This window comes from Thalassospira xianhensis MCCC 1A02616, assembly GCF_003326475.1.
Lineage (GTDB): Bacteria > Pseudomonadota > Alphaproteobacteria > Rhodospirillales > Thalassospiraceae > Thalassospira > Thalassospira xianhensis.
In genome coordinates, this window is the sequence record NZ_JPWA01000002.1 from 171,595 (window position 1) to 229,265 (window position 57,671).

Annotated in this window: 47 protein-coding genes and 1 tRNA gene (1 of these 48 running past the window's edge); 24 read left to right on the forward strand and 24 right to left on the reverse strand. The window is 54.3% G+C overall.

Features of this window, described 5'->3' with window-relative positions; genetic code table 11:
* Positions 1-111 precede the first annotated feature (111 nt).
* The 4 genes from TH5_RS03235 to TH5_RS03250 all read left to right on the forward strand — a co-directional run bounded on the left by TH5_RS03235 (position 112) and on the right by TH5_RS03250 (position 3,579).
* A complete protein-coding gene (locus TH5_RS03235; RefSeq protein ID WP_114120639.1) occupies positions 112-732 on the forward strand; it encodes a 50S ribosomal protein L25/general stress protein Ctc in 621 nt (206 codons plus the stop codon).
* Positions 733-746: 14 nt separating this feature from the next.
* On the forward strand, positions 747-1,520 hold the full coding sequence (gene pth / locus TH5_RS03240) for an aminoacyl-tRNA hydrolase (RefSeq protein ID WP_114120640.1): 774 nt from the start codon (positions 747-749) through the stop codon (positions 1,518-1,520).
* Positions 1,521-1,584: 64 nt separating this feature from the next.
* The gene (ychF, locus tag TH5_RS03245) at positions 1,585-2,688 is read left to right on the forward strand and encodes a redox-regulated ATPase YchF (RefSeq protein WP_114120641.1); all 1,104 of its coding nucleotides are present in this window, start codon (positions 1,585-1,587) and stop codon (positions 2,686-2,688) included.
* 144 nt (positions 2,689-2,832) lie between these two features.
* Positions 2,833-3,579, forward strand: coding sequence for a glutamine amidotransferase-related protein (locus TH5_RS03250; protein WP_114120642.1), 747 nt, complete (start codon positions 2,833-2,835; stop codon positions 3,577-3,579).
* 22 nt (positions 3,580-3,601) lie between these two features.
* Here TH5_RS03250 and TH5_RS03255 read toward each other — a convergent pair whose 3' ends face one another.
* The 10 genes from TH5_RS03255 to TH5_RS03300 all read right to left on the reverse strand — a co-directional run bounded on the left by TH5_RS03255 (position 3,602) and on the right by TH5_RS03300 (position 12,068).
* On the reverse strand, positions 3,602-4,120 hold the full coding sequence (locus TH5_RS03255) for a DUF2478 domain-containing protein (RefSeq protein WP_114120719.1): 519 nt from the start codon (positions 4,118-4,120) through the stop codon (positions 3,602-3,604).
* A gap of 125 nt (positions 4,121-4,245) precedes the next feature.
* A complete protein-coding gene (locus tag TH5_RS03260) occupies positions 4,246-4,836 on the reverse strand; it encodes a cytochrome c3 family protein (RefSeq protein WP_114120643.1) in 591 nt (196 codons plus the stop codon).
* An 11-nt stretch (positions 4,837-4,847) separates the two neighbouring features.
* Positions 4,848-5,312, reverse strand: a complete 465-nt coding sequence (locus TH5_RS03265) for a nitrate reductase cytochrome c-type subunit (RefSeq protein ID WP_007090078.1) — start codon at positions 5,310-5,312, stop codon at positions 4,848-4,850.
* An 11-nt stretch (positions 5,313-5,323) separates the two neighbouring features.
* Positions 5,324-7,828 carry a periplasmic nitrate reductase subunit alpha gene (gene napA / locus TH5_RS03270; protein WP_114120644.1) on the reverse strand — a complete coding sequence of 835 codons (2,505 nt, stop codon included), beginning with the start codon at positions 7,826-7,828 and terminating at the stop codon, positions 5,324-5,326.
* 42 nt (positions 7,829-7,870) lie between these two features.
* A complete protein-coding gene (locus TH5_RS03275) occupies positions 7,871-8,122 on the reverse strand; it encodes a chaperone NapD (RefSeq protein WP_167443446.1) in 252 nt (83 codons plus the stop codon).
* A complete protein-coding gene (gene napF, locus TH5_RS03280; protein WP_114120646.1) occupies positions 8,115-8,642 on the reverse strand; it encodes a ferredoxin-type protein NapF in 528 nt (175 codons plus the stop codon). The genes TH5_RS03275 and napF overlap by 8 nt, the downstream gene beginning before the upstream one ends.
* A gap of 17 nt (positions 8,643-8,659) precedes the next feature.
* The gene (gene napE, locus TH5_RS03285) at positions 8,660-8,833 is read right to left on the reverse strand and encodes a periplasmic nitrate reductase, NapE protein (RefSeq protein ID WP_007090074.1); all 174 of its coding nucleotides are present in this window, start codon (positions 8,831-8,833) and stop codon (positions 8,660-8,662) included.
* A 221-nt stretch (positions 8,834-9,054) separates the two neighbouring features.
* On the reverse strand, positions 9,055-10,095 hold the full coding sequence (locus tag TH5_RS03290; protein WP_114120647.1) for a zinc-dependent alcohol dehydrogenase family protein: 1,041 nt from the start codon (positions 10,093-10,095) through the stop codon (positions 9,055-9,057).
* A 32-nt stretch (positions 10,096-10,127) separates the two neighbouring features.
* Positions 10,128-11,090 (reverse strand): rhomboid family intramembrane serine protease, encoded by a 963-nt coding sequence (locus TH5_RS03295; RefSeq protein ID WP_114120648.1) that lies wholly within the window; start codon positions 11,088-11,090, stop codon positions 10,128-10,130.
* Positions 11,091-11,144: 54 nt separating this feature from the next.
* On the reverse strand, positions 11,145-12,068 hold the full coding sequence (locus TH5_RS03300; RefSeq protein ID WP_114120649.1) for a LysR substrate-binding domain-containing protein: 924 nt from the start codon (positions 12,066-12,068) through the stop codon (positions 11,145-11,147).
* A 166-nt stretch (positions 12,069-12,234) separates the two neighbouring features.
* Here TH5_RS03300 and TH5_RS03305 point away from each other — a divergent pair, with 166 nt between their 5' ends.
* Together TH5_RS03305 and ahpD are read left to right on the forward strand one after the other, a co-directional pair.
* A complete protein-coding gene (locus TH5_RS03305) occupies positions 12,235-12,762 on the forward strand; it encodes a peroxiredoxin (RefSeq protein ID WP_007090070.1) in 528 nt (175 codons plus the stop codon).
* Between the two features lie 158 nt (positions 12,763-12,920).
* Positions 12,921-13,457 carry an alkylhydroperoxidase, AhpD family gene (gene ahpD / locus TH5_RS03310; protein ID WP_114120720.1) on the forward strand — a complete coding sequence of 179 codons (537 nt, stop codon included), beginning with the start codon at positions 12,921-12,923 and terminating at the stop codon, positions 13,455-13,457.
* Between the two features lie 73 nt (positions 13,458-13,530).
* Here ahpD and TH5_RS03315 read toward each other — a convergent pair whose 3' ends face one another.
* Together TH5_RS03315 and TH5_RS03320 are read right to left on the reverse strand one after the other, a co-directional pair.
* Positions 13,531-14,337 (reverse strand): alpha/beta fold hydrolase, encoded by an 807-nt coding sequence (locus tag TH5_RS03315; RefSeq protein WP_114120650.1) that lies wholly within the window; start codon positions 14,335-14,337, stop codon positions 13,531-13,533.
* 116 nt (positions 14,338-14,453) lie between these two features.
* Positions 14,454-15,656, reverse strand: a complete 1,203-nt coding sequence (locus tag TH5_RS03320) for an aspartate transaminase (protein WP_114120651.1) — start codon at positions 15,654-15,656, stop codon at positions 14,454-14,456.
* 306 nt (positions 15,657-15,962) lie between these two features.
* Between TH5_RS03320 and uvrB the strand changes: the two genes are divergently transcribed.
* The 3 genes from uvrB (at position 15,963) to TH5_RS03335 (ending at position 20,237) form a co-directional block, all read left to right on the forward strand.
* Entirely contained in the window at positions 15,963-18,113 is a 2,151-nt protein-coding gene (gene uvrB, locus TH5_RS03325; RefSeq protein ID WP_114120721.1) for an excinuclease ABC subunit UvrB, read from the forward strand.
* Between the two features lie 98 nt (positions 18,114-18,211).
* The gene (locus TH5_RS03330; RefSeq protein WP_208638388.1) at positions 18,212-19,267 is read left to right on the forward strand and encodes a DmpA family aminopeptidase; all 1,056 of its coding nucleotides are present in this window, start codon (positions 18,212-18,214) and stop codon (positions 19,265-19,267) included.
* 205 nt (positions 19,268-19,472) lie between these two features.
* Positions 19,473-20,237, forward strand: coding sequence for a substrate-binding periplasmic protein (locus TH5_RS03335; RefSeq protein WP_167443447.1), 765 nt, complete (start codon positions 19,473-19,475; stop codon positions 20,235-20,237).
* A gap of 28 nt (positions 20,238-20,265) precedes the next feature.
* Here the strand turns inward: TH5_RS03335 and msrP are convergent, their stop codons facing one another.
* Complete coding sequence (msrP, locus tag TH5_RS03340; protein ID WP_114120653.1) at positions 20,266-21,234, reverse strand: protein-methionine-sulfoxide reductase catalytic subunit MsrP; 969 nt, start codon at positions 21,232-21,234, stop codon at positions 20,266-20,268.
* A 250-nt stretch (positions 21,235-21,484) separates the two neighbouring features.
* Between msrP and TH5_RS03345 the strand changes: the two genes are divergently transcribed.
* The 7 genes from TH5_RS03345 (at position 21,485) to TH5_RS03375 (ending at position 28,414) form a co-directional block, all read left to right on the forward strand.
* Positions 21,485-22,378, forward strand: coding sequence for a LysR family transcriptional regulator (locus TH5_RS03345; protein ID WP_114120654.1), 894 nt, complete (start codon positions 21,485-21,487; stop codon positions 22,376-22,378).
* Between the two features lie 89 nt (positions 22,379-22,467).
* On the forward strand, positions 22,468-23,319 hold the full coding sequence (locus tag TH5_RS03350) for a putative hydro-lyase (RefSeq protein WP_114120655.1): 852 nt from the start codon (positions 22,468-22,470) through the stop codon (positions 23,317-23,319).
* Between the two features lie 39 nt (positions 23,320-23,358).
* Positions 23,359-24,411 carry a TRAP transporter substrate-binding protein gene (locus TH5_RS03355; RefSeq protein ID WP_114120656.1) on the forward strand — a complete coding sequence of 351 codons (1,053 nt, stop codon included), beginning with the start codon at positions 23,359-23,361 and terminating at the stop codon, positions 24,409-24,411.
* Positions 24,412-24,441: 30 nt separating this feature from the next.
* A complete protein-coding gene (locus TH5_RS03360) occupies positions 24,442-24,990 on the forward strand; it encodes a TRAP transporter small permease subunit (RefSeq protein WP_231887024.1) in 549 nt (182 codons plus the stop codon).
* On the forward strand, positions 24,987-26,267 hold the full coding sequence (locus TH5_RS03365) for a TRAP transporter large permease (RefSeq protein WP_007090059.1): 1,281 nt from the start codon (positions 24,987-24,989) through the stop codon (positions 26,265-26,267). The genes TH5_RS03360 and TH5_RS03365 overlap by 4 nt, the downstream gene beginning before the upstream one ends.
* Positions 26,268-26,400: 133 nt before the next feature.
* Entirely contained in the window at positions 26,401-27,084 is a 684-nt protein-coding gene (locus TH5_RS03370) for a DUF2848 domain-containing protein (protein ID WP_114120657.1), read from the forward strand.
* A gap of 52 nt (positions 27,085-27,136) precedes the next feature.
* The gene (locus TH5_RS03375) at positions 27,137-28,414 is read left to right on the forward strand and encodes an amidase (protein WP_114120658.1); all 1,278 of its coding nucleotides are present in this window, start codon (positions 27,137-27,139) and stop codon (positions 28,412-28,414) included.
* 51 nt (positions 28,415-28,465) lie between these two features.
* On the opposite strand, the gene TH5_RS03380 is transcribed toward TH5_RS03375, so the two are convergent.
* Positions 28,466-29,431, reverse strand: a complete 966-nt coding sequence (locus TH5_RS03380; RefSeq protein WP_114120659.1) for a PDR/VanB family oxidoreductase — start codon at positions 29,429-29,431, stop codon at positions 28,466-28,468.
* Between the two features lie 140 nt (positions 29,432-29,571).
* Positions 29,572-30,288, reverse strand: a complete 717-nt coding sequence (locus TH5_RS03385; protein WP_114120660.1) for a GntR family transcriptional regulator — start codon at positions 30,286-30,288, stop codon at positions 29,572-29,574.
* A gap of 174 nt (positions 30,289-30,462) precedes the next feature.
* Here TH5_RS03385 and TH5_RS03390 point away from each other — a divergent pair, with 174 nt between their 5' ends.
* Together TH5_RS03390 and TH5_RS03395 are read left to right on the forward strand one after the other, a co-directional pair.
* Complete coding sequence (locus TH5_RS03390; RefSeq protein ID WP_114120661.1) at positions 30,463-31,473, forward strand: aromatic ring-hydroxylating dioxygenase subunit alpha; 1,011 nt, start codon at positions 30,463-30,465, stop codon at positions 31,471-31,473.
* Positions 31,474-31,619: 146 nt separating this feature from the next.
* Positions 31,620-32,660, forward strand: a complete 1,041-nt coding sequence (locus tag TH5_RS03395; RefSeq protein WP_114120662.1) for a TRAP transporter substrate-binding protein — start codon at positions 31,620-31,622, stop codon at positions 32,658-32,660.
* Between the two features lie 115 nt (positions 32,661-32,775).
* On the opposite strand, the gene TH5_RS03400 is transcribed toward TH5_RS03395, so the two are convergent.
* From TH5_RS03400 to trxB, 5 genes are all read right to left on the reverse strand, one after another.
* Positions 32,776-33,246 (reverse strand): Dps family protein, encoded by a 471-nt coding sequence (locus TH5_RS03400; RefSeq protein ID WP_114120663.1) that lies wholly within the window; start codon positions 33,244-33,246, stop codon positions 32,776-32,778.
* Between the two features lie 121 nt (positions 33,247-33,367).
* Positions 33,368-35,455: an elongation factor G gene (locus TH5_RS03405; RefSeq protein ID WP_114120664.1), complete on the reverse strand. Its 2,088-nt coding sequence runs from the start codon at positions 35,453-35,455 to the stop codon at positions 33,368-33,370.
* Between the two features lie 917 nt (positions 35,456-36,372).
* Positions 36,373-37,686, reverse strand: coding sequence for an adenylate/guanylate cyclase domain-containing protein (locus TH5_RS03410; protein WP_114120665.1), 1,314 nt, complete (start codon positions 37,684-37,686; stop codon positions 36,373-36,375).
* Positions 37,687-38,682: 996 nt separating this feature from the next.
* Positions 38,683-39,600: a LysR family transcriptional regulator gene (locus TH5_RS03415; RefSeq protein ID WP_062947986.1), complete on the reverse strand. Its 918-nt coding sequence runs from the start codon at positions 39,598-39,600 to the stop codon at positions 38,683-38,685.
* Between the two features lie 340 nt (positions 39,601-39,940).
* Entirely contained in the window at positions 39,941-40,891 is a 951-nt protein-coding gene (gene trxB / locus TH5_RS03420; RefSeq protein ID WP_114120666.1) for a thioredoxin-disulfide reductase, read from the reverse strand.
* 309 nt (positions 40,892-41,200) lie between these two features.
* Between trxB and TH5_RS03430 the strand changes: the two genes are divergently transcribed.
* Entirely contained in the window at positions 41,201-41,686 is a 486-nt protein-coding gene (locus TH5_RS03430) for an Lrp/AsnC family transcriptional regulator (RefSeq protein WP_007089852.1), read from the forward strand.
* A 260-nt stretch (positions 41,687-41,946) separates the two neighbouring features.
* On the opposite strand, the gene TH5_RS03435 is transcribed toward TH5_RS03430, so the two are convergent.
* From TH5_RS03435 to carA, 4 genes are all read right to left on the reverse strand, one after another.
* Positions 41,947-42,423: a GNAT family N-acetyltransferase gene (locus TH5_RS03435; RefSeq protein WP_114120668.1), complete on the reverse strand. Its 477-nt coding sequence runs from the start codon at positions 42,421-42,423 to the stop codon at positions 41,947-41,949.
* Positions 42,424-42,509: 86 nt separating this feature from the next.
* Positions 42,510-42,983, reverse strand: coding sequence for a transcription elongation factor GreA (gene greA / locus TH5_RS03440; RefSeq protein WP_062947978.1), 474 nt, complete (start codon positions 42,981-42,983; stop codon positions 42,510-42,512).
* A 104-nt stretch (positions 42,984-43,087) separates the two neighbouring features.
* On the reverse strand, positions 43,088-46,330 hold the full coding sequence (gene carB / locus TH5_RS03445) for a carbamoyl-phosphate synthase large subunit (RefSeq protein WP_114120669.1): 3,243 nt from the start codon (positions 46,328-46,330) through the stop codon (positions 43,088-43,090).
* Between the two features lie 90 nt (positions 46,331-46,420).
* Complete coding sequence (gene carA, locus TH5_RS03450; protein ID WP_114120670.1) at positions 46,421-47,587, reverse strand: glutamine-hydrolyzing carbamoyl-phosphate synthase small subunit; 1,167 nt, start codon at positions 47,585-47,587, stop codon at positions 46,421-46,423.
* 365 nt (positions 47,588-47,952) lie between these two features.
* Between carA and TH5_RS03455 the strand changes: the two genes are divergently transcribed.
* The 5 genes from TH5_RS03455 to TH5_RS03475 form a co-directional block, all read left to right on the forward strand.
* Positions 47,953-48,408, forward strand: a complete 456-nt coding sequence (locus tag TH5_RS03455; RefSeq protein WP_062947972.1) for a GatB/YqeY domain-containing protein — start codon at positions 47,953-47,955, stop codon at positions 48,406-48,408.
* A gap of 143 nt (positions 48,409-48,551) precedes the next feature.
* Entirely contained in the window at positions 48,552-50,441 is a 1,890-nt protein-coding gene (gene dnaG / locus TH5_RS03460; RefSeq protein ID WP_114120671.1) for a DNA primase, read from the forward strand.
* Positions 50,442-50,559: 118 nt separating this feature from the next.
* Positions 50,560-52,629 carry an RNA polymerase sigma factor RpoD gene (gene rpoD / locus TH5_RS03465; protein ID WP_114120672.1) on the forward strand — a complete coding sequence of 690 codons (2,070 nt, stop codon included), beginning with the start codon at positions 50,560-50,562 and terminating at the stop codon, positions 52,627-52,629.
* A 96-nt stretch (positions 52,630-52,725) separates the two neighbouring features.
* Positions 52,726-52,802 (forward strand) — tRNA-Ile (locus TH5_RS03470).
* Positions 52,803-54,173: 1,371 nt separating this feature from the next.
* Positions 54,174-57,671: the 5' end (the start) of a VCBS domain-containing protein gene (locus TH5_RS03475; RefSeq protein ID WP_208638389.1), read on the forward strand. Its footprint extends 6,990 nt past the window's final position; the window shows 3,498 of its 10,488 coding nt (coding positions 1-3,498); the start codon lies at positions 54,174-54,176; the stop codon falls past the right edge of the window.

Here is a 57,671-nt window from a genome sequence, read left to right on the forward strand (position 1 = left end):
GCTGCTGCGCTGGCACCCCTGGAGGCCAGCGCGTTTGCTTTCGTGGGTTTTCACCGGTGATTTGCACCAGCCCACGGTCGCAATATGTTTTTAGTTCAAGGAGATTTTCCGATGGCAAACACTGTTATCACTGCGGAAATCCGTGAACGGGCCGGAAAGGGGGCCGCCCGTGCCGTGCGTCGTGCCGGTATGGTCCCTGGTGTCATTTACGGAGCAAAACAGGAACCTGTTCTGTTCCAGATTGACCCGCGTCCGCTCAACAAACTTCTGCACAAGCAGGGTTTCTTCTCGCACATTCTTGACGTCAAGATTGGCAAAGAAACCTACGAAGTCCTGCCACGCGACGTACAGTTCGACAAAGTGACGGATGCGCCGATCCATGTCGACTTCCTGCGTTTCGCAAAAGGTCAGACCATGACCGTTGAAGTCCCGGTTCGCTTCGTTAACGAAGAGAAATCCCCGGGTCTGAAAAAAGGCGGCGTTCTGAACATCGTTCGTCACGATGTCGAAGTCGAATGCGCACCGAGTGCCATTCCGGAAGAACTCGTCTTCGATCTGACTGGTGTCGAAGTTGGCGACTCGATTCACATTTCGGCGATCAAACTGCCGAAAGGTGTCGAACTCACCATTACCGACCGTGACTTCACGGTTGCGACTGTTGCTGCTCCGTCTGCGCTTAAATCGGAAGAAAATGCCGAAAGCGCTGACGAAGAAGAAGCGACCGAAGAATAAGATCGAGGTCTACGATGTTACTGGTGATTGGATTGGGGAACCCGGGTTCGGGATATGCCGCCAATCGCCACAATATCGGCTTTATGGCGGCGGACGAACTCGTCCGCCGCCATTCTTTTGGTCCCTGGCGCAAGAAATTTCAGGGGCAAATTACCGAAGGCGAAGTGAACGGCCAAAAAGTTTTGGTATTAAAGCCTGAAACTTTCATGAACCTTTCGGGGCAAAGTGTCGGCGAAGTCCTGCGTTTTTATAAAATTCCGATCGAAGACGTTATTGTCCTGCATGACGAACTGGATCTTCCACCGGGCAAGCTGCGCGTCAAACGCGGCGGCGGCCATGGCGGACATAACGGGTTGCGATCCATCGACGCTCATTGCGGCAAGGAGTATCGCCGCGTGCGGCTTGGCATTGGCCATCCGGGGGAAAAGGAACGTGTGCACGGACATGTTCTGGGCGATTTTTCCAAGGCCGAACAGAACGGCTGGCTTATGGCGCTGCTGGATGGTGTCGCGCTTGAATTCCCGCGTCTCGTCAAGGGGGACGACGGCGGCTTTATGAGCAAGGTTTCGCACATTGTCTCGCCGCCAAAACCCAAGGCCGAGAAAAAGCCGAAACCGGCTGCGACGGGTGAACAATTGGCCGATGCTGTAAAAGAAGGCGACGGCAAGATCGAAGATAAAGGTGCGTCTGACGCGCCGGAGGTCGAAGGCAAACCCGACACCCCGGTCAGCAACGCCGCAACCGCCATGGCGCAGGCACTGGCACGCGCCTTTAACAAAAAGAAATAGCATCGGGATCGGGGCCTGCCCCATCCTGTTTCAGACACATTAGAAGTGACGGAGCCCGGAAAAGATGGGATTCAAATGCGGTATTGTCGGTCTGCCCAACGTTGGTAAATCGACCCTGTTTAACGCCCTGACACAGACGGCCGCTGCCGAGGCAGCGAACTTCCCGTTCTGTACCATCGAGCCGAACACCGGTCGGGTCAGCGTTCCTGATGAACGTCTTGATAAGATTGCCGCCATCGGCAAGTCGGCGACCATCATCCCGACCCAGCTTGAATTCGTTGATATCGCGGGTTTGGTGCGTGGTGCGTCGAAGGGCGAGGGGCTTGGCAACCAGTTCCTGGCCAATATCCGCGAAACCGATGCGATCGTGCATGTTCTGCGTTGCTTCGAAGACGGCGACATCACCCATGTCGAAGGTTCGGTCGATCCCGTACGCGATGCGGAAACCATCGAAACCGAATTGATGCTGGCCGATATGGACAGCCTTGAAAAGCGCGTTACCGGTCTTCAGAAACGTGCCAAGGGTGGTGATAAAGATGCCAAACTGACGCTGGAGCTGATTGAACGTGCGCTTGAAGCGCTGCGCGAAGGCAAGCCAGCCCGAGTTGTTGAAATCAACAACGAAGATGAAGCCAAGGCGTTTCGCATGTTGCAGCTTCTGACCAGCAAGCCGGTTCTTTATGCGTGCAACGTGGATGAAGACAGTGCGGCTGATGGCAATGCACTTTCGGCGAAGGTTGCCGAAATGGCCGCTTCACAGGGTGCGCGTTCGGTTGTGATTTCGGCAGCGATTGAGTCCGAAGTTGCCCTGCTGGATAGTGTCGAAGACAAGAAAGAATTCCTTGAAGGCCTTGGTCTTGAAGAAACCGGTCTGGCACGTGTTATCCGCGAAGGATACAAGCTGCTTAACCTTTTGACCTTCTTCACGGTTGGTCCGAAAGAAGCGCGCGCATGGACGGTATATTCCGGTGCGACCGCGCCGAACGCCGCCGGTGTGATCCATACCGATTTTGAACGCGGTTTCATCAAGGCAGAAACCATTGCCTATGATGATTTCATTGCGTTTGGCGGTGAAGCCGGTGCGCGTGATAACGGCAAGCTGCGCCAGGAAGGCAAGACCTACATCGTCAAGGACGGTGATATCTTCCACTTTAAATTCAACGTATAAGCCGCTTTTCGGCATTATACGATGATTGGGAAAGACCCCAAAGGCCATCGCAGAATGCGGTGGCCTTTTGTCTTTTGGGACTGAGGGGCTTGTCAAAACGATTCTAAACCGCCACCATTTCGCTATCGCAGCAATGAGGTTGGCATGAACGAATTAAGTCCCGTGAAACGCGTTTTAATGGTTTTCAATTCTGCCACCGGTCAACCCGGTCGGGTGGGGACCGTTTTACGCCGGTACGGGTACGAGTTCGATATTCGTCGTCCGGGTGAAGGCGACACATTGCCAAGCGACATGGCGGGCTATCATCTGGCGATTGTCTTTGGTGGCCCGATGAGTGCTAATGACGACCATGAAGACAATGTCGCCAGAATCATGGAATGGCTGCCCCATGTCGTGAACAGCAATGCGATGTATCTGGGGATTTGCCTTGGTGCGCAATTGATGGCGCGCCATCTGGGGGCTTCAGTTTCACCCCGTTCCGACGGAATGACCGAAATCGGTTATTACCCGGTTGAGGCAACCGAAGCCGGGCGTGACCTCTTCCCAAATGAAATGATGGTTTATCACTGGCACAGCGAAGGGTTCGAGCTTCCTGACGGGGCCGAACTAATGGCCCGCGGTTCGGTTTTCCCCAATCAAGCCTATCATATAGATAACCGCATCTGGGGCATTCAGTTCCATCCTGAAGTCGATGACGAAACGCATGAACGCTGGCTTGCGAAATCGGCGGAGAAGACGGAACGACCGAATGGTCAGACCCCTGATCAGCAACGTGCCGGGCGCGCGAAATATGACGCGGCATTTGGGGCGTGGTTTGAAGGTTTTGCGACCCGTGTGCTGATCGACGAGCGGGTTATTGTCGATTCAAGCCTTGGTGCATGCAGCGTTTAGGATGCGGTCTGATGAAAGGTCATCAGGCTTCCTGCGTTGCACGTTCCCTGACTTGTTCCTGCCACCAGGTGATGATTGAGGCCTCGTCAAAGGGCAGGGTTTGCGCATAACCGCCGTGGAAGTCCTGCCAGGCGGCATCATATTCATCGCGAACACCGACCAGTACCGGAATTTCCAACGCCATCGCTTTTGATATCACATCGCGCAATCCGCGCCCGTCGGCTTCGCTGCGACCGAACCTGCCAATGATCAGAATATCCGGGGTATGATCCAGGTCGCCTTCAAGCTGCTCGGACAGGGTTGCCAATGCATCGCCATCCAGCTTGCAGCCGCGCGCCATTGAACCGCGGTTTTTGGTAATCGGCATTTCATGACCGGTGCCAAGATTGCGGACATAAACCAGTGTTCCGCAATCGCGGTCTGCCCGGCGTTTCTGCACATAGCCCGCAACACGCTGTCCCTTACCGATGACATGGATTGCGACACGGTCCAACAGATCGTCGATACCGTCTTTGGGGAGAAAGGGGATACCAGCCAGCATGTATTTATCCCCGGTCGCCATTTGGCGAAATTTCGGTACCACCAAGTATCGTCAACGTCATCGTCCGTCCTTCGCGCGGATTTCGGCGTGATCGCCACACAGATACGATCACGCCGGATAATCGGTTACTGCCACTCGGGAACACCCGACATGTCAGGCAGATGATGCGCGATCCCTTTGTGACAGTCGATACATGTCTTTTCGCCGGTGAACAAAAATTTCTCATGTGCTTCGACGGCACGCGGGCTTTGGCGGGTTGTATCCATCGAGTCAGGGGAATGGCAGTTACGGCATTCCAGCGAATTGTTGGACTTCAGACGGGCCCATTCGTGCTGGGCCAGTTCAAGACGCTTTTCAACAAACTTGTCGCGTGTGCTGATGGTGCCGAAAATCTTGCCCCAGACTTCCTTGGATGCTTGCATTTTACGGGCAATCTTGTCAGTCCATTCATGCGGCACGTGACAGTCCGGACAGGTGGCGCGCACACCGGACCGGTTGGAATAGTGGATGGTTGATTTAAGTTCGGCAAAAACGTTGTCCCGCATTTCATGACAGGAAATGCAGAACTTTTCGGTATTTGTTGCTTCAAGTGCGGTGTTGAACCCGCCCCAGAAGATAACACCAGCAACGAAGCCGCCCAGCGTCAAAAAGGCGAGGCTGAAATGCACACTTGGTGAATTCAGGACCTTCCAGTAGCGTTTCAGAAGATCGAACATTGGCAATCTCCCTATTCCGCGATCCGCGTGCTGTTGTTGGGCAGCAATGCATCAATATCGACAAAGCTGTTGCCGACCAGCGGCTCGACCTGACGTTGGGACACATGGCACTGCGTGCAGAAATAGCGCCGCGGGCTGACCGCGGCCAAAAACTGACCGTCCCGATCCATGAAATGGGTGATCGAAACCATCGGTGCGCCGCTTTCGCCGGTGCGTGAGCGGGCATGGCATGACAGGCATTTATTGGCGTTTTTATCGATCTGATATCCTTCGATATCGTGCGGGATGGTCGGCGGTTGCTCGGGATAATTGCGCGGACGTTTCTGGTCCGTATCCTCGAAGTTGCTGATCCGTGGTGCCGCGCTCTCCTGATCGGGGGCGGTGCTGCGCAGGGTGGTGATCGGTTCGGCGGCATATGCCGCGCCAGCAATTGCAATAATCGCCAGCGCCATGAGCCATTTCGGGGTCATTTTCATGGTTTCCTCCCTCACACCTTTTCCAGACGGACGGCGCATTTTTTGAAGTCCGTCTGTTTGGACATCGGGTCGGTGGCGTCCAGTGTGACCTTGTTGATCAGCTGGCTTGCGTCGAACCACGGCACAAAGATCAATCCCCGCGGTGGTTTGTTGCGGCCGCGTGTTTCAACACGAGTGCGCATTTCACCACGTCGTGAAATCACCCGGACCTCGTCACCGCGGCGCATGCCCATTTCGGCGGCATCGTCGGGATGGAGGAAGCAAAGAGCATCGGGGAAGGCCCGATACAGTTCCGGCACGCGTTCAGTCATGGAACCGGAATGCCAGTGTTCCAGAACACGCCCGGTGCACAGCCAATAGGGATATTCTTCATCCGGGCTTTCGGCAGGCGGTTCATAAGGCAGGGCGAATATGCGTGCCTTGCCATCCTTGTGACCGTAAAATTCGACCCCGGCACCCGGCGTGACATAGGGATCGTAGCCTTCGCGATAACGCCACAGGGTTTCCTTGCCGTCTACAACGGGCCAGCGCAGGCCGCGAACTTCGTGGTATCTGTCGAACGGGGCAAGGTCGTGACCATGGCCGCGGCCAAAGGTCGCGTATTCCTCGAACAGGCCCTTCTGGACGTAGAAACCGAAATGCTTGGCTTCGACGTTGTTATAGTCCGGTGCGGTATCTTCGAGCGGGAATTTATTGACCTGTCCATTCTGGAACAGCACGTCAAACATGGTTTTGCCACGCAGTTCCGGTGCCTTGGCCAAGAGGTCTTCGGGCCAGACTTCCTCGATCTTGAAGCGTTTGGAGAATTCCATCAATTGCCACAGATCGGATTTGGCTTCGCCCGGCGCGTCGACCAGTTGATGCCACATATGCGTGCGGCGTTCGGCATTGCCATAACAGCCTTCTTTTTCGACCCACATCGCAGTCGGCAGGATCAGGTCGGCGGCCTCGCAGGTGACGGTCGGATAGACGTCTGAAACGGCAATGAAGTTTTCCGGGCTGCGGTAACCGGGCCAGCCTTCCTCGTTCATGTTGGCGCCAGCCTGCATGTTGTTATTGCACTGGACCCAGTACGCGTTGAGCTTGCCGTCCTTTAGCATCCGGTTCTGAAGCACCGCATGGTAGCCGACCTTGTCGGGAATTGTGCCTTCGGGCAGTTTCCAGATCTCTTCGGCATGTTTGCGGTGTTCGGGATTGGTAACCACCAGATCGGCGGGCAGGCGATGGGAAAACGTGCCGACTTCGCGTGCGGTACCACAGGCAGACGGTTGCCCGGTCAGCGAGAAGGGTGAATTGCCCGGTTCGGCGATTTTGCCGGTCAGAAGATGGATGTTGTAGCAAAGGTTGTTGGCCCAAACCCCGCGGGTATGCTGGTTAAAGCCCATGGTCCAGAAGGATGTGACCTTGATCTTCGGATCGGCATAAAGTTCGGCCAGTGCTTCGAGGCGCTCCTTGGGAACGCCGGTCATTTCATGAACTTTATCAAGGGTGTATTCCGAGACGAATTCGGCGAACTCGTCAAAACTCATGTCGGTCGAGCCACCGGCATCCGATGCATTTTGGGCCGATTGTTCGCGCGGATCTTCGGGCCGCAGGCCATAACCGATATCGATGTTGCCGCGGCGGAAGACCGTGTGTTTGTTGACAAAGTCGGTATTGACCCGGTCAGTCTGGATGATGTGATTGGCGATGTAGTTCAGGATCGCCAGATCGGTCTGCGGTTTGAATACCATCGGGATGTCGGCAAGATCAAAGCAGCGATGCTCATAGGTCGACAGGACCGCGACTTTGACATGAGGGGCTGACAGGCGGCGATCGGTAACACGCGTCCAGAGGATCGGGTGCATTTCCGCCATGTTCGATCCCCAAAGCACAAAGGCGTCGGCGGCTTCCATGTCGTCATAGCACCCCATCGGTTCGTCCATGCCAAATGTGCGCATGAAACCGACAACGGCGGACGCCATGCAATGACGTGCATTGGGGTCAAGGTTGTTGGATCGGAAACCGGCCTTCATCAGTTTGGAGGCGGCATATCCTTCCCAGACCGTCCATTGGCCGGACCCGAACATCCCTACGGAAGTCGGGCCTTTTGCCTTGAGTGCGGCTTTCCATTTTTCGGCCATCACGTCAAAGGCCTCGTCCCACGAGACGGGCGTGAAATCGCCGTTCTTGTCATAGACACCGTTCTTTTTACGCAGCAACGGCCGTGTCAGGCGGTCCTGGCCATACATGATCTTTGACAGGAAGTAGCCTTTGACGCAGTTCAGGCCACGGTTAACCGGGGACAGAACATCGCCATGGGTGGCAACCACATGGTTGTCCTTGGTCGCGACCATGACGGAACAGCCCGTGCCGCAGAACCGGCAGGGGGCCTTTGACCATTTGAGTTGGGTGTGTTCCGAATCAGTCACCAGATTTTGTGCCGCAGCAGGCAAACTGATGCCAGCAGCCGCGGCGGCAACGGCGGCGGCTTTTGCTTTCAGGGCATCGCGACGGGATATCTTTGCCTTGAACATTGTTAATTTCCTCGAGCCAAAGGTCAGACGGATTATTGGTTGTTATTGGGCGTTTTCATTGTGATGGAAGACCAGGTTAACCCCCAGAACACCGGGGATGTCGCCGATCTCTTTCATGCCGTCTGCGAGCTGTCGGTCGCTTTCGGCTTCCATCACGACAACGATCTTTCCGGACGGGTCATCGGCACTGATTTCAGTGTCGGGGATGTTTGAAAGTGCTGCCTTGATTGCGGTCATATTTTCAGGGCGTGTCTGCACAATCATGCTGGAGATCACGCCGACTTTGTCATCCATGGGTTCTCTCCGTGGTAGGGGCGATTGAAATGGCATCAACCGGACAGGCGGCAAAACAGGCTCCGCATCCGGTGCAAATATCATCATCGATCAGCACGCGAGCGCGACCGCCCAATTGCGGAATGATGCGGATCGCGCTTTCCGGGCAGACATCACCGCAGGAACGGCAATAGACACCGTTTTCGGCAAAGCATTTGCTGCTGACAGAAACATCAAGATGCCAAGGGGCGGGAGCCGAACGATCAAAAACCGGTTCGTTACAGGCATCCGCACAGGCTTCACAGAAGGTGCATTCGCCTTTTGTGAAGTCGATTTCCGGGTGTCCGTCCGGACCGGCCTTGATGATGTTTTCCGGGCATGCGGGAATGCAGTCACCACACGCGGTGCAGTGATCTTCGAACCCCCATGACCAAGGAGGCCGGATGATATTTGGCGTGTGCGTTTCCCCCGTGTCTGCGGGCAAACCGCGCAGACCGGAAAAGAAAGCACGCCGACTGGCAAGTTTCGGTGCGGATGACATGGCGACGTTCCCCGATATTACATCGGTGGTCCAGGAGGCCCGGCAAACATCTGATAAATCCAGATTGAAAATCCAAGCCCGCCGACCAGCGCAACCGCCAGTACCGGGGCCAGGACAACGGCCAGCAAAACGAAACAGCGCAATTCGGTTTTGCGCCGCGTGCCGGAATCCATTGTTTGAATATCTGTCATCGGTTCCCTCTCTTTGCAGGCTGGAAACCGTTTCTTTCGCACTTTGTATCCCCTGCGAAAGCCGGTGTTCTCTTGTGAGTTATTTAAATACCCACAACGAACGTAGGGACGAACCGGAATGCATTCAACCAATAATATTATAAAATATTACAGCCTTAAATTATAAGTATTCTAAAGTGTGTAGCGAGACTACGGCCCGCCTGGCATATTCATTATTGGTGTTAGAAGCGGTCGATCACAGTTACGCCGGTGCTGATGAAATTATCCATATTCATCAGCGCTGTTGCGCCCTCGGCCAGAGTGACTCGATCCCTGATCAGTTTTTGCGGCGCGAGTTTGCCGGTCAGGATCATGTCGATCATCGCATCATAGCGGAATGCCTGCATGCCATGACTGCCAAGGATTTCAAGTTCATGGGCGACAATCCGATCCATCGGAACGCGGGCATGGGCGTGATCGCCGGTCATAAGTCCAATCTGGATATGTTTGCCGCGTTTACGCAGGCAAGATACCGAGTTAAAGCTGGTGATTGCACTGCCAAGGGCGTCAACGGAAACATGCGCCCCGCCGCCAGACAGGTCTTTAATCGCGGATGGGATATCGTCTGTCGTTCTGGCGTTAAGGATATCAATCGCGCCGAGTTCACGGGCAAGGTCAAGTTTGGCATCGTCGATATCAATCGCGATCACGCGTGCACCGGCCGCTGCGGCAATCATGATTGCCGAAAGTCCCACACCACCGCAGCCATGCACGGCAACAATTTGACCGGCACTGACTTTGCCCTGATCAATAACGCCACGGAAACTGGTCGCGAAACGGCAGCCAAGGCTGGCGGCGGTGGCGAAATCCATTTCATCGGGCAGGCGCACCAGATTGGTATCGGCATAGTCAATAGCGACATATTCGGCAAAGCTTCCCCAATGGGTGAAGCCCGGTTGAAACTGATGATCGCAGACCTGATGATTGCCGCTGTGGCATTCCGGGCAATGACCGCAGCCCGAAACGAACGGGACCGTGACCCGATCACCAACTTTCCAGCGTTTGATATCCTTGCCAATCGCTTCGATGGTGCCAGCAAATTCGTGGCCGGGAACGTGGGGCAGTTTTACGTCGGAGTCATGGCCCATCCAGCCGTGCCAGTCGCTGCGGCAAAGGCCGGTTGCCATGACCTTTATGACGACGCCGCTATTTTCCGGAGTAGGGTCGTCAAGTGTCTGAACTTCGACAGGCCCTTGATATTCGGTGAAAAAGGCAGCGCGCATGGTTATTCCCCGGTCCGGTTCATGATCAGGGGTCAAGTATCGTCGGGTTCGTCCCTAGGATGCAAGCGCGTAACTTTCGGTACGCCGACCCCTGGTTTGGGTTGTGGCTTCGGCGGCTGATATCGCCCCCATGGGGATTTGTCGGTATTGGTTTCACCCGCACGACCCCATGGCCCGCGCCCGGCCCGTCTCATCCGCTCGCGGCGTGCCGCGCGTTCAGCTTCGTATGCCGCCGCCCAGGGCGGTGGTGTGGTATTGGTTGCATTGCCTTTGCGTCCCGGCCGGTAAACACCGAAAACCGGGACCTGTTTCGGGCCGCCCTGCCAAAGCGGGATATAGCGATACTTGAAGAATGGGATCAATGCCAGACCGGCAAAGAAACCGGCAATATGGGCCAGAATGGCGACTCCCTGTTCGGCACCACTCGACAGATTGACGAACTGCATGCCGATCCAGAGTCCCAGAACAGCAACCGCCGGGACATAAAAGATAAACACCCAGAAGAACCAGACCAGAACCCGTGCCTTGGGAAACAGCAGGAAATAGGCACCCAAGACTCCGGCCAGTGCACCGGATGCACCGATCATCGGGATTTGTGATGTGGTATCAAGCAGGCCATGACCAAGGGCCGCGGCAACCCCGCATACAAGGTAGAATACCAGAAACCGGAAATGCCCCATGGCGTCTTCGACATTATTGCCGAACACCCAAAGATACAGCATGTTGCCGCCAATATGCATCCAGCCGCCATGCATGAACATGGCACTAAAGATCGACAGAAATTCAAAGCCCGGCGGGAAAACGGCAAGTTGTGGGGGTAATTGGGCGTTGCCAAACAGGACGGCGGGAATGGCACCATATTGCAAATTGACCCGAAACTGGCTTTGCGGTCCCAGTGATACCGTTAACAAGAACACGATGACATTTACCGCGATCAGGCCGTAGGTTACCCACGGGGTGATTGTCGTCGGGTTGTTATCCTTGATTGGCAGCATCGGCTATCGTCCGGTCCCGTGGCTTATCCAAATGGGCTGGGTGTTACTGCGCAATCAGGCAACATGCGATCGCTCGCAGGTTTCAAGGGTATTGCGCAAATAGGTTCCCAACTGGCGGAATTCCTTTTTACGCGCGGAACTGCGCCGCCAGACCAGTCCGATACGACGGACCGGAACCGGATTCTGGAACGGAAGGATGGTCAAAGCGTCGGGGCGGCGCGCCTCCACCTCCAGCGACATTTCCGGAAGCAGGGTAGAGCCGATCCCGGCCGAGACCATCTGAACCAGTGTCGACAGGCTGTTGGCCTGGAAATCGGCGGATTTGCTCCAGCCGGCTTTCTGACATACTTCCAGTGCCTGATCGCGCAGACAGTGGCCGTCCTCAAGCAGCAGTAGTTTTTCATCCTTGATGTCAGCAATATCGATTTTCTTTTTGCGCGTCAGCGGATTATCCGGGCTGCAGGCAAAAACGAACCGGTCTTCGAACAGGTCCATTTCTTCGAGCCAGTTTTCCTCGATCGGCAGGGCAATCAGCGCGATGTCGAGTTTGCCTGCGGCCAGAAGTTCGATAAGCTTGGCTGTCTGGTCTTCGCGCAGGAAGGGCTGCAATTTCGGGAACCCGACCCGAAGGCGGTTGATGACATCGGGCAAAAGATAGGGGCCGATTGTCGGGATCACACCAAAATTGATCGGACCTGAAAGGGGCTCGGTCGCGGACTGTGCCATCATAGTCAGTTCGTCAACTTCCTGAAGAATATTTCGCGCCCGCGAGACAACTTCACGGCCAAGTGGTGTAATCAGGACCTGACGCTTGTTGCGTTCCACCAACTGGGCGCCAAGCAGGTTTTCAAGCTCGCTGATGGCAGCCGACAGGCTGGGTTGCGTGATAAAGCAGGCTTCGGCTGCCCGGCCAAAATGGCCGGTTTCCGACAATGCGACCAGATATTTGAGCTGCTTGATGCTGGGTTGGGCAGCCATAAATTTTTCCTATCGAACATCGAAATTAATTCTATTGGTCTTAGTTAGTTCATTTAACTACAAATCGCCAGCAAGGAGTGCATTATTGCACTTGCGAACAAAATTTGTACGGTCTGTCGGGGACCGTCTTTGGGATAAATTTGAACTAAGGTTAGGAGTAACCAAAATGCTTACAGTTGGCGATACGCTTCCAGAATTCAATCTTACCGGTGTTTCGGGCAAAGGTCCGGACAGCTTCGCACCGGTTACCGACAAGTCCTATGAAGGCAAATGGAAGATCCTGTTCTTCTGGCCGAAAGACTTCACCTTTGTTTGCCCGACCGAAATCGTTGGTTACGGCGAACTGAACGGTGACTTCGAAGACCGCGATGCGGTTCTGCTTGGTTGCTCGACCGATACCGATTTCGTCCACGCTGCATGGCGTACCCACCACGAAGATCTGGGCGACAGCCCGTTCGTATGGCTGGCTGACGAGAAAAAAGAACTGTCGAACGCGCTTGGTGTTCTGGCCAAAGGCGAAGGCGTTGCTTTGCGCGCGACCTTCATCATCGATCCGGACAACATCATCCGTCACGTTCAGGTTAACGACCTTTCGGTTGGTCGTAACCCGCAGGAAGCCCTGCGTATTCTTGACGCGCTGCAGACAGACGAACTCTGCCCTTGCAACTGGAATCAGGGTGAAGCAACCCTTTAAGGTTTTCCAGACCGATTTGGATCCGGGCTTTGGCCCGGATCCGCTTTCAGTCCATCGGTGAGATTAATCCACGTACCCGCAAGGCTTGCGGTGTGCAAGATGGCTGCGGGCATTTTTCAGTTTTGAATTTCATTCTTCAGTCAAAAGGGGATGCTTCAATGTCTTCCATTTCCGAAATCAAAGACGTCATGCCGGACTATGCCAAGGATCTGAAGCTGAACCTTAGCAGCCTTGCCAACAATCCCGGCATGACCGATCAGCAGGTTTACGGCACCGCCCTTGCGTGCGCCTATGCATCGCGTAACGCAAAGCTTTTGAAAGCCGTTGCCGCCGAAGCCAAAACCAAGCTGAGCGACGAAGCGTTTCAGGCAGCCAAGGGCGCGGCTGCGATCATGGGTATGAACAATATCTATTATCGTTTCACGCATCTTGTGTCCGAGCCGGAATATGCGACCATGCCTGCACGCCTGCGCATGAACATCATCGGTAAGCCGGGTATTGATAAGGCCGATTTCGAGCTGTTCTCGCTTGCGGTTTCTGCAATCAATGGCTGCGGCATGTGCATCGACAGCCACGAGAAAGTTCTGAAGACCGCCGGAATCAAAAAAGAAACCGTTCAGAATGCGGTGCGCATTGCATCGGTGATCCATGCGGTTGCGGTTGTTCTGGATGCCGAGGATGCGTTGGCTGAATAAGCCGGGTGCTCCAAACTCAGTCCATTATTCGAAAAGCCCCGCTGCATTTTGCAAGCGGGGCTTTTTCGTTTGATCAGGCCGCAACCGGTTCGATCTGACGAAGCAGATTTTGACTGGCTTCGATGATCTGATCCGGCTGATCGAAATGCGGGATATGGCCGCAATCGGCAAGGATCATCTTGGTGGTAGTGCCGCTGACCTTGCCGCAGATAATGTGGACCTGTTCGTCGCTGCCGAACTGGTCGTCATTCCCCTGAATGACCAGAAGCGGGCAGGTGATGTTTGGCAGTTCGTCAATCATCTGCCAGTCGCGGAAGGCCGGTTGGCGCCATGTATCGACCCAGGCACGAAATACTGCATCGGTCTGGAAGAAATGGTGCCGTTCGAGTTTTGATTTCCAGTCAGTATTGGCATAGATCGATACCGCGTCATTGATCCCGGCAATCGTGACGTCCTCGACAAAAACATGTGCGGCTTCGCTGATGACGGCGCGGACATTGTCCGGGAAGCGGGCGGCATATTTAAGCGCGATGGTCGCTCCGTCGCTGTGCCCAAACAGGATCGGGCGATCAAGGCCAAGTTCACCGATCAGTCCGTGCAGATAGATATCGGTTTCAGTGTTATGGAAATCGACCGGACGGGGAATATCATTAGGGTCGTGTGGATCGGATTTTCCGTGTCCGCGTCGTTCGTAGACAATCACCGGATAGCCGGTTGCAGTGGCTAGTCTGGCCGGGAAATCGCGCCACATGCGGATGGTCCCGAGTGCCTCGTGAAGGAACAGGATCGTTGGCACATCCGGCCTGACATTGGTCGGGATGATCTGCTGACAGGATAGGCTGATGCCGTCCACAGTGACGTAGAAATTCTCGTTTTGCATGGCATGTCCGATTTATCGGTAATTCAGTGCGCAAATATTGAATTGGATAATGGACAGAAAAACGGGGCCCGGCAAGTGCCGGGCCCCATCGAATTTTCGGTGACCGGAAAACCGGCTTATTTCAGTGCGGCACAGGCACGTTTGATACGTGCGCATGCTTCGGTCAGTGCCTCGGTCGAGGTGGCATAGGAAATTCGGAAATACGGCGCAAGACCGAATGCCGAACCCTGAACCGCCGCAACGCCTTCGGACTCAAGAAGGTAGGTCACGAAATCGGTATCGGTTTCGATCACTTTGCCATCCGGGGTTTTCTTGCCAATCGTGCCTGCGCAGGACGGATAGACGTAAAACGCGCCTTCCGGCTTTTTGCAGGTCAGGCCTTCGCATTCGTTCATGGCCTTAACAACCAGATCGCGACGTTCCTTGAACACGGCAGCGCGTTCTTTAAGGAAGTCCTGCGGGCCGTTAAGGGCTTCGACCGATGCGGCCTGGCTGATCGAGGAGGTATGCGTGCTGGACTGGGACTGAACCTTATTGATCGCCTTGATCAGTTCAACCGGGCCCGCGGCATAACCAAGGCGCCAGCCGGTCATGGCATAAGATTTCGATACACCGTTACAGGTCAGGGTACGTGATTTCAGTTTCGGTTCGACCTGTGCGATGGTGGTGAACTCGAACCCGTCATAGACGAGGTGCTCGTACATGTCGTCCGACATGACCCAGACATTTTCATGTTTGAGCAGAACATCTGCAATCGCCCGCAGTTCGGCGCGCGAATAAGCCGCACCGGTCGGGTTCGACGGCGAGTTCAGAACAACCCATTTGGTTTTCGGCGTGATCGCAGCTTCAAGTTCGGCAGCGGTGATTTTAAAGTCGTTTTCTTCCTGGCATTCAACAACAACAGGAACGCCTTCGGCCATCAGGGTCATATCCGGGTAGGACACCCAGTACGGGGCCGGAATGACAACTTCATCGCCCGGGTTCAGCGTTGCAAACAGCGCGTTGAAAAGCGTCTGTTTGCCGCCGCAACCGACGGTGATTTCATCAATAGTGTATTCCAGGTCATTTTCACGTTTGAACTTCGCGACAATCGCCTTGCGCAGTTCCGGAGTACCGGCGACCGGAGTGTATTTGGTCTTGCCAGCATCAAGGGCTGCTTTGGCGGCGTCTTTGATGTTGTCGGGGGTATCGAAATCCGGCTCGCCTGCGCCAAGGCCAATCACATCAACGCCGGCAGCCTTGAGTTCAGCAGCCTTGGTGGTGACAGCAATGGTAGGAGAGGGTTTGATACGGCTCAAACGGTCGGCAATAAACGCCATTGGTCTGTTTCCCTGGAATGAAATGAAATAGAAAGAATCGCTTTCTTTCGGTTCGGACCCTACGCCCGTGTTTAAAGCAATTCAAGGCAGTTTCGCGCCTTTTGCGGGTTCTTTGGGATGAAAACGGCCCATCGCAGCATCCGATCCGAAAGTCATTACGTTTTAACGCGATGGTTCGATGCCTGTTCCGGTGTTTTTTGTCCTGACGTCTCCTGACAATTGTTGACAGCAGTTGTCAGGGCCGGGGGTTGCGATGTTGTCGCGGTGGCCTATAACTATGATCATGTCCAAAAAGGGATTAGTTCGATGAATGCGCCGATCCATGACGGCTTGCCGGAATTCTTGCTGAAACGTCGCCCGCCGGTTGCGGGATCGCGCGAATTCAAACTGGTGACCGATTATCAGCCCGCAGGTGATCAGCCAAAGGCGATCGCCGAACTGATGGACGGGATCAATAGCGAAGAACGCGATCAGGTTCTTCTGGGCGTGACCGGGTCTGGCAAGACCTTTACGATGGCCAATATCATCGCCAAAACCCAGCGCCCTGCCCTTGTTTTGGCGCCGAACAAGACGCTGGCAGCACAGCTTTATTCAGAGATGAAGGCATTTTTTCCGGAAAACGCGGTCGAATATTTCGTATCCTATTACGACTATTACCAGCCGGAAGCCTATATCCCGCGATCCGACACCTATATCGAAAAAGACAGTTCGATTAACGAGCAGATCGACCGGATGCGCCATGCGGCGACGCGTGCGATCCTTGAACGCAACGACTGTATCATCGTGGCCTCTGTCTCCTGCATTTACGGTATCGGTGCGGTTGAAACCTATCTGGAGATGACGCAGCGGATTGCGGTGGGCGATGAGGTTGATCGCAACCTGATCATGAAGCGGCTGGTTGAGTTGCAGTATACCCGCAACGATGCCGCATTTTCACGCGGGACATTCCGGGTACGTGGTGACGTTCTGGAAATCTTCCCGGCCCACGCCGAGGATCGGGCATGGCGTGTTTCCATGTTTGGTGACGAGGTTGAGGAACTGGCGGAATTTGACCCGCTGACCGGGCACAAATTTGCCACCATGGACTCGGTCACCGTCTATGCCAATTCGCACCACGTAACCCCGCGTCCGACATTGGTGCAGGCGATGACCGGTATCAAACAGGAACTGAAAGATCGGTTGGCGCAATTCCAGCAGGAAGGCAAGCTTCTGGCGGCCGAACGGATCGAACAGCGCACGATGTTTGATCTGGAAATGATGGAAACCGTGGGCCACTGCAAGGGGATCGAAAACTATTCCCGCTGGCTTTCGGGCCGAAATCCGGGTGAGCCGCCGCCGACATTGTTTGAATATCTGCCGGAAAATGCGTTGCTGTTTGTTGATGAAAGTCACGTTGCCGTGCCGCAGATCGGTGGCATGTTCAGGGGTGATTATAATCGCAAATTCACCCTGGCAGAACATGGCTTCCGCCTGCCGAGTTGCGTGGACAACCGTCCGCTGAAGTTCGAGGAATGGGAAGCCATGCGCCCGCAAAGCGTGTTTGTTTCGGCAACACCGGGCAACTGGGAAATGGAACGCACCGGCGGTGTGTTCACCGAACAGGTCATTCGCCCGACTGGTCTTATTGATCCGGTCTGCATCATCCGGCCGATTGAAACGCAGGTTGATGATCTGCTGGCCGAGGCAAAGGCATGTGCCGCCAAGGGGCAGCGCGTTCTGGTCACGACGCTGACCAAACGCATGGCCGAGGATTTGACAGAGTATCTGCATGAGCATGGGGTGCGGGTCCGTTACCTGCATTCGGATATCGACACGCTGGAACGGATCGAGATCATTCGCGATCTGCGGCTTGGCGTGTTTGATGTTCTGGTTGGCATCAACCTTTTGCGCGAGGGTCTGGATATTCCGGAATGTGCGCTTGTCGCGATTCTGGATGCGGACAAGGAAGGTTTCCTTCGGTCGAAAACGTCGCTGGTGCAGACCATCGGACGTGCGGCGCGTAACATTGATGGCCGGGTCCTGCTGTATGCCGACAAGATGACCGATAGTCTGGAATATGCGATTGGCGAAACCAACCGCCGCCGCGAAAAACAGATCGCCTATAACGAAGCCAACGGCATCACGCCGGAATCGGTTCGTAGCAAAATCCGCGACGTTCTGGAAAGCGTTGCCGAACATGATTATGTCACGGTCGATACCGGTGTTTCGGGCGATATTCTGATCGGGCACAATCTGCGTGCCCATATCGAAGACCTTGAAAAGCGCATGCGTGAAGCTGCCGGGAACCTTGAGTTCGAAGAAGCGGCACGCCTGCGTGACGAGATCAAGCGCCTTGAGGATCAGGAACTTGGCCTTGCCGATGCCGGGCCGATGGCACGCAGTATCGGAACCGTCGGGCCGGGGTCAAAATCGGCCAACAAGCCGAAATACAAGGGGCGTCGACGCAGCGGACCTTGAGCGGCAAAAAGTGATCGCTGTATAACGGTTTAAAATAGCGGGCCTGTTGTGAATGCGACAGGCCCGTATTCCTTTGTACCGAAATCCAAGGCATCCCCATGTCCGTTTCCTTCTGCAAATCTGCACGCGCGTTCAACCTGATCAACAGGTCGATGCCAACCGGGGTGTTAAATGCCATTACCGATGTCGCGGGACTTTCAGTCGGGCATGTCACATTGCGTGATGGGAATCGGCAAACCGGTGTAACCGCGATCCTGCCGCATCAGGGTAACCTGTTTCGCCAAAAGGTTCCGGCGGCAGCACACGTGATCAACGGCTTTGGCAAATCGGCCGGTTTGATGCAGGTGAACGAGCTTGGCTGTCTGGAAACGCCGATTGTGTTGACCAACACATTGGCCGTTGGCACCGCATTCAATGCGCTGGTTCGTCATGCGGTGGCCGGAAACCCCGATATTGGCCGCGGAACCGGCACGGTCAATCCGCTGGTGTTTGAATGCAATGACGGGTTCCTGAACGATATTCAGGCGATGTGTATCCGCGAGGGCGACATTGACGCGGCGATTGCCAATGCCAACAACAGCACAGGCGTGTTTGAACAGGGGGCGGTCGGGGTAGGAACTGGCATGTCGTGCTTTGGCTTCAAGGGCGGCATTGGCTCGGCGTCTCGGGTGATCGAACTGGATGGCAATAGCTATCAGTTCGGGACGCTTGTCCTGTCCAATTTCGGGCGACCAGGGGATTTCATCCTGCCTGACGGGCGACGTGTGGTTCCGCCCAAGGTCCGCGATGTCCCGGAAAAGGGATCGGTGATCATTATCATGGCAACCGATATCCCGCTGGATCACCGGCAGCTTGACCGGGTGGCAAAGCGTGGTGGTGCCGGACTCGCACGGATGGGGGCATATTGGGGCAATGGCAGCGGTGATATCGCGCTGGCAATGACCACCGGCTGGACGATCAGCCATGATGAAGACCGCGATATTGTACCGGTGATGATGTTAAACGAAAACCGCATCGATAGGTTGTTTCGTGCTGCTGCGGAAACAACGGTCGAAGCCGTTTTGAATTCGATGACCTTCGCCCCGGCGACAACCGGGTTTCGCGGAAACTGGCGGCCTGGTCTTGCTGACTGGTTACACGGCAGCGATACGTGATTTTTCGTTCAACCACCTGAAATAAAAAGCGATATGTCAAACTGGATATCTGGTCTGAAGACCTGCCCGTACGGATAGTTGCACCTGATTTGAACGTCCTCATATAAGGCAGGTCTTTAATAAGAGGCCTTGATCTTGGGGGCGGGGAAGGCAACCTTCAGTTTAGTTTTACTGATCGGACGGTTTTGTCGCAATGGAGACGTTTTTGCCCGGTTTTGTGCGCTACCGGATCGCATTTTATGCCTTGATCCTTTTTTGCGGGGGCGGCAGAAGTGCGTTTGCAGCCGAACTGGTAATTGCAATCAATGATGCGCCGCCATACCGCATCGTGATCGATACGGGTCGAGAACCGGAATTTTCCGGCATATATGTCGAAGTTTTGAAAGAAGCAGCTTCCCGCGCCGGGCATTCCCTGCGGTTTGATGTGGTACCGTTTCGCCGGGCACTTTATCTGATGGAAGAAGGTGGGGCGGATATCATGCTGGGGCCAAACCGCACGGCCGATCGCGAGAAATTCATGTATTTCTTCGATGCCCCGTTACCCGATGAGCCAAAGGCAATTTATCAACAGGGTTTAAGCCGCGATATCCGGCAGGTCGAAGAACTGGTCGGCCAGTATGTCGGCGTGCTTCGCGGCGCGTCCTATCCCCATGCACTGGCATTCGAAGACGGCATCCAATGGGTCGAGGCCGCAGACTATCTCACGCTGTTTCGTATGCTTAATCAGCGGCATCTTGATGCGGTTATCGTGCCGGAATTGCTGGCGGCAGATTTGCTGGCGGGCAAGAAACTGGCGGTGCGCAAGGCCAGTCTGGTATTGCAGGGGGAGCCGTCATTTATCGCGCTATCGCGGAAATCTGTGTTCTTTCTTGACCGCGACTATCGTAGTCTGGAGCAGGAACTGATCAAAATGCGTGACGATGGCACCTTTGGCGAGATTTACCATCGGTACGCCAAGCCAAAGTTATAGGGATCTTTGGCCTGGCGGAAGCTGGCGGTTACATGAACAGTTTTTCGTCTTCCATGCCCTTATAAAGGTCGGCAACATACTGGCCATAGCCATTGTAAATCTGTGTCGGGACTTCATCCCCGGTGGTCAGCAGACGTTCCTGTGCCTGGCTCCAGCGGGGATGCGGGACTTTGGGGTTCACATTGGCCCAGAAGCCGTACTCTCCGTCGTTAAGATGTTCCCAGAAACTGACCGGGCGTTTGTCGGTGAAGGTGAAGCGGACAATCGATTTAACGTTCTTGAAGCCGTATTTCCACGGGGTAACCAGACGCAGCGGCGCGCCGTTCTGTTTGGGAAGCGGTTCGCCATAAATGCCGGTTGCGATCATCGCAAGTTCGTTTGTGGCCTCTTCAATTGTCAGGCCTTCGATATAGGGCCACGGATACCAGAACTGCCGCAGGCCCGGCATGGTATCCTTTTGTTCGGCAGTTTGCATTTCGATGTATTTTGCGCCTGAAAGGGGCTTGGCATAGTCGACCAGTGCCTTCATCGGGAAACCGGTCCAGGGGACGGTCATCGCCCAGGCTTCGACGCAGCGGAAGCGATAAACGCGTTCTTCCAGCGGCATTTTGCGCACCAAATCATCAAAATCGATTTCAATCGGCTTTTCGACCATGCCATCGATCTTGACAGTCCATGGGCGGATTTTCATCGCTTGGGCCGCGTCGGAAATGAATTTGTGCGATCCGAATTCATAGAAGTTGTTATAGGTCAGCGCCTTTGATTTATCGGTAATGGCGCGATCAACAACGTAGGCCGGATTGCGCATCGCCGGATAAAGATCGGCGGTGGGATCGGATCCTTGGGCCAAAGCGCGACCGATCGGCAGACTGGTTGCCGCCGCGCCGATGGACCCTGCGGCAATGCCTTTCAGGAACTGACGACGGTTTTTGTAAATGGATTGCGGGGTTGCATCGCGTTCGGCGATTTCCCAACCCTTCTTGCGGCGTATCAGCATCTAACCCTCCAATCTGGCGTATTCCCAATGTCTAAGGAAAAGGTGCTTCGGGCAAGTAACGCCTCGGTGAGGGGGCGGTGAAGCCGGAATTTCATCCGAAACGGTCATTGGTACGCTTTGTCCTGCATACGATAGCAAAATCGTAACGGATTGATCGTGCCAGATGATCGGTTGCAGGGTATTGTGATCATAAATCAAACGATCCGACTGACAGGATCGACGATGCAGTATCTGTTCAGGGAACGAAAACGTGTTTGAATTCAAGGATATCGAGATTTTACAGGACATCGTGAAGGCAGGCGGCTTTCGGGCTGCGGCTCAGAAATACGATCTGTCCCAGTCGGCGATTTCATCGCGGGTTTCCGCACTTGAGAAAAAGCTCGGCATCATGCTGTTTGACCGGTCCAATCGGCAGGTGCGCCTTACGGCGGCTGGTCTTCGGTTTCTTGAGGAAGCACAGCGTTTGTCACGCGCACGCGATCGTATCTGGCAGGAATTGACCCATCCGGGGGAACTGAGCGGCACGGTTCGTATCGGTGTGGCGGAGACCATCGTTCATACGATCCTGACCGACATGTTGAACAAGCTCAAAGACGATTATCCAAAGGTGCGTTTCGAATTGTCGGTAGATACATCCGGCCAACTGGCAATGACCATGGCTGATGATGCGCTTGATGTCGCAATCATGTTGCGGGAATCGGTGCCACAGGGGGCGGTTGCCGCGGCCCTTAAGCCGGTTCAACTGGGCTGGTATTGCACCGGATCGATGGATTTGCCCGATCATCCGCTATCACTGGCCGAGCTTGCCGAACATGCAATTGTCACCTTCCCAAAGGGAACCCCCCCGTTTCGCGAGGTCGAAAGCATCTTTTCCGCACCCGATATTTCGCCGCCTGCATTACATGGATCGGCGTCACTTTCGACCGTGAAACACCTTGTCGGCGGAGGTTTTGGGATCGGTGTTCTGCCATCCCTGATGGTCACAAATTCCGTTTGGGATGAACATATTAAGGCGATCCCGGTGCAGGACGAAGCCCGGCTGACCGACCTTCATTTCGTGATCAGTTATTATCCGGAACGCAACCGTGAAATAGGCGAGGCGGTGATCGAGGCGGCCAGATTGTTCGATCAAACTGATCGATAAATTAGATCATAAATTGACTAAAATGATTTCTTGACAAGATCGGTTGAGTTTCTCAAGCTTATTGCGAGGCTGAGAACAGGACCGAATAAATGAACGCGACAAAAAGCGCATCTTGTTCCCCGACGACCGTTTCGGAATCTGCATCGACGATATCGCCGCTGGCTTTGCGCCACGCAATCCGTTCTGGAAAACATTGGGGCACCACCACCGGATATGCATCCGGATATCTGCAGGGCAATCTTGCGATTCTGCCGGCAAGCTATGCCGACGAGTTCCTTAAATTTTGTGCCAAGAACCCGAAATCATGCCCTTTGATCGGCATGTCTGAACCGGGGTCGCCATATATTCCGGAACTTGGTGCAGACCTTGACATTCGCACCGACCTGCCGGGCTATCGCGTGTTTCGCGGGACCACGGATTTTGATAGTGTTTCCGATCTGAACGCCATCTGGCGCGATGACCTGGTGACCTTTGTTCTGGGCTGTTCATTTTCGTTCGAGGCGGCGATTACCCGCAGTGGTGTGCCGCTGCGTCATATGGACGCCAATCGGAACGTTCCGATGTATGTGACCAACATTGCCACCACCCCGGCCGGGTGTTTCCATGGCCCGCTGGTGGTTTCGATGCGGTCTTTCAAACCATCCGATGCCATTCGTGCCATTCTGTATTCCGATCGTTATCGCCTGGCGCATGGTGCGCCGGTACATATTGGCGATCCGGCAAGTATTGGCATTTCCGATCTCATGAAGCCGGACTTCGGCGACGAACCTGTCGTGGACGAGGGGGATATCCCGGTTTTCTGGGCCTGTGGCGTTACGCCGCAAATGGCGATCCGCAATGTTTTGCCGGACCTTGCCATCACGCATGAACCCGGTCTGATGCTGGTGACAGATGTGCTGGCAGAAGCCGCGGAATTTTCACTGCAGACAAAGATCGCCTGAAATCACAAATAAAACCTAGCTATCAGAGAGGACCATCTCATGAAAAAGACAGTATCATCGCTACTTGCCGTTTCGGCCCTTGGTGCCGGTATGATGGCATCCCCTGCCTTTGCCGAAGACCTTTCGGTTGTCGGCAGCTGGAGCAGCCTGCCGCTGAACAAGCAGTTTGAAACACCGTTCTGGACCGAAGAACTACCAGCAGCATCGAACGGCGAAATCAATGTTCAGATGACCACCCACGATCAGATGGGCATCGGCGGCGGCGACGTTTTCCGTATTCTGAATGACGGTGTTTTCGATGTTGGCATGACGGTTGCCGATTATGCGGTTGGCGACGCCCCCGAACTTGAAGGCCTTGATGTGCCGCTGGTTGCCAACACCGCCGAAGAAGCAAAGGCGATGGTTGAAGCCGCCCGCCCGATGGTCGAGGATATCTTCAAAGACCGTTTCAATGCCAAGGTTCTTGCAATTGCGCCATACCCGCCGCAGGTCGTTTTCTGCAAAGGTGATGTGACCTCGCTTGAAGACCTTAAAGGCAAAAAGGTTCGTGGTTCGGGTCGCATGACCACCAAGTTCCTTGAGGCGCTGGGGGCCAACGGCGTCAATGTTGCGTTTTCCGAAGTACCGGGCGCGCTTGAACGTGGTGTGATTGATTGTGCCGTTACCGGTGCTGGTTCGGGATACAGTGCGGGTTGGTGGGAAGTTTCCGACCACCTGATGACCATTCCGCTTGGCGGCTGGGACCCGGTCGTAACAGCGATGAATTTCGACAAGTGGAACAGCCTGTCGCCGGAAATGCAGAAACTGATCACCGACGAAGTCAATTCGAAATTCGAAGCTCCTGCCTGGGCTGCGGCCGCTGATGCGCTTGAAGCCGATATTGCGTGTCTGACCGGTAATGGAACCTGCCCGGCGGGTGATCCGGCCAGCATGACATTGGTTGAGGCATCCGATGCCGATCTTGCCAAAGCCAAGGAAATCCTGACGACCGTTGTTTTGCCGGAATGGGCCGAACGCGCTGGTGCTGATTGGGTCACACGCTGGAACGAAACGGTTGGTAAAACCGTCGGTGTTACCGTACCTCTGAGCTAAGCCGTAAACCAGCCGGAGGAGGCCGCAACCGTGACTACCTCATTGATTGCGGCCATCCGCCGCATTAACCGTATGATCGCGTTGCTTGTCGGACTTGTTCTGACAGGCTGCGTGATCCTGATTATCGCAGACATTCTTTTGCGTGAAGTCGGCATTTCCTTTGGGGGAGCGGACGAAATATCGGGCTATGTGATGGCCGGTGTTGCCAGTTGGGGCATGTCCTATGCCCTGACGGAACTGGCCCATGTCCGCATTGACCTTATTCGTTTGCGCCTGCGTCAGCGTGGCAAGGCGATGCTTGATCTTCTTGCGATCATTGCCCTTGCCGGAACGTCGATTGTTATTGCTGTGCAAAGCTGGCCGGTTCTGCAAAAGACGATTGAACGCGGATCTCGCGCCAATACCCCGCTTGAAACGCCATTATGGATACCGCAATCGATCTGGCTTTCCGGCTGGATATGGTTTGCCGTGTGTTCTAGCATTCTGGTGATCCTGACGCTGTCGCTTCTGGTCAAGCGAAACCTTGAACAGGCAGATGCGCTAGTTGGTGCACGCTCCGAACTGGAGTTGGAAGCATGATCTTTACAGTTACCGCATCGCTTCTGGGGCTTTTGGCCCTGTCCATTCCGGTCGGGATTGTTCTGTTCCTTCTGGGGTTCGGGGTCGATCAGCTGTTTTCGCCTTTCCCGCTTTTGCGCGGGCTTGGGCAGGTGGTCTGGTCATCATCGAATTCATCAACCCTGATCGCCATTCCGTTCTTTGTGCTGCTGGGGGAAATTCTGGTGCGCGGGGGCATTGCCGAACGCACCTATGAAGCCCTTGATAAATGGTTTTCGTGGCTTCCGGGCGGGTTGATCCACGCCAATATTGGTACTGCAACGATGTTTTCAGCAACGTCGGGATCATCTGTTGCAACGGCGGCGACGGTTGCGACCGTTGCCATGCCGCAGGCCGAAAAGCTTGGTTATGATCCCAAACTATTTTCCGGCGCGATTGCCGCGGGCGGGACGCTTGGTATCATGATCCCGCCATCGATCAACCTGATCGTCTATGGCTTCCTGACCGAAACATCGATCCCGCGTCTTTTCCTTGCGGGTCTGATCCCGGGGCTTCTGATGGCGGTGGCCTTCATGATGGTCACTGCGATCCTGTGCAAGATCAAGCCGACTCTTGGCGGCACAAGCCGTTCGTTCACATGGTCGGAACGCATCGGAAGTTTGCAGCATCTTTTGCCGATTGTGGTTCTGTTCCTTGTGGTGATCGGCTCGATCTATGCCGGTTGGGCAACGCCAACTGAATCGGCCGCCGTCGGGGTGGCGATTGCGATGCTGATTGCGGCATTCAATCGCGGTGTTTCCCGCGAAATGATCGAACGCTGCCTGTATGGCACGGTTCGGATCACCGCTATGATCATGCTGGTGATTATCGGTGCCTATTTCCTGAACTTTACCCTGACCGCCGCAGGAATGGGGCGCGAGCTTAAGGACCTTCTGACCGGTCTGAATTTTTCGCCGATGGGGACTTTGATGGTCGTGATCCTGCTTTACATCGTGCTGGGTTTCTTCATTGAAACCCTGTCGCTGATGGTGGCGACCATTCCGATCATTGTGCCGATCATGACCGGCATGGGCTTCGATAAAGTATGGTTTGGCATTCTTTTGATTGTCCTGATCGAGATGGCTCTGATCACACCGCCAGTCGGACTTAATCTTTACGTCGTGCAGGGCGCACGCAAATCGGGTCGATTGTCCGATGTGATGCTGGGCGTCATTCCGTTCGTTCTGGTGATGCTTGCCATGATTGCCCTGCTTGTCGCGGTGCCGTCCGTCGCGCTGTTCCTGCCCGATATCCTTTGATTCGGTCGGGATAAACACGCGCGAAAATACGCATCATGTCTTGATCTTTTGTGCCTTCGGGGCGGACCGGGAAACCGGTCCGCAACCGCCAGATGCGCGCAAAATTCGAAAAATCAGAATTGGGATAACGCAAATGCAGATGAATTTTACCCTTGATGGCAACGAAGTCAGCTTTGAAATCGGCCATTGCACAGTTGCGGGGTGGACCGGCCGCGATGCCAAGGCGATCCAGCATCACATTGACGAACTGGCCGCTATCGGGGTCAAGCCGCCTTCGACCTTGCCGCTGTATTACCGCACGTCGTTTGGCATGCTAACCCAGGCCCCCGTGATCGAGGTGGTTGGCAAAGGCACATCGGGCGAGGTCGAGCCGCTGGTGATCGCAAAAGATGGCGTTCTGTATCTTGGGCTGGCATCAGATCACACCGACCGGGAACTTGAAGCCCATTCAGTTGCACTGTCAAAACAGATTTGTGCCAAGCCGGTCGCCGATGCGATCTGGAAGTTTGATGATGTTGTCGATCATCTGGAAAAGATCGAACTGAAATCATGGATCCGTGAAGGTGATGGCGATGAATGGGTTCCCTATCAGGAAGGCACGATTGCATTGATCCGTCCGCTTTCCGATCTGATCGAAGGATCGGGGCTAAAGGCGGCGGGTGCCAATGGCAAGGCGGCTGCGATGCTGTGCGGGACTTTTGGTGCGAAGGGCGGGGTGCGCCCGGCACGTTCGTTTAAAATGGCAATGCATGATCCGGTCCGTGATCTGAGCATTACGCACAGCTATGACATTGTTGAACTGCCAGAAATCGCCTAGGCTCGGTTCCAGAAAATTTCCAGAAAAATCAAAATATAACGGAGGCAGCCCGATGGGCGCGATCATCGACAAGGCAAAGGCCGCAATCGACAGGGTCGATCAACTGGGTGATTTGGCAGCCAGGATTTTCACCGAGTTTGACCGCGGCCGCATTTTGCGTGATGCGGCTGCTGCCGAGGAACGCGTTGCGCAATCGGCTGAATCTTTGCCATTGGCCGGTATGCTGATTTCGGTGAAGGACCTTTATGACGAGGCCGGTGTAATCACCACGGCAGCATCAAAATTGTTGCAGGGTTGCCCGGCAGCAACGCGGGATTGCGAAATCATTGCGCGTATCAAGGCTGCCGGTGCGGTGCCGTTTGGGCGCACCGCACTTAGCGAATTTGCCTATTCCGGTGTCGGGCTTAACCCGCATTACGGAACGCCGGGCAATGTGTTTGACTCTGAAGGCATTCCGGGCGGGTCGACATCAGGTGGTGCTTTGACGGTGGCACTTGGTCTGGCTGATATCGCGCTTGGCACCGATACCGGCGGATCGGTCCGCATTCCGTCGGCGATCAACGGGCTTTATGGCTATAAACCCAGCCGTTTGTGGATGTCGGGCGAAGGCATTCATCCGCTTGCCAAAAGTTTTGACACGGCAGGGCCGCTTGCCGGTGATCTGCAAACCGCGATTACCGCGTTTGAAGTCATGTCGGGCAAAACCGTCCCCGCACAGGACGGCAAACCCACACCGATCAAAATCGGTGTGCCAGCCCATGCCTTTGTGAATGATCTTGATGACCGCGTGCGGGCGGATTTTGATACGGTTTGCAAAAAGCTGACTGATGCAGGGCATCAGTTGACCGAGATTGATCTGGGCTTTTTGGCCGAGAATGCAGTGATCAACAAAATCCTTGTCGCTGCCGAGGCGCACAAAATCTACTCGCAGGATTTCAAGGCGCTTGAAACCTGTGGCGATCCGCGTGTGCTTAACCGGATGCGTTTTGCCGATACGTTAAGTGCAGCGGACCTGATTGATGCCTATGCCAAACGGACCGACTTGATTGCGATGTTCAGTTCGGCCATGGCGGATGTCGATGTCATGATTTCGCCGACATTGCCAATGATGGCACCCAAGATCGCCGAAGTCGAAGCTGACTTCGACCGTTTGAACGCGATGATGTTGCGCAACACATCCTATCTGAACCTTTCGGATGCCTGCGCCATTTCAATCCCGGTTCCGGCTGGTAACGGCGTTGCCCCGGGGGCATTGATGATTGCGGCACCGCACGGGCACGACTTTGCCGTCCTGCATGCGGCGCGCCGGATTGATCCTCTGCTCGCGTGAGTTTCAGTCCCATTGATCTAGAAAAGCTCCCGCATGTCGCGGGAGCTTTTTTTACAGATCCAAAGTTAATCGGCCACTGCTTTGCATGCGCGATACGCAGATGCACATCTGATCGTTCTGGGCCTTTTGACCGTCGCCCAGAAAGGCATCGCGATGTGAAATTTCGCCGTCGTGCGACAGAACGGCTGATGCGCAGATCCCGCAATTCCCCTTTTTACAGTCGTAAAGCGGATCAATGCCTTCATCGATCAGCACATCAAGGATCGATTTCCCGACGGGAATGTCGAAAGTCTGGTTGCTTTGTTGAAGATGGACTTCGAAGGGGCAGTCATCAGATTGGGCAACAGGGGTGGTGAAACGTTCGTAATGGATATTCTCTGAAGCCCATCGATTGCGCCGTGCTGTATCGAGAACAGCGTCGATCAGCGCCCCAGGTCCGCAAACATAAACATGTTTTTCCGCCTTTGCCGGTCCAATAATGGCGTCAAGGGGCATACCGCGAGAGGGATCGCCGCCATCAAAATAAAGAGTGCAGCATCCGTTCGCCGTATCGAGAACGTCTGTCATCAGTGCCATGTCTAAATGGCTTCGGCTGCCATAGTGCAGGAAGAAATCCTTGCCGGATTTTGCCAAACCATGTGCCATTGCAATGATTGGTGTGATCCCGATCCCGCCAGCAATCAGAATGGATTTTTTTGCATCTGTTTTAAGGGGAAAATCGTTCTGTGGTGGTTCGATTTCGATGATGGTGCCTGTCTCGACCTGTGTATGCATGAAGGAGGATCCTCCTTCACCGTCAGCTTCGCGAAGGACGGCAATTCTGTATTTGTCGGTCTGATCAGGATTGATCACGGAATAGGATCGTTTGCCCGGCTCGCCCTTGTTGTCCGTGACCGAGACTTTGATATGGGCACCTGGTTCACAGGCTGGGAGCACCTGGTCATCGCACGGGACGAGATCAAATCCGCGGATGCGATCTGTAAGATCATAGGCCTGTTGGACCATAACTTTAAGCATGACGATTTTCCTTCCCGGTCCCCGAATTTGATTTTCGGGTGTGATTATGGCTGGGATTAAATTGGATCCAGATTAAATCAATTGGATCCAATTTTGTCAAATCTCATGTGTATAAGTGTAATGGCCTTCAGGCATCGAGATTAATCTTCGCGTTCTATGATGGTGAAGTTCTCAGGCATATCCTGTGTCGGGCTGAGGATTTTGGTGTAGCGCAAAGCGGCATTCGCATGTTCGCGCATTAGTGCTTCTGCGCGCGCACCCTGCCTGTTGTCAATTGCATCAAAAATGATGTGATGCTGCATATGGCTGAAGTTGAACCGCCTGTATTCGCCGATCATATCGTCGCGGTTAAAGGCGATGGATGAAACGGATGCAAAGGGCAGGTGGTCATTCCGCGAAAGGGCGTCTTCGATTGCGATATTGCGGCTTGCCTCAATGATCGTGTTATGGAACCGCATGTTGAAGTCATGATAGGATTCCATGTCTTCATCGGTCAAAAAGCCCTTTGAAAACAGCGTATCTCCAACAGAAAGACATTCAAGAAGATGGTTTCTTGCTTGTGGGGACAGGCCTCTTTCGCAGGCCAGTCTTGCGGCAAGTCCTTCTAGGACGCCGCGGACTTCGATGGCGTCTGCGATCTCGGTCGGTGTGATCGAGCGGACGGTGTATCCGCGACGATCACCTTTGCGTAGCAGGCCTTCCTGTTCGAGTGTGCGGAACGCAATCCTGACGGGGGTGCGCGATACGCCAAGGCGTTCGGCAATCGGGATTTCGGCCACCCTTTCGCCCGGTGAAAGTTCACCATTGGCGATCATTTTTCGCAGCGTTATCAAGACCCGCTGGCCGTGCTTGCTCATGCCTGGTTCCGTCTTTTTGAGTGGATGCTGATCATAGTTCAGATCGGTCGGGCGAAAAAGTCTCTTGCCAAATTGGATCCAATTTATCTACAATTATAACTATAACAAAAAGAGATGTGGATACAAATCCACCTGAGAGTGATCGATTTGGCCTTGCGCCAAGGGAGAGAAAACATGTTCCTGCGTAACTTCTGGTACGTTGCGGGCTGGGATAGCGAAATTGGTCGCAAACCCGTCGCACGTACGATCTGTAACGAAAATATTGTTTTGTATCGCCGTGCCGACCGTTCGCTGGTTGCGCTGGAAGACAGTTGCCCGCATCGGCTTTTGCCGTTGAGTCAGGGGCATGTCGAAGGTGACCGCCTTGTTTGCGGCTACCATGGTCTTGAGTTTGATGGCGATGGTGCCTGCGTGCACATGCCCAATCAGCAAAGCATCCATCCGGAAGCCTGCGTTCGCGCCTATCAGGTTGTTGAAAAAAACCGTTTTGTGTGGGTCTGGATCGGTGACAATGAAAAGGCGGATCAAAGCCAGATCCCTGAAATACCGCATGCATCCGAGGATGGATGGGTTTTCGATGGCGGCACCTATGATGTGAAATGCGGTTACGAGTTGCTGGTCGATAATTTAATGGACCTTAGCCACGAGACATACGTGCACCCGTCCAGCATCGGCCAGCTTGAAATTACGGAAAGCCTGCCTTCAACGCGTTCTGATGACGAGAGTGTTACCGTTGAACGCTGGATGGAAAACATCGTTCCGCCGCCATTCTGGGCAAACAATCTGAAATCCAGGGAAATATGTGATCGCTGGCAGATCTGCACATTCACGCTGCCATCCAATGTCATGATTGATGTCGGGGTTGCGCTTGCCGGAACTGGTGCGCAGCAGGGAGATCGATCAAAGGGTGTGACGGGTATTGTTGTGAATTGCATGACGCCGGAAACCGAGACCACATGCCGTTACTACTGGGGAATGGTCCGCAATTTCGACATCCATGATCACGGTTTGACGGCAAATATCAGGGATGCACAGGCCAAGGTTTTTTATGAGGACCTCGAAGTGGTTGAAGGGCAGCAGGCCAATTTGCTGCGACATCCCGAGCGCAAGCTTTTGAATTTCAATATTGACGCTGGCGGCGTACGAGCACGCCGTTTGATAGACCGCGCACTGGCCGCGAACTGATAGCCGGTATCCACAAAATGCCGGGTAAACCAGTCCGGTAGAAACAAAACAAGAGAGAGAACCGCACAATATCGGTGAACCGCACCAAAACCGTGCAAAGCGGGCGGGATATTGTGCGACTTTCAGGGAAAAGTCTGAGGTTGACCATGTTTAAACGCCTGCTTGTATCGGCAGCGATTGCTGCTGGCTGTTTATCGCCTGCGCAATCTGCCCAAACCGACCCCGAATTCACCTTTGTGCTGGAACATGTATTGGGGCCAAAATCGACGGCACAAACCCAGTTCCTTGAACCTTGGGCCAAGCGGATCGAGGAGCAATCCGATGGCCGGATCAAGATAGAGATTTATCCCGCCATGTCATTGGGCGGGAAGCCGACCGAACTTTATAGCCATATCCGCGATGGTGCCGTTGATCTGGGCTGGAGTGCACTTGGCTATACGCCGGGCGTCTATCCACGTAGCGAAGTGTTCGAGCTGCCATTCGTTCATACCGGCAGCGCCGCCGTTACGAATTTGGCGATCCAGGATATCTATGAAAAACACCTGTCGCAGGATTTCAAAGATATCAAACCGCTTCTGATCCATGTGCATACCGGGCAGGCGATCTTTACCACGAATAAAAACATCCAGAGTTTTTCGGATGTAAGTGGCATGAAACTGCGTGCGCCGTCTCGCACCGGCGTCTGGATGCTTGAAAGCTGGGGCGCGCAGCCAGTCAGTATGCCGGTCCCTGATTTGCCACAGGCGCTGTCGCTTGGGGTAGTTGATGGTGCCTTGATCCCCTTTGAAGTCGCGATCCCCTTCAAGATTCAGGATATGACGAAATATTCCATCGAAGGTGCCGATGGTGTGCGCTTTGGCACTCTTGTTTTCATGTTTGCGATGAACAAGGATCGTTATGAAGCGTTGCCCGATGATCTGAAAAAGGTCATTGACGATAATTCCGGTGCGAATATTGCCAAGGAAATTGGCGATGCCTGGGATGCGATTGAGCCGCGTGGCGAAGACATCTTTTCCAAGTCTGGCGAGGTTGTCCGCCTGTCACAGGAGGAAACCGACAAGTTTGCCGAAAAATCAGATCAGGTTATTGATCGCTGGATTGCAGAAATGAATGAAAAAGGCATCGATGGTGCTGCAATGGTCGAAGCAGCCCGTGCTGCAATCAATAAATACAGCAACCATAATTGATCTGCGAACCGATGGACGGGTTGCTCTCGCCAGTACGGCAATAATCAGATTCGCGATGTCGCATTAAAAAACGGCCCGGAATTTCCGGGCCGTTTTTCTTTGAAAACCGGGTCAATCAGCTTTCCAGCAGGGAGCGCAACATCCACGCGGTTTTTTCATGGACCTGAATGCGTGCGGTCAGAAGGTCCGCGGTGGCGTCATCGTCTGACGAGTCACAGATCGGATAAAGTGAGCGCGCAGTTTTGATCACGGTTTCATGGCCTTCGACCAATTGTGCAATCATGTCCTTGGCTGCGGGCACACCGGTTTCTTCCGGGATTGACGACAGTTTGGAATAGGCCGAAAAACTGCCCGGGGCAAATGCGCCCAGCGAACGAATACGTTCGGCAACTTCGTCAATCGCCATGGCAAGCTCGGTATATTGCTGTTCGAACATGGTGTGCAGGGTCTGGAACATGGGGCCGGTCACGTTCCAGTGGAAATTATGGGTCTTAAGGTACAGTGCATAAGAATCTGCCAGAACGCGGCCAAGGCCGTCGGCGATTGCAGTGCGGTTGGTTTCATTGATTCCAATATCGATCTGCATGTTTTCACTCCGGTTAAAGGGGCGCATGCCCGAAGGTTTTCTCTTTGTCTGCAAAGAGTATCAACGATTGGAAAACTTTACGCCAATCAATAGTTTAATGATTAGCGATAGATCAATTCTATTACTTTCTATGTGGTTTTTGTCGCGTACTTACGACCATGTCGGCCTGCTTGCCTACAAGTTCCTGCATGTGCGAGAAACTCCGCGTGAAAAAGCCCGTTCCCTGTGTCAGTGATCGTAGCTCCATCACCATATCGCCGGTTTCGGATGCGGGCATTTGGACATCAATTTCGTCCCATCCCTGCCAGCCATCCTTGGCACTGAAACCAAGGATCTGACCGCGCCGGGTGCTTACCAGCCGCTGGGCCTTGGATGTGAATTCCGACGGGATCGAAATCGCGTATCTTTCGATTGGTTCAAGCAGAACCGACTGCGCTTCCTTAAGCGCATCAGCGATGGCGATGCGTCCGGCCATCTGAAATGCCTGATCGGAACTGTCAACCGCGTGATAGGACCCGTCAACCAGTTCGACCGCGATATCAACCACCGGAAAACCAAGCGGTCCTGAACGCATGGCATCGCGCACCCCCTTTTCGACAGCGGGGATATATTGCCGGGGAATGGCACCGCCGACGATCCGTTCATTGAAGGAAAAACCTTCGCCGCGTCCAAGGGGTTTCAGTTCGATCTGGGCATCGCCAAACTGCCCATGTCCGCCGGTCTGCTTTTTATAGCGACCCCGTGCCTGTGCCGGTTTTCGCACGGTTTCCTGATAGGCGGTTTCAACCGGTCTGGTTTCGATTTCAAGGTGATAGCGACTGCGAAGTTGGGCAAGTGCGACCTGAAGGTGAATATCACCATGGCCCCGCAATACAAGTTGCCCGGTATCGTCGCTATGAACGAACGACAGAGATCTGTCCTGTTCGCAAAGATGGCGCAATGCTTCGGTCAGTTTGACGTCATCGCCGGGCTTGGTGACTTCCAGTCCGGTCTCATAAAGCGGGGGCAAGGGATCTGGCCAAAGACTATCCGTCTCGCCATCGGATGTGCATAGCGAACCGGTGCGCAAATGATCAATGCGCGGCAGGCCGACGATGCTGCCAAATGTACCGATATCGAGCTTTTCGTGCTTGTCGCCAAATACCTGACATATGCCCGCGATCTTGTCGCGACCAAGTGTGTCGCCGTTCTTTATCTGCCCCGAAAGAACCCGCCCATAACAAAACCGCCCCGCATGGGGCAGATGAACGGTTTTGAAAATCTGGACAGTAGCAACATCGCCTCGCGGTTCAACGCCAAGGCGATGTGCGCATACATCGGCATTTGGCGCTTCGTGGCGCAATGCCTTTAACAATCGAATGATCCCGTGGTCATGCTCAGCTGACCCAAAGAACACCGGAACGATCAAATCCTTGGCCAGATCACGCTCAAGATTGTCATAGATGGTTTCCCTTGCCGGTTTCTGATCTTCAAGGATTTGTTCAAGCAGGTTGTCGTCAAAATCGGCAAGTGCTTCAAGCAATCCATCGCGGACCTCGGCTTCGCGTTCTTTGGCGTTGGCAGGTAGAGCGATCAGTTTTGAAGGTTGTCCTTCCAGATATTGATAGGCTCGTTCGGAAACGACATCGACGAAACCGGTAATGGTATCGTCAGGCCCCTTGCCGTCGCGTATTGGAATCTCACGGAGCACAAGCGGGCGCTCCGAAATTGATTGCAGCGCATCGAGGCTATCGCGCAAGCGAATGCCGCCATGATCGGTTTTGTTGATGAAAATCAGATGCGGAATACGATTGCGATCCAGAAATTTCAGGATCGGTGCGGCGATCATGGCGCGTGTCGGATCGGGTTCGACAACCACGATTGCAACATCGCATATCATTGCTGCTTCACGGGCATCCTGTGAAAAATCAACCGAGCCTGGGCAATCGATAAAGTGCCATTCCTCTTCCAGATATTGGGTTTGGGCAACCGTCATTTCGGTGCTCATTTGCCGTTCGCGTGCGTCGGCTGTTGCATCGCCGATTGTTGTACCGTCACGAACGGACCCCTTGCGATGGACGCGGCCGGTTGCGGCAAGAAGGCTTTCAAACAGGCTGGTCTTGCCACTGGAATAGGGGCCGATTAACGCGGCACATCGTGGAACGTGACGGGGGCTAGTGAGGGGATTTGTAGCATCTGTTTTGTCTTTTGGAGCTTTGGACGGGGGCATGGACATCTCCTTGACGCATCATGGGACGCATGGGACCGGTCCGCGCATGGAGATCTGTATTATCCCGCCTAAATAAGCGGTTTGCCAATTCCATGTGCTTTCTGCAAATGATGCAGCCGGTCAGGACGTTACGCGAGCCCGGTTTTTCCGGGTCTGTGTGGTGCGGGTGTCCGGTCTGCGTTGGCACAGAAGGCAACAGGGTACGGGTGCCGGAAGGGAATGCAGTTGCATGCGTCATTCCGGATTGGCGTGTTTCTGCCAATGCGGAGCCGGACAATCTTCAGGATAGATCATTATTGGCTACATCGCTATCAAGGGTTTACGGGTTCCTGTGCCCCTTTTTGACCATAATTCGCCCTCAAATGGCCCTATGCGGCCTGTTTTCCTGCCCTATTCACAAGGCAGCTTAGGTATTGTCAGTCGAGGCAACGGCCAGAACCTTCTGTCCCCCCTCAAACGTCTTCTGGCCCGTTCTTTCATCTTCCCCCGAAGAAAGAACAATCCTAGGCCCCGGCTGATCGGTCTCCCCAAGACCATGAAGACCCCGAAAATGGGGCGGGTAAATCCCGCCCCTTCTTTTTTCCCAAAACGGGAAACGGTTATTCGCGGTCGTTGCTCCCAACTTTATTTTGCCCCAATTTGCCCCTGAATGGTCATTACCGGCCGGTTTTTACGCCCCAATTCAAGGGCATATTCACAATTGTCAGATGCGGAAACGCCGGTGAAGCGCCCCTCCCTCGCTACTCACCGGGACCTTTAAAATCACTGTCCCCCGCAGTGATCTGCACCCCAAGGTCAAGGCACCGTATCTGACCGGTCTCCCCAAGACCATCTGTCCCCAAAAAGCGTGGGGCGGGCAAATCGCCCGCCGCGCGCTTTTTCTTTGTGGAAACGACAAAGGCGATAAGCGCATCTACCTAGAGGCTGAAGATCGGCGTTGGCGTTTCACGCCCGCGCACGGTGACCTCGCCGCGAGCCTGCCATGCGAACTCTTCTTCGCAGGACTTCACCGTATCCTCGGTTGCAAGGATGTAGCTTCCATATTGTTTGTTAAGCTGTTCAAGCCGGGCGGCGATATTGACGTTGTCGCCATGGACGGTAAAGGTCAGTCGGTTTTCCGAGCCAATCGCACCAATCACGATATCCCCGGTATTGATGCCGCATCGGGTTCTAAGCTTTCCACCATGACAGAATGTGGTGTCGGCACAGAGCCGTGTGATATCAATTGCCGTGCGGACGGCGTTTAGCGCGTGATCGGGATCAGGTTTGACGGCGTTGAAGGTAATCAGCATGGCATCCCCCTGAAACTGGGTGATGACGCCGCCGTGTTTGTTGATCACGTTGCTGGTTGCCGCGAAATATTCATTGAGCATTGCGGCAAGTTCCTGCGGGCTCAGCTTTTCGGAAACGCCAGAAAACCCTTCTATATCGGTGAACATGACGGTGGCTCTTGCGGCTTCGCCGTCGCCGGGTTTGATTTGCTGGCTTGCATGGGTAATGCGGGCCGCGACCTCGGGCGAGATAAAGCGCGACAGCTCGCTTGCCGCGATTTCATCGGTAACGGCACGGGTAAAGGAACGCTGTGCTCGTGAAACCGCAATCGCCAGCACGACTGATACCAGAACAATGGCAATGATCTTGTCGATCTCGGCCCCGATCAGGATCGAATTGGATGTCAGATAGGTCACATAATCCCGTGTGACCATGCTTTCGCCCCGTTCGCTCCAGATCACATAAAACACCAGTATCAGCCAGCCAATCGCCGCCGTTGCCCCGGCCAGCAAAATATAACGCGGATCAAACCGCAGGGTGCGCAACGAGATGAAGATGAACACATAGATCATGGTCGGCGCTTTGAGATAGAAGCTTGCCGGTTGCATATACTGGATATGGAAGCTCCAGATCAGGACCATCAGCAAACCAATATCGGCAATGACCGACAGCGTCAGGAACCAGTTCGACAGGCTGCCGCGGTAGGACAGCGCCAGCCGGGTAAAGGTAAACAGGAAATACAGCCCCAAAGCCCACGGCACCGGATGAATTCCGGTATTCATGAATGTCTTGGGCGAGACGGTATAAAGGGCGGCAAAAATTGTCACCAGCAACAGCTGTACCCAGCCGATCAGTTTTTCGCTGTCTTGTTGCTGAAGCGCAATTGCATCGCGCACACGGTCTGGCAGACGATCCTGTGCCGGTTTGCCGAACAGGAATTGGCCAATATTGTTTTTCATGATTTCAACCCTGATCGTCACACGCCATTGCACGCAGACCCCATACTGCGCGGTTTTTCTGTGACTGCCAAGCTGGGGCCGATCACAGTTGCGCGTGTTAGAGCGGGGGGGATTTCATCAAGGCAAAAAAAAGCCGGGCAACAAATGTGCCCGGCAAGTTTATCAGGGAGGCTTCACGTCTGGGAGACGTAGGACCCTTCTCAGGGCCCTGGGTATGCCGGGCAGGGCGCCCGACAAAGACCGAAAATTCGGTCAGGGAGAAAACTCTGTACCGCGATGCAGTTGTTCACCGCTGCGGTTCGAATAGGAAGATAGCGTTTTTGACGGGAAACACCACTGTCAAATTGCTCATTCAGCCATGCGTAAATTGCATAAATCTTGGGCTGCGAAAATTATGATGCTAAATTATTGTAAAATATAAAATATTTATAGATTCTAATGCGTATGTTTCCTGTCTGTAGGCTGATCCGGTGCTACTTAATTGTGCGAATGCGAAAAAAAAGCCGGTAGCTAGGGGGAGCTACCGGCAAGATCAACAGGGAGGCTTTAACGTCTGGGAGACGTGGAATCCAGGGAAGATTCCAAGCCGAATAACGTTTCGGCAGACGGATCATGCGGAGATCAGGGAAAGATGAAAGCGCTCGTCGCTTTCGCGGTCGCTAACAACTTCTGATGTGAATATACGCATATGATCTTACGCTTAAAAATAGAATAAAAACAATCCAACCATGCGCTCAGCGCATGGCGAAAAAATGTCAGTAATTTGAAGCTATTATGACTGCATTTTCCCGGGAAAGCTGATTTTGCGCGCTGATGAGCTGGTTCAAAAGATCATCGCCGAAGGAAATTCGCGTCAAGGTTTTGTGTTGGAAGTCTGCTGGTGAAGTTCTTTGAGTAAACCGGGGGTTGTGTCTTTGTATGTTTGCACACGAAAAAAAGCCCCGCAGCCGATTTCGGTGCGGGGCTTTCGGATTCTATCATCGCAGGCCGTTTGCGTTAATCGGTTGCGGCGGCGGCATTCATCTTGGCTTTGACCTTACTGATTTCCTCGATCAGGAAATCGCGGAAGACGGCAATGCGTTTGGAATGACGCAGTTCCTCCGGATAAACGAAATAGGCATCGAAGCTTGGCCCTTCGAGTTCGGGCAGAATGCGGACCAGATTGCTGTCGGTCGGCAGCAGGTAATCGGGCAGGGCCGAAATACCTAGCCCTGACTCGGTCGCACGGAAGATGCCATAGATATTGTTCAGTTTCAGGATCGGCCGCATGTCCGGTTTGAACTGCTGGGCAACGGCCATCATCCAGTTGACGTTCGAGACCGGTGGGCGCGCATCTGCACCGTAAATGATCAGGCGATGATCTTTCAGGTCTTCGGGCTTTTTCGGAATGCCGAACTGCTTGATATACTCAGGGGACGCAAACACGTGATAGCGCAACGTCATCAATTGGCGCTGGACGAGATCGGCCTGACGTGGGGGCTGCATGCGAATGGCAACATCGGCTTCGCGCATGGCAAGATCGAGTTCCTCGTCATTGAGCACCAACGACAATTCGATTTCCGGATAGCGTTCAAGGAATTCGTTGATACGCGGTGTCAGCCAGGTTGACCCGAAGGCAACCGTTGTGGTGACTTTTAACGGACCGCTGGGGCGCTCCTTGGATTCGCGAATCCGAGCTTCGGCCATGGAAAGCTTGGCGAACACATCATGGGCCGTGCGATACAAAAGCTCGCCCTGTTCGGTCAAGATCAGGCCGCGGGCATGGCGGTGGAATAGCGGCACCTTGACGCTTTCTTCAAGTGCGCTGATCTGTCGGCTGACAGCCGACTGGCTCAGATTGAGATTTTCCCCCGCGTGTGTGAAGCTTCCCGCTTCCGCAACAGCGTGAAAAACACGCAGCTTGTCCCAGTCCATAGACCTGCTCCTAATGTCACTGTCGCGCTATTGCCGCAACAGTCCCCTGATACTTCTTTATCTTCTTCTTAGAAGCATTTGGTTTCCACACTATTAAGCCGCATGTGGAATTGCTTCCAAACTGATATCATTAGATCAATATGAGGCCTTTGGCGCGATCTGCAAGCAACCAATTACGAAAGTGGTGATTTCGTTCACGCCGGATTCATAAATGAACTCAGGGGATTGCCGAAAATTGACACGTTCGCCGTTTCCGAATGCGGTCATAATTCCGGGCCGTAGGTACAAAAAAGGGGCACCAGTGGTGCCCCTTCGTTATATCTTGTGATGATTGCGGTGCTTATTCGTTGTGCTCGGCAATGAACTTTTCGGCTTCGAGTGCCGCCATGCAGCCCATGCCCGCTGCGGTTACCGCCTGACGGTAAATCTTGTCGGTCACGTCGCCTGCGGCAAAGACACCCTTGACGTTGGTTGTGGTGCTGCCCGGTTTGACAAGGATATAATTTTCGTCATCCATGTCGATCTGTCCTTTGAACACGGCGGTTGCCGGATCATGGCCGATCGCAACAAAAAAACCATCCACAGTAATGTCTGTCAGATCGCCGGTTTTGACATTGCGCACGCGAACGGCTTCAACACCATCCATCGGGCCGTCACCACCCAGGATATCGTCAATGACGCTGTCCCAGACGACGTCGATCTTTTCATGCTTTAAAAGGCGATCCTGCAGCATCTTTTCGGCACGCAATTCATCGCGACGATGCACGAGCGTCACCTTCGAGCAGATTCCGGCAAGATAAAGTGCTTCTTCAACCGCGGTATTGCCGCCCCCAACCACCACAACCGGTTTGTTGCGATAGAAGAAACCGTCGCAGGTGGCGCAAGCCGAAACACCGCGACCGTTGAATTTTTCTTCGCCCGGAAGGCCAAGCCAGCGGGCCTGCGCACCGGTTGAAATGATTACGCTTTCTGCGACATAGATATCACCCGAATCGCCTTTGCAGACGAACGGGCGTTTGGAAAAGTCGACTTCGGTGATCAGGTCATGAACCATTCTGGTTCCGACATGCTCGGCCTGTGCCTTCATCTGATCCATCAGCCACGGGCCTTGGATGACGTTGGCAAAGCCGGGATAGTTTTCGACATCCGTCGTGATCGTCAACTGACCGCCTGGCTGCAGGCCCATAACCATCATGGGTTCCAGATTGGCGCGTGCAGCATAAATCGCTGCTGTGTAACCGGCCGGGCCGGATCCGATGATGAGGACTTTGGTGTTATGTTCTTGGGCCATGTGCTTTGCATATTGTGGTCGGTGAAAAACAGGTTTCGAACATATGGGGTGATATGGCATTGCGCAACCGCCTCGCACGATGTTTTGCAAGGTTTTCGGAACAGTGTCCGATGATACTTTTCAGCCTGACATTCCGATTGGCGGAAAATAGCGGTTTGCAACGTTTTGATACAAAATTGTGCAGTGCATTTGTGCGCATTACAAAAGGGCAGATTGCATTCTGCCGCCGAATATATTATTGCCAGCGTACTGGCCCCCTGTAATATTGTTTCGTCCGGGGTAAGTTCAGCGCACAGAATCGAGGGATAAATGCAACGGGTCAAACTCGACAAGATCGACCGCAGAATTCTGCGCGATCTCCAGGAAGATGGCCGCATGACCAATGTGGAACTTGCACGCCGTGCAGGTATTTCTGCGCCACCCTGTCTGCGTCGTGTCCGTGCGCTTGAAGAAGCCGGTTTCATTCAGGGCTATCATGCCGATGTTGATGCGCAGGCGCTTGGATATAACGTAACCGTGTTTGCGCTGGTCGGCCTTGCAAGCCAGGCCGAGCATGATCTGCGCGCCTTTGAAGGCCGTGCTGCGGCATGGCCGGAAGTGCGCGAATGTCACATGGTGGCCGGTGAAATGGATTTCCTTCTGAAAATCGTTTCGCACAGCTGGGACGAATATCAGAAGTTTTTGACGACCGAGCTGACAGTTGCGGAAAACGTCAATCATGTGAAATCGGCGCTTTCGATTCGCACCGCCAAAAACCAGCCCGGCGTCCCCATCGATATTGAAGCTGAAGACTGACGTGCGTTGCCACACCACACTTTGAAAACCGGCATCCTTTGGTAGCCGGTTTTTGTTTTTTTTAGTGTACCATTTGCTGATCCGATAATCGAAGCGGGACCGGTCAATTCAACCGGTCCCGCTTCGAGACGCCCGTTATCCCCCCGGCCGGGCGTCGCACCCTGTTGATGTTCCCAATACTTACGGAACGATCATTTCAGAATTATGCCGAAAAGTATTCTGAATTCAATGCTTTGTCACCTACCTGATGATTTATTTCCCTATCGGGCAAGGTCCTTTAGCTCATCACCATCAATCTCGTACTGCAGGGCGCCGGAATTGCGCGCACCCAGCCGTTCGTAAAATCGGCAGGCGGCCTCGTTACGATGCAGGACCGACCACCACATTGAAATGTAACCTTCGTCGATTGCCAATTTGCCAAGGGCTTTCATTAGCCCATTGCCGACTTTTTCCGAGCGCATGTCGGGGGCAACGTAAAGCTCGGTCATCCATAACCCGATCTTCGAGTAATCTGGATTGTAGAACGGTTGAAAGATCGTCTGTCCGACAGCGCGATTCCCGTGCCAGGCGATCAGGCTTTTGATCAGTGCCTTGGGCCCGAACATCATTTCATGGATGCTTTCGGTCGTGTGGGGCGGATTGTCGTAATCAAGTTCGACATGCAGGGCATTTGACATGTCGGCGACATGGATGCTGTCTTCCGGACGGGCCTTTGAAATGATGATATCAGATGTCATGGCAGATACTTGTGCAGAGTATTTGGATCAAAAAAAACGGCCCGATATTTATCGGGCCGTACTTTCGCAAGATAGTGTATCGAGTATCAGGCGAATTTGACCGTAAGGATCTCGTAGCTCTTGGTGCCACCAGGTACGGTGACTTCTACGGATTCACCAACAGCCTTGCCGATCAGTGCCCGGCCAATCGGAGATGTGGTCGAAATACGTCCGGAATTGATATCAGCCTCGATCGGCCCGACAACCTGATAGGTGGTTTCCTCGTCGGTATCTTCGTCAACAAGATGCACGGTCGCACCAAATTTGACGACCGATCCGGCCAGCGATTTGACATCGATGACTTCGGAACGGCTAAGAACATCTTCCAGTTCGGCAATTCGGCCTTCGCAGAAGCTCTGTCGTTCACGCGCAGCATGGTATTCGGCGTTTTCCGAGAGATCGCCATGCTCGCGCGCTTCCGAGATCGCCTTGATGATTTCAAGGCGTTCGACGGATTTGCGGTGCTTCAGCTCTTCTTCGAGGCGCTGATGCCCTTGCGGGGTCATAGGTACTTTTTCCATCGCGCTCACAGCCTATTCTTATTAGCGATCGATACTACAAAATCGACCGCCCGGCAGATACCGCCGGGCGGTCTAAACTCGTTGAACGGGTTCGAAAAGGAACCTCAGTACTCGTCCCCAAGATATTCCTGAACGGGTCGCACTGCAAGTGCTCCGCGTTTCAGGTTGTCGATGGCACGCAGGGTGGCGCGGGCACCGGCAATCGTGGTGTAGTACGGAATATCGTTGCTGAGTGCCGTCCGCCGGATCGAGAAACTGTCGACCACAGCCTGTTTGCTCTCGGTGGTATTGAATACCAGGTTGATATCGCCGTTCTTCATCATGTCCACGATATGGGGACGTCCTTCCTGTACCTTATTGACCGGGGTGACGTCCAGCCCTTCTTTTTCAAGAGCTTCGGCAGTGCCATGCGTCGCAACAATGACAAAGCCAAGTTCAATCGCGTCGCGTGCGAGTTGAACAGCAGCCGGTTTGTCATAGTTTTTGACTGACATGAAGATCTTGCCAGATTGCGGCAGATCGTGACCCGCCGCCATCTGCGCCTTGGCAAAGGCGCGACCGAAATCGGTATCAAGGCCCATGACTTCACCGGTTGACCGCATTTCCGGGCCAAGCAGGGTGTCGACACCCGGGAAGCGGTTGAACGGAAGCACCGCTTCCTTGACCGCGATATGCTTGAACGGGCCTTCGTTGATCTTGAAGTCCGAGAGCTTTTCACCTGCCATGATGCGCGCACCGATCTTGGCAATCGGATTGCCCGTGGCCTTGGCAACAAACGGGACGGTACGTGAAGCGCGCGGGTTTACCTCGATCAGATAGATCACATCACCCTTGATCGCGAACTGCACGTTCATCAGGCCGACAACGTCAAGCGCCTTGGCCAGCTGGACGGTCTGGGCTTTGAGGCGATCAATCATGTCCTGACCGAGCGAGTAGGGCGGCAGCGAGCATGCACTATCGCCGGAATGGATCCCGGCTTCCTCGATATGCTGCATGATGCCGGCCACAAAGACATTTTCGCCATCCGATACTGCATCGGCATCAATTTCGATTGCATCCTGCAGGAAGCTGTCGATCAGAACCGGGCTTTTGCCCGAAACCTGAACGGCTTCGGTCATGTAGCGCAGCAGGTCTTCGGTGGTGTGAACGATTTCCATCGCACGACCGCCAAGCACATAGCTTGGGCGGATCACGATCGGATAACCGATGCTTTCGGCGATCTTGACGGCTTCGTCAACCGAACGTGCAATGCCGTTGGCTGGCTGTTTCAGGCCCAGCTTGTGGATCAGTTCCTGAAACCGGTCGCGGTCTTCTGCAAGGTCGATGCTGTCCGGGCTGGTGCCGAGGATCGGAATACCGGCCTTTTCAAGGGCTGCGGACAGTTTAAGCGGGGTCTGGCCGCCATACTGGACGATCACGCCAAGAAGTTCGCCCCTGCTTTGTTCAAGCTGGCAAAGTTCGATGACGTCTTCGGCCGTTAGCGGTTCGAAATACAGGCGGTCAGAAGTGTCATAGTCGGTTGAAACCGTTTCCGGGTTGCAGTTGACCATGATGGCTTCGATGCCGACTTCGCGAAGCGCGTAAGCCGCATGCACACAGCAATAATCAAATTCGATACCCTGACCGATACGGTTCGGTCCGCCGCCAAGAATGATGACTTTCTTGCGATCGGTTACTTCGGCTTCGTTTTCCGGTTCAAAGAAACCGTCGCCTTCGTAAAGCGAATACATATAAGACGTGCGCGACGGGAATTCGGCCGCACAGGTATCAATGCGTTTGTAAACCGGGCGAAGGTTCATAGCCTGGCGGGTTTCGCGCACGGCGTCTTCTTCGATACCGGCCAGTTCCGCCAGACGCGCATCCGAGAAACCAAGTTTCTTGAGACGCAGCAATTCCTGCTTGTCTTTCGGGATGCCGTTTGCACGGACCTGTTCTTCTTCGGCGACCAGCATTTCGATCTGGCGCAGATACCACGGATCAAACTTGGTGGCTTGCTGGATTTCCGAGAGGGTCAGGCCATGACGGAATGCCTGAGCCGCGTAAAGAATGCGGAACGGCATCGGCTGTGTCAGTTTCGCACGGATCGCTGCCTTGTCCGGTGCGCCTTCGATTTTGACTTCATTCAAACCGGTCAGGCCGGTTTCCATTGACCGCAGGCCTTTCTGAAGGCTTTCGGCAAACGAACCGCCAATCGACATTGCTTCGCCGACCGACTTCATCGCAGTCCCCAGAAGCGCTTGCGCACCCGGGAATTTTTCAAATGTGAAGCGCGGAATTTTGGTGACGACATAATCGATGGTCGGCTCGAACGAGGCCGGGGTCACGCCGGTAATGTCGTTATCAAGTTCGTCAAGCGTGTAACCAACCGCCAGCTTGGCCGCGATTTTGGCAATCGGGAAGCCGGTCGCCTTGGATGCCAGCGCAGACGAACGCGACACGCGCGGGTTCATTTCAATAACGATCAGGCGACCATCATCAGGATTGACCGCGAACTGAACGTTCGAGCCACCGGTATCCACACCGATCTCGCGCAGGACCGCCAGGGAGGCGTCGCGCATGATCTGGTATTCCTTGTCCGTCAGGGTCAGGGCGGGGGCAACGGTGATCGAATCCCCGGTATGAATGCCCATCGGGTCGACGTTTTCGATCGAACAGATGATGATGCAGTTATCCGCGTGATCGCGAACAACTTCCATCTCGTATTCTTTCCAGCCGAGAATGGATTCTTCGACCAGAACCGTGTGGGTCGGCGAAATCGCAAGACCATTACGCACGATCTGTTCAAATTCTTCGCGGTTATAGGCAATACCACCGCCTTCACCGCCAAGGGTGAAGCTTGGGCGGATGATCGCCGGAAGCCCGGTTGTTTCAAGGGCTACAACCGCTTCTTCAAAAGTGCGCACCATTGCGGAACGCGCGCTTTCAAGGCCGATCTTGTCCATGGCTTCGCGGAAAAGCTGACGGTCTTCGGCCTTTTCGATCACGTGCTTTTTCGCACCGATCATCTCGACGCCGTATTTATCCAGCGTGCCATCGTCATAAAGTGCCAGTGCGGTATTCAGTGCTGTCTGACCACCCATGGTCGGCAGCAGGGCATCCGGGCGTTCCTTTTCGATGATCTTGGCGACCATTTCAGGTGTGATCGGCTCGATATAGGTCGCGTCGGCCAGGTTCGGATCGGTCATGATCGTCGCCGGGTTCGAGTTGACCAGAATGACGCGATAGCCTTCTTCCTTCAGGGCCTTGCAGGCCTGTGCACCGGAATAGTCGAACTCGCAGGCCTGACCAATGACAATCGGGCCGGCACCGATGATAAGGATGGATTTGATATCTGTACGTTTCGGCATGTCTTTTTCCGCTTTTGGCGTGGCGGGCGCGATTGCTGCACCGCCCGAAATTAAGTCCGTTAATCGCTTGTGGCTGATGTCGTCGCGCTATCAGGCTTTCGCGTCTTCGATCAGGCCAACGAAACGTTTGAACAGGTAATGGCTATCGTGCGGCCCCGGGGATGCTTCGGGGTGGTACTGAACCGCAAAGACCGGTTTGTCTTTCAGGCGAAGCCCGGCAAGGGATCCGTCAAACAGCGAGAAGTGCGTTGCTTCGACATTGTCGGGCAGGCTGTCCTTGTCGACGACAAAACCGTGGTTCTGGCTGGTGATTTCCACGACACCGGTTGTGGTGTCTTTCACCGGATGGTTCGCACCGCGATGACCGACATCCATCTTTTTGGTTTTCGCACCAAGGGCGAGCGCCATCATCTGATGACCAAGGCAGATACCGAAAACCGGTTTGCCACTGTCGATCAGTTTTTTGATGGTCGGAACCGCATATTCGCCGGTCGCCGCCGGATCGCCGGGACCATTCGAAAGGAAGACCCCATCCGGGTTCATCGCAAGAATTTCTTCGGCAGACGTCGTTGCCGGAACAACCGATACCTTGCATTCAAGCGCGGCAAGGTTGCGAAGGATGTTGCGTTTCACACCGTAATCGATGGCAACGACGTGGTGTTTGGCATTGCCCAGTTCGCCGTAACCGCCTTCGCGGGTCCACAACGTCTGGTTCCAGTCATAGCCTTCGGTGCAGCTGTTATCCTTGGCAAGGTCCATACCCTCCAGGCCCGGCCATTCATTTGCCTTGGCGATCAGAGCATCAATATCGAACTTGCCATCCGGATTGTGGCAGATCACACCGTTCGGAGCACCTTCGTTACGAATGCGTTTGGTCAGGCGGCGGGTATCAATACCGGCAATGCCGATCCGGCCATGCTTTGCCAGCCAGTTATTGAAATGGTCCTGTGCGCGATAGTTTGACGGCTCGGTAATGTCCTGGCGCAGGATGCAGCCAAGGGCGACGGGGGTTGCGTTTTCGATATCCTCGTCATTGGTGCCGACATTGCCGATATGGGGGAAAGTAAAAGTGATCATCTGCCCGGCATAGGACGGGTCGGTCATGATTTCCTGGTAGCCCGTGATCGAGGTGTTGAAGCAGACTTCACCAACCACCTCTCCTCGGGCGCCGACGCCTCGTCCCCAGTAAACAGAACCATCGGCAAGTACCAGAACGGCAGAAGCACCAGGAGGCGGGGTGTGCGTGGGCGCTGACATTGGCGAATGTCCTTTCGATCTTTCCACGGTGAGACACGGAGTCTTTATATATAATAATTACGAGCAGGCCGAGAAAAACGGCCAAATTCCCCTGCATATCGGGCATGCGGACATGACAAGGTATCCCCAGCATGAACGACCGTAACGTCAAAAGACGTTGGTGCAATATGCTGAAAGCGGGTTAAAACCTCATCCCGGCAGGCAAATTGGCGGATGTCTACGGGAGTCGCGCGGCCCTGTCAAGGATGCATCCAAACTTTTATTTTTCCTTTAAAATCAATCGGTTATGTGGAAAGGTTTTCTTTGCCTAGATGGCGCTTTTGGGGTATGTTCGCTCCTTTCTTCCACAGAATCAGAGATAAGCCATGCTGCGATCGCAGCTTACAGACGCTTTGAAAAAGGCCGTCCTCGAAAAGGATGCCGTATCCGTGACCACCGTGCGCCTCATTCTGGCAGCACTCAAGGAGCGCGATATTGCGGCACGCGGCGAGGGGAATACCGATGGCATTTCCGACGAGGAAATCCTGACCCTGCTGCAGGCGATGGTTAAACAGCGTCGCGAAAGCATCGAAATGTACACCAAGGGCAATCGTCCCGAACTTGCGGCACAGGAAGCCGCCGAGATCGGTGTGATTGAACGGTTCCTGCCCAAGCAGATGTCCGATGAGGAAATCGAGGCCGCTGTCAAAGGTGTTGTAACCGACCTTGGTGCGACCTGCTTGAAGGATATGGGCCGCACGATGGCGGCCCTTCGCGAAAAATATGCCAGCTGCATGGATTTCGGCAAAGCCGGTGGTGTTGCTAAAAAACTTCTCGGCTGATTTCGAGAATAGCTATTTTTTCTGGAAGCCGGGCGTGTAAAATCGTCCGGCTTTCGTCGTCCCAAAGCCCGGATTCCAGATTTGGATACATAAAAGGGTAAAACGGGGCTCGGCATCAACGTGATCACGGGATCGGGACAATTATGAGCTTTCCCCAGTCGTTTCTTGACGACCTGCGGGCACGCGTCGGACTGGCGGATATTGTCGGTACGTCGGTGAAGCTGATCAAACGCGGCCGGGAGTATTCCGGTCTGTGTCCGTTCCATTCCGAAAAATCCCCGTCTTTTACGGTTAACGAACAAAAGGGCTTCTATCACTGCTTTGGCTGTGGCGCGCATGGCGACGTGATCAGTTTTGTGATGAATACCCGCGGGCTGACCTTTGTCGAGGCGGTCGAGGTTCTCGCCAATCAGGTTGGCATGGATGTGCCCAAACCATCCCGTGAAGCCCAGGAACGTGAAAAAAAGGCCAAGACCCTTTACGAAGTGATGGAAGCGGCCTGCGTATTTTACGAACGTGTTCTGCACATGCCCGAAGGTCGCGAAGGGTTGGAATATTTTCGCCGTCGCGGTCTTGACGACAAAACGATTTCCGAATTCCGGCTTGGTTTTGCACCGGACAATCGCGGTGCGCTGAAGGCAGCGTTAAAACGCGAGGAATTTGACGAACCTCTGATGATCGAAGCGGGGCTTCTGATCGAGCCCGAAGATCAGGGGCGTCAAACCTATGACCGGTTCCGTGGTCGCGTGATGTTTCCGATCCTTGATCGGCGTGGCAGGGTTGTCGCCTTTGGCGGGCGTGTCATGGGCGACACCAAACCAAAGTATCTGAATAGCCCTGATACACCTTTGTTTCACAAGGGCCGGCTTCTTTATGGCTTGCCGCAGGCGCGCGAAGCCAGCCAGCAGGATGCGCCGATCATTGTGACCGAAGGTTATATGGACGTGATCGCCCTTCATCGTGCCGGATTTCGAGGGGCGGTGGCGCCACTGGGGACCGCGGTGACCGAAGAACAGATCGGCGAGCTTTGGAAAATGACCAACGAGCCGATCCTCTGTCTTGACGGAGATGCGGCGGGCAAGCGCGCGGCTGTACGTGCCGCCGAGCGGGCCCTCCCCATCCTGCGACCCGGCAAATCATTGCTGTTCTCAATCCTGCCAGAGGGTGAAGACCCCGATAGCCTGATGGCAGGGGCAAACGGATTTGCCAGTTTCCGCAAGATACTCGATAGCGCCGTGCCGCTGGCGGAACTTGTCTGGCGCATGGAAGTTGGTGGGCGGGCAACCGATACACCAGAGCGTCGTGCAGCCCTTGAGGCCGATATTCAGAAACGCATTTCGGCAATCGGCGATGATGCGGTCAGATCGCAATACCAGTCGATGTTCCGGGATCGTATCTGGCAATTATTTAAGGGGGATCGCGCAAAAGGCGGGGGATCACGGCCCGTGTCGGGCGGAGGATACCAGAACAAAAAATTCAGCCGGGGTGGCAAAGGCGGAAGAAAAGACTATTTCTGGGAACCGGCTGGAAAGGCTGTTCCGGGGATGTCGCGTCCACCCATGCAAAAACGTCGTGTCGTGCAGGACTGTATTTTGCTGGTAACGCTGATAAACCATCCCCACCTGCATGAGGATGTTGGCGAGCGGCTTGGAATCTACACTTGTGCAGACTCCGACCTTGACAATCTTCGTCGTGCCGTCTTAAAGCTGCTTGACGGTGATCCCGGACTTGATTCCGAAACAATCAAGGCCCATTTGGAGCGCGACGGGCTGTCAGAGACAGTATTGCGGGTGGTTGGTGCGGACATTTTGGCGCACGCCGCTTTCGCCAGGCCCGAAACGCCGCTCGAACGGGCTCGTGCGGGTTGGGAACAGGTTTTTTCCATGGCTGTAAGCTCCCTGGAGGACGAAGAGGCAAAATACGCCGTCCGACAGTTGGCAGCAGATATCAGCGAGGAAGAATGGGAAAGATTTTCGCATAGACGCGACGATCTGGCCCGGCGCCGGGAAAAAGTGTTTAAGCTCGACGACTGATCGATGCATGCGGTTTGTATGCGGGATCGGCGTTCGGGCTATTTGTGATTTGCGCTGATGAAAACAGTGCGTGGGACAACAACGGTACGAACTGTACCCAGCGGGAAACGGGGAATAGATGTCGTCTAAGACTTCGAACGCTGAAGAGAAAAAGAACTCTTCTGAAACCGCAGACGGACCTCTTCTCGATACATATAAAGCGGCCATCAAGAAGCTCATTGCCAAGGGCAAGGAGAAGGGCCACATCTCGGTCGATGAACTGAATGCTGCCTTGCCGTCGGAGCATTTTTCCTCCGAGCAGATCGAAGACGTGATGAGCAATCTCAACGAGATGGGCATCAACGTTATCGATGGTGAGGATGGTGACGACTCGGACGACGATGACGAGAAAGACTCGGATCCGAGCGGCAATATCTCCGAAGATGATGTTGGCCGTACCGATGACCCGGTCCGGATGTATCTGCGTGAGATGGGCAGCGTCGAGCTGCTGTCGCGCGAGGGTGAAATCGCCATTGCCAAGCGTATCGAGGCTGGCCGTGACATGATGATTGGCGGGATTTGCGAATCCCCGCTGACCATTCGCGCGATCGTCAACTGGCATGATCAGCTTCAGGCTGGCAATCTTCTGCTTCGCGATGTGATCGATCTGGAAACCACCTATGGCGGTGGTCCGGATGCGGAAATCGCAGCCGAAGAAGGTGAAGAAGCCGACGCCGAAGGCGATGATTTCGAGGCAGCCGCCGTCGAAACCGATGCCGACGAAGATGAAGAAGCCGAAACCGAAACGCCAGAGCCGACCGGTACGCCCGCCAGCGACGAGGAAGAAGATGATGACGACGAAGAGTCGGATGAAGCTTCCGAAGCCGAGGAAGGCGAGGGTGATGGCGACGACGAGGACGATGACGAGAACGAGCAGGTCAACGTTTCACTTTCCAAAATGGAAGAGGAACTGACCGAGCAGGTTCTCGAGAAGTTCGAGCTGATCGCGAAAACCTACGAAAAACTGCACAAGGCACAGGAACAGCGCCTTGTTGCAATGAACAAGGGCGAAACCGTTCCGGCTGCGACCGAAAAGCGGTATGCTAAGCTGAAAGGCGAGATGGTTGATCTGATGGAAGATGTTCACCTGAACAACTTCCGGATCGAGGAACTGCTTGATCACCTGACCGGTCTGAATAACCGTTTGCTCGGCCTTGAAGGCAAGCTTCTGCGTTTTGCTGACCGTTGCAAGATCAAACGCCCCGATTTCGTCAAACAGTATCAGGGCCATGAACTTGACCCGAACTGGATGGAGCGCGTTGGCGAACTGCCGGGCAAGGGCTGGAAAGCTTTTGTTGAACGCTATCCTGATGAAATCGCCCAGCTGCGCGAACAGGTTGGCGGTGTTTCCGCCGAAGTCGGGTTGCCGATTGGCGAATTCCGTCGTGTCTACGGCGTCGTCAACAAAGGCGAACGCGAAGCGGCACGTGCGAAAAAGGAAATGATCGAGGCCAACCTGCGTCTCGTGATTTCGATCGCCAAAAAATATACCAACCGTGGCCTTCAGTTCCTCGACCTTATTCAGGAGGGCAATATCGGCCTGATGAAGGCGGTGGACAAATTCGAATACCGCCGCGGTTACAAATTCTCGACCTATGCGACCTGGTGGATCCGTCAGGCGATCACGCGTTCCATCGCCGATCAGGCCCGTACGATCCGTATTCCGGTTCACATGATCGAAACCATCAACAAACTGGTCCGTACCTCGCGCCAGATGTTGCATGAAATCGGTCGCGAGCCGACCCCGGAAGAGCTGGCAGAAAAACTGCAGATGCCGCTTGAAAAGGTTCGCAAGGTCCTGAAAATCGCCAAGGAGCCGATCTCTCTCGAAACCCCGATCGGTGACGAGGAAGACAGCCATCTTGGCGATTTCATAGAAGACAAGAATGCCGTTCAGCCGCTTGATGCGGCGATCCAGGCCAACCTGCGTGAAACCACCACGCGCGTTCTGGCATCGCTGACCCCGCGTGAAGAACGTGTTCTGCGTATGCGTTTTGGTATCGGCATGAACACCGACCATACCCTCGAAGAGGTTGGTCAGCAGTTCTCCGTGACCCGCGAACGTATCCGTCAGATCGAGGCAAAGGCGCTGCGCAAGCTCAAGCATCCGTCGCGCTCACGCAAATTGCGTTCGTTCCTCGATTATTGAAAAATCTTGCGACGTTCGGGCTTGACCTTGGCCCGAAAATCGCTAGTTTTCGGGACCGCGCCAGACAATTGGCGCGGTCTTTTCTATTCCCCTTGGGGGCCCGTAGCTCAATTGGTTAGAGCCGACCGCTCATAACGGTCTGGTTGGGGGTTCAAGTCCCTCCGGGCCTACCATACATATGATTAACTTGTTGATATTAAACGGTTAATTGGTGATTGTGCCCCACGATTTTTAACGCCGTGGGACACATTTCCCCTAAAATGCCTACCAAATTTTCGCAAAAGTTCTTGATTTGTTCTTTTGTTTGTGGCATAAGAGAAAAGTCAACGGGAGAAATGCACCCGGACCAAAACCCGCAAGACCTTGTGCCTTGCGGGTTTTTGCGTTTGGGGCCGGATCAAGGAGGTGATCAGGATGCAGCGGCAAAGACACAGACAGGGCGGCGGGGTACTCCGCAGGATACGGGTCGGCGGATGGCGGAGCCATTATGGCGGCATTCTGCCCGAGGATTAGGACTGGGGAACTAACCCGATCATTTGTCATGACGGGAGAGGTGCGTCTTGTTGGAGAGGATAAGTTAAATTTGCCGGGAGCGGCAGGAATGGCAGGAGGGGGAAGCATTGAGCTATGGCCCATCAACGGTCGAAAGGTGGGGGCCCGTGCGCCCGGAGTTTGTCCGGACCTCGGTGTTACCGGGAAGTGCCGCTATGGACGGAAGTGATCGGAGCAGGCCGTCTGTTGGTGAAGCTGGCGAAGGCCCGAGGTTTATCCGGGCTTCGTTTGCTTCCCAACCATTTGTAAGGGAGCTGTGTATCAGCAGGTTCTAGGTGAGGTTCAGTCCGCTGCTACTATGCGTCATACTGAACGATGATTCGTCCCGATGACATGCCGCCGGTGCAAAGCAAAAACGGATGTCCCGATATCAGCGAAGCTCTCCGCGCTGCCTTGCCGCCGATCATTCTGACTACTGCTGTTTTGGGCGCAGTCCTTGGCAGGGCGTCTCCACGAAAGAGGCCGTATCTGCCGGCGCCATCGGTACGATCCCGATTGCGATTACCCGCAGGTTTCGTTCCTAACCCCACCGTTTGGCTCCTCACTGTTTTACCAGTACAGTGCTGCCGCGCCGGAAATCGTCAATAGTCAGATCTATCAGGGGACGACCTCGTTCATCGACCTGCAGCAATTTGGCATTTTCGTTATCTGGCCTAGGCTGGCGCGGGTCAACTGGTTGCCAAGTGTAGTGTTCTGGTAACCGAAGGATACAAGAACAAAAAACAAGAACGCCCAGGAATTCCGTGGGTGTTTTTTGCTAGGCCTCATGCGAGTCCTGTGACCGCGCAGGGCCTTTTACACGCAATATCGTACGCCCCAGTAATAAAATTAGAGAAGTATAATGCAAACTTTCGCTTGAATATCTTATTGTCGTGCCAACTGAAAAATGAGATGTTGGTTGAAATAAGCAAAATAACAGTCACCCTATGGGTTTGGTTGACATGCGAGACGAAACTGTGCGGAGTCCGTTCAGGCCAGTTAGTCATCCTTTGGTGCTTGAACCACGGATTCTGTTTGATGGGGCGGCTGCGGTCGCCGCAGAACATCAAGATAACAGCCAACCAGACGGTACCAGCGATCATAGCGATGCCGCAGATCAAACACACCCGGAACCCGCCACCACAGGCCCCCCGTCATCGGGTAACCATCTTCTGGTTATTGATGGCCGGATTGATAATCTTTCCGAACTTACAGAGAACCTTGGCGCGAATGTCAGCGTCCTGATTGTCGATGGCAACACAAACGGTTTGGATGCCATTTCCGCCGCCCTTGATGAAATCGGTGAAGTTGAGTCCATCCAGATACTTACGCATGGGGCGTCCGGGCAATTTGTTCTGGGCAACAGCGAGATCCGTGCCCAAACCATTGATGCCCTGTCAGACAGCCTTTCGGACTGGCGTGATCATCTTTCCGAAGATGCTGACATTCAACTTTATGGCTGTAACATTGGTGCCGGATCGAGTGGCCAGGCGCTGGTTTCACGACTGGCCGACCTTACGGGGGCCGATGTTGCTGCATCCGATGACGAAACCGGTGCCAGTTCCCTTGGCGGTGATTGGGATCTTGAAACGCAAGTTGGCGTTATCGATAAGGCAACTGCGCTGAACGCCGAAGTGATTGCGGGCTTTGACAGTTTGCTGGCCGATGCCGATCCGCTGGTTTCGGTCGGATCCGGTAGCGACGTCCTTCTTGGGGATCAGTTCACCTTCACGGTCAATTTTGAAAATAACAGCTCTCAAGTCGGATTTGCACCATATCTTGATCTGTTTTTCCCGGCGACGGGTAAGGATGGTGCAGGCGCGGAAACTGATGATGGTGTCACCTTCATTTCGGCCAAATATCTGGATCAGACCCTGACCGCCCATACAGTCACATTTGATGCGGACGGCAACGCCACCCACCCGATTGCCAAAGACAGCAATGGCGATGCCGTGGTGATCAATGCTGCGACATACGGCCTTCAGGCCGGCGATCAACTTGTCGTTGTGCAACTGCCGTTTGCCAGTGTAACGGAGGAACAACCGACCATATCGTTAGACATTACCGCCGCCCTTAGCAACCTTGCCGACACGGCACAGTCAAACGGCAGTCCTGATTTGACGATCAAGGTGCGCGGCGGGTTTGAATTTGGTAATGACGCGCTTGATAACCCTACCACCGATCCGTCGCTGATAGAGGCGATAACTCATGATTTTGTTGTCCATCCGACGATCATCTCCATCAGCCAGTCGGTCAACGCGCCGGAAGGGGAAGTCACCACCGGCCCGAACTATGTTCACAGCCTGACGCTGACGGCGACGCCCGCCACCGGACAAACTTTGACCAATGTTGTGGTGACCCAGCCCATACCTGATCAGATACAGGTCACCTCGATTACGCCGGGAAGTGGCGGCACCATTACCTCGGTCACGCTCTATAACGGGACGGTCCTGACAAACAGCACGCTGATCGATCAGGCAATCAGCAGCGACAGCATTTTCATCAAGGAATTCACTGTCGAATATGACAGCATTTCAGCCGCAATAGATACCGTTGTTGAATTCTATGTCCCCGAAGCCGATAGCGACGGTGCTCTGGTGCTTGATCCGACCACTGGCGATGATGTTACCATCACGGTGGATGGCCCGACCGGATCGGGAAACTGGGTGCCTCTTGATGAACGTGATCTTGACGAAGACTCGGAAAACATTGAATTCACAGGGACCGGTGCAAGTGCCAGCTTCGTCGCCAAATCAATCACAGTCGAAAAATCGGCAACCGTTGCCATTGACAATGGCCAAAGCGGCCTGACCCCGGGTGATACCCTGCGCTACACGCTTGATCTGGCGATCTCGGATTATTTTGCCTTCGGCGAAGACTTCTTTGAGAATGGCAGTTTCATTATCACCGACACCCTAAGTGACGGTCAGACGCTGAGCAGTTCACCCGCCGCAACGTTCACCTACAGTATGAACGGGGTCACCCAAACCATTGACATGACCGGGGCGACGACGACCACCCCGAATGGTGATGGTACCACCGATATATCGCTTGATATCGCTCAGGCGTTACGTAATTCAGGGCTTACACTTGGTGCGCTGATCGGTGATCTGGCCTTTGACGAGACGCAGGCAGGCGCAACGCTTGGCGTGATAAGTTACAGTGCTGTTCTCAGTCAGAATTACACATCGGGTACAACCCCGAAAAACGCGATCAATGAAGGCGACGCCATCAGCAACAGTGCCTCGATCACGGCGACCATCCTTCAGGATGCGCTGAACCTTACGGGCAGCAGTGAAACCGATGACAGTTCGACCAGCCACACGCTGGCACATCGCAGCATCGATATCACGATATCGGATGTGAATGGCAGCACCCCACCATCCAATGTCGAGCTTAATCCCGGTGACGTCGTAACCTTCACCCTGAATTACGACCTTCTGACCGGTGATTACGAAGATTTCGTCCTGACCGCCTATTTACCCTTGCCGCTGTTTGATGTTTCAGGCATCGCATGGTCGCAAGGATCGGGTGCCGACACATGGAATTTCGGTGGGGATAATACAAACGCCGGATCGGCACCAACAGTCACCAGTATCGCTGGCAACGCCATCCAGTTTGATTTCGGCGATTTTGACACATCCTCGACCGATGGCAGCACGATTGAAGTCCAGTTCACGATCACGGTCGGCGATCAGCCTTACGCCGATCAACGGTCAATCAATGTTCTCGCAGAATCCTCGCAATCGACCACGTTGACCGCGCAAACCCTTGTTTCGTCAGATGTTGCCCAGATATCTTCGATCGCCGAGCCGGTCCTGACCATGAGCCACGGTGTGGTTTCTTCAAGCAACGGTACGGTAAGCGGCACAACCGGCACATGGAACGCACCGGGCACATCCGGAACACCGTTTTCGGGCAATGTAAACGATATCACGGCGATTGAGGGCAGCGTCACCGACATTGACGGCGGTGACCTTTTGCGCCTCGCCACCGCAATTGAAAATACCGGTGGCGGCGGTGCGTTTGATGTTGCGACCAGCATCACCCTTCCGACCGGGTTGAGCTTTGCCAATGGCACCTTAACCGACGCCAACCTTCAGATTTATCGCGGTGATGGCACCCTGCTTGTCTTGGGCACTGACTACAGCGTCTCTGGCAACACGATTACCTTCCTTGATAATGGTGGGGTCGCCACCCTTCTGGCCGGACGTGACGGTACATCGGCCGATACCAGTGGGGCCAACCTTGTCGTGATTACCTATGACGTCGAAGTCAACGACGCCATTGATGCCAGTGCCACGCTTCAAACCACCGCAACGCTTGGCAATTATGCCAGTGTTGATGGCGGCACCGATTTCACACCGACCGACCTTGAGGATATCGCCGATCAACAGGTCGCGGCTCCGGAAATTCGCAAGAACTTTGCCGATGGCAGCCTTGATAACAGCGATTCAAGTGCATCCCATACCACGGGGTCGGATTTGGTTGTTGGCGAAAGCATGCTTTAC

Excerpts from the sequence above, each read along its gene's own strand:
- TH5_RS03375 (WP_114120658.1), top strand. The coding sequence starts at position 27,137 with ATGGGCGCGATCATCGACAAGGCAAAGGCCGCAATCGACAGGGTCGAT.
- TH5_RS03255 (WP_114120719.1), bottom strand. The coding sequence starts at position 4,120 with ATGCTGGCTGGTATCCCCTTTCTCCCCAAAGACGGTATCGACGATCTG.
- napF (WP_114120646.1), bottom strand. The coding sequence starts at position 8,642 with ATGTCATCCGCACCGAAACTTGCCAGTCGGCGTGCTTTCTTTTCCGGT.
- TH5_RS03250 (WP_114120642.1), top strand. The coding sequence starts at position 2,833 with ATGAACGAATTAAGTCCCGTGAAACGCGTTTTAATGGTTTTCAATTCT.
- TH5_RS03305 (WP_007090070.1), top strand. The coding sequence starts at position 12,235 with ATGCTTACAGTTGGCGATACGCTTCCAGAATTCAATCTTACCGGTGTT.
- TH5_RS03405 (WP_114120664.1), bottom strand. The coding sequence starts at position 35,455 with ATGCCCCCGTCCAAAGCTCCAAAAGACAAAACAGATGCTACAAATCCC.
- TH5_RS03315 (WP_114120650.1), bottom strand. The coding sequence starts at position 14,337 with ATGCAAAACGAGAATTTCTACGTCACTGTGGACGGCATCAGCCTATCC.
- carB (WP_114120669.1), bottom strand. The coding sequence starts at position 46,330 with ATGCCGAAACGTACAGATATCAAATCCATCCTTATCATCGGTGCCGGC.
- rpoD (WP_114120672.1), top strand. The coding sequence starts at position 50,560 with ATGTCGTCTAAGACTTCGAACGCTGAAGAGAAAAAGAACTCTTCTGAA.
- greA (WP_062947978.1), bottom strand. The coding sequence starts at position 42,983 with ATGGAAAAAGTACCTATGACCCCGCAAGGGCATCAGCGCCTCGAAGAA.
- TH5_RS03390 (WP_114120661.1), top strand. The coding sequence starts at position 30,463 with ATGTTCCTGCGTAACTTCTGGTACGTTGCGGGCTGGGATAGCGAAATT.
- TH5_RS03380 (WP_114120659.1), bottom strand. The coding sequence starts at position 29,431 with ATGCTTAAAGTTATGGTCCAACAGGCCTATGATCTTACAGATCGCATC.
- TH5_RS03295 (WP_114120648.1), bottom strand. The coding sequence starts at position 11,090 with ATGCTGCCAATCAAGGATAACAACCCGACGACAATCACCCCGTGGGTA.
- TH5_RS03355 (WP_114120656.1), top strand. The coding sequence starts at position 23,359 with ATGAAAAAGACAGTATCATCGCTACTTGCCGTTTCGGCCCTTGGTGCC.
- TH5_RS03300 (WP_114120649.1), bottom strand. The coding sequence starts at position 12,068 with ATGGCTGCCCAACCCAGCATCAAGCAGCTCAAATATCTGGTCGCATTG.
- TH5_RS03455 (WP_062947972.1), top strand. The coding sequence starts at position 47,953 with ATGCTGCGATCGCAGCTTACAGACGCTTTGAAAAAGGCCGTCCTCGAA.
- TH5_RS03235 (WP_114120639.1), top strand. The coding sequence starts at position 112 with ATGGCAAACACTGTTATCACTGCGGAAATCCGTGAACGGGCCGGAAAG.
- TH5_RS03275 (WP_167443446.1), bottom strand. The coding sequence starts at position 8,122 with ATGGATGACAAAGTCGGCGTGATCTCCAGCATGATTGTGCAGACACGC.
- TH5_RS03395 (WP_114120662.1), top strand. The coding sequence starts at position 31,620 with ATGTTTAAACGCCTGCTTGTATCGGCAGCGATTGCTGCTGGCTGTTTA.
- trxB (WP_114120666.1), bottom strand. The coding sequence starts at position 40,891 with ATGGCCCAAGAACATAACACCAAAGTCCTCATCATCGGATCCGGCCCG.
- TH5_RS03320 (WP_114120651.1), bottom strand. The coding sequence starts at position 15,656 with ATGGCGTTTATTGCCGACCGTTTGAGCCGTATCAAACCCTCTCCTACC.
- ahpD (WP_114120720.1), top strand. The coding sequence starts at position 12,921 with ATGTCTTCCATTTCCGAAATCAAAGACGTCATGCCGGACTATGCCAAG.
- uvrB (WP_114120721.1), top strand. The coding sequence starts at position 15,963 with ATGAATGCGCCGATCCATGACGGCTTGCCGGAATTCTTGCTGAAACGT.
- TH5_RS03415 (WP_062947986.1), bottom strand. The coding sequence starts at position 39,600 with ATGGACTGGGACAAGCTGCGTGTTTTTCACGCTGTTGCGGAAGCGGGA.
- msrP (WP_114120653.1), bottom strand. The coding sequence starts at position 21,234 with ATGCTGATACGCCGCAAGAAGGGTTGGGAAATCGCCGAACGCGATGCA.
- ychF (WP_114120641.1), top strand. The coding sequence starts at position 1,585 with ATGGGATTCAAATGCGGTATTGTCGGTCTGCCCAACGTTGGTAAATCG.
- TH5_RS03290 (WP_114120647.1), bottom strand. The coding sequence starts at position 10,095 with ATGCGCGCTGCCTTTTTCACCGAATATCAAGGGCCTGTCGAAGTTCAG.
- napA (WP_114120644.1), bottom strand. The coding sequence starts at position 7,828 with ATGTTCAAGGCAAAGATATCCCGTCGCGATGCCCTGAAAGCAAAAGCC.
- TH5_RS03410 (WP_114120665.1), bottom strand. The coding sequence starts at position 37,686 with ATGAAAAACAATATTGGCCAATTCCTGTTCGGCAAACCGGCACAGGAT.
- TH5_RS03370 (WP_114120657.1), top strand. The coding sequence starts at position 26,401 with ATGCAGATGAATTTTACCCTTGATGGCAACGAAGTCAGCTTTGAAATC.
- TH5_RS03365 (WP_007090059.1), top strand. The coding sequence starts at position 24,987 with ATGATCTTTACAGTTACCGCATCGCTTCTGGGGCTTTTGGCCCTGTCC.
- pth (WP_114120640.1), top strand. The coding sequence starts at position 747 with ATGTTACTGGTGATTGGATTGGGGAACCCGGGTTCGGGATATGCCGCC.
- TH5_RS03330 (WP_208638388.1), top strand. The coding sequence starts at position 18,212 with ATGTCCGTTTCCTTCTGCAAATCTGCACGCGCGTTCAACCTGATCAAC.
- TH5_RS03435 (WP_114120668.1), bottom strand. The coding sequence starts at position 42,423 with ATGACATCTGATATCATCATTTCAAAGGCCCGTCCGGAAGACAGCATC.
- TH5_RS03430 (WP_007089852.1), top strand. The coding sequence starts at position 41,201 with ATGCAACGGGTCAAACTCGACAAGATCGACCGCAGAATTCTGCGCGAT.
- TH5_RS03400 (WP_114120663.1), bottom strand. The coding sequence starts at position 33,246 with ATGCAGATCGATATTGGAATCAATGAAACCAACCGCACTGCAATCGCC.
- TH5_RS03350 (WP_114120655.1), top strand. The coding sequence starts at position 22,468 with ATGAACGCGACAAAAAGCGCATCTTGTTCCCCGACGACCGTTTCGGAA.
- carA (WP_114120670.1), bottom strand. The coding sequence starts at position 47,587 with ATGTCAGCGCCCACGCACACCCCGCCTCCTGGTGCTTCTGCCGTTCTG.
- TH5_RS03265 (WP_007090078.1), bottom strand. The coding sequence starts at position 5,312 with ATGAAAATGACCCCGAAATGGCTCATGGCGCTGGCGATTATTGCAATT.
- TH5_RS03260 (WP_114120643.1), bottom strand. The coding sequence starts at position 4,836 with ATGTTCGATCTTCTGAAACGCTACTGGAAGGTCCTGAATTCACCAAGT.
- TH5_RS03385 (WP_114120660.1), bottom strand. The coding sequence starts at position 30,288 with ATGAGCAAGCACGGCCAGCGGGTCTTGATAACGCTGCGAAAAATGATC.
- napE (WP_007090074.1), bottom strand. The coding sequence starts at position 8,833 with ATGACAGATATTCAAACAATGGATTCCGGCACGCGGCGCAAAACCGAA.
- dnaG (WP_114120671.1), top strand. The coding sequence starts at position 48,552 with ATGAGCTTTCCCCAGTCGTTTCTTGACGACCTGCGGGCACGCGTCGGA.